57 protein-coding genes (2 of these 57 cut by a window edge) are annotated in these 54,440 nt (G+C 64.1%); 23 read left to right on the plus strand and 34 right to left on the minus strand.

Annotated features, from left to right (window positions below; translation table 11 throughout):
- Window positions 1–84, plus strand: partial view of an amino acid ABC transporter permease gene (locus MesoLj_RS07355; RefSeq protein ID WP_202325587.1) — the 3' portion only. It extends 597 nt beyond the left edge of the window; 84 of the gene's 681 nt are visible here — the last part of the coding sequence; the start codon falls outside the window, past its left edge; the stop codon is at window positions 82–84.
- A complete protein-coding gene (locus MesoLj_RS07360; protein ID WP_140777094.1) occupies window positions 81–848 on the plus strand; it encodes an amino acid ABC transporter ATP-binding protein in 768 nt (255 codons plus the stop codon). The genes MesoLj_RS07355 and MesoLj_RS07360 overlap by 4 nt, the downstream gene beginning before the upstream one ends.
- 87 nt (window positions 849–935) lie before the next feature.
- Here MesoLj_RS07360 and MesoLj_RS07365 read toward each other — a convergent pair whose 3' ends face one another.
- The 6 genes from MesoLj_RS07365 to MesoLj_RS07390 form a co-directional block, all read right to left on the minus strand.
- Window positions 936–1,517: a CarD family transcriptional regulator gene (locus MesoLj_RS07365; protein WP_010911999.1), complete on the minus strand. Its 582-nt coding sequence runs from the start codon at window positions 1,515–1,517 to the stop codon at window positions 936–938.
- Window positions 1,518–1,887: 370 nt separating this feature from the next.
- Window positions 1,888–2,226 (minus strand): ferredoxin FdxA, encoded by a 339-nt coding sequence (gene fdxA / locus MesoLj_RS07370; protein WP_008873823.1) that lies wholly within the window; start codon window positions 2,224–2,226, stop codon window positions 1,888–1,890.
- 248 nt (window positions 2,227–2,474) lie between these two features.
- On the minus strand, window positions 2,475–2,861 hold the full coding sequence (locus MesoLj_RS07375) for an RNA-binding S4 domain-containing protein (protein WP_202325588.1): 387 nt from the start codon (window positions 2,859–2,861) through the stop codon (window positions 2,475–2,477).
- A gap of 15 nt (window positions 2,862–2,876) precedes the next feature.
- Window positions 2,877–6,275, minus strand: a complete 3,399-nt coding sequence (locus tag MesoLj_RS07380; RefSeq protein ID WP_202325589.1) for a helicase-related protein — start codon at window positions 6,273–6,275, stop codon at window positions 2,877–2,879.
- A gap of 710 nt (window positions 6,276–6,985) precedes the next feature.
- Window positions 6,986–7,711 carry an acetoacetyl-CoA reductase gene (gene phbB, locus MesoLj_RS07385; RefSeq protein WP_140777088.1) on the minus strand — a complete coding sequence of 242 codons (726 nt, stop codon included), beginning with the start codon at window positions 7,709–7,711 and terminating at the stop codon, window positions 6,986–6,988.
- A 91-nt stretch (window positions 7,712–7,802) separates the two neighbouring features.
- Window positions 7,803–8,981 carry an acetyl-CoA C-acetyltransferase gene (locus tag MesoLj_RS07390; RefSeq protein WP_202325590.1) on the minus strand — a complete coding sequence of 393 codons (1,179 nt, stop codon included), beginning with the start codon at window positions 8,979–8,981 and terminating at the stop codon, window positions 7,803–7,805.
- A gap of 86 nt (window positions 8,982–9,067) precedes the next feature.
- On the opposite strand from MesoLj_RS07390, the gene MesoLj_RS36605 reads away from it, so the two are divergent.
- Both MesoLj_RS36605 and phaR read left to right on the plus strand, forming a co-directional pair.
- A complete protein-coding gene (locus MesoLj_RS36605; RefSeq protein WP_274609147.1) occupies window positions 9,068–9,196 on the plus strand; it encodes a hypothetical protein in 129 nt (42 codons plus the stop codon).
- Between the two features lie 81 nt (window positions 9,197–9,277).
- Window positions 9,278–9,889 carry a polyhydroxyalkanoate synthesis repressor PhaR gene (gene phaR / locus MesoLj_RS07395; RefSeq protein WP_202325591.1) on the plus strand — a complete coding sequence of 204 codons (612 nt, stop codon included), beginning with the start codon at window positions 9,278–9,280 and terminating at the stop codon, window positions 9,887–9,889.
- A 39-nt stretch (window positions 9,890–9,928) separates the two neighbouring features.
- Here the strand turns inward: phaR and MesoLj_RS07400 are convergent, their stop codons facing one another.
- Both MesoLj_RS07400 and MesoLj_RS07405 read right to left on the minus strand, forming a co-directional pair.
- Window positions 9,929–10,411 (minus strand): GNAT family N-acetyltransferase, encoded by a 483-nt coding sequence (locus MesoLj_RS07400; RefSeq protein WP_202325592.1) that lies wholly within the window; start codon window positions 10,409–10,411, stop codon window positions 9,929–9,931.
- Complete coding sequence (locus MesoLj_RS07405; protein WP_140777080.1) at window positions 10,408–10,827, minus strand: rhodanese-like domain-containing protein; 420 nt, start codon at window positions 10,825–10,827, stop codon at window positions 10,408–10,410. The genes MesoLj_RS07400 and MesoLj_RS07405 overlap by 4 nt, the downstream gene beginning before the upstream one ends.
- A gap of 111 nt (window positions 10,828–10,938) precedes the next feature.
- On the opposite strand from MesoLj_RS07405, the gene ftrA reads away from it, so the two are divergent.
- A complete protein-coding gene (gene ftrA, locus MesoLj_RS07410; RefSeq protein WP_202325593.1) occupies window positions 10,939–11,922 on the plus strand; it encodes a transcriptional regulator FtrA in 984 nt (327 codons plus the stop codon).
- Between the two features lie 14 nt (window positions 11,923–11,936).
- Here the strand turns inward: ftrA and MesoLj_RS07415 are convergent, their stop codons facing one another.
- Window positions 11,937–13,079: a citrate synthase gene (locus MesoLj_RS07415; protein WP_202325594.1), complete on the minus strand. Its 1,143-nt coding sequence runs from the start codon at window positions 13,077–13,079 to the stop codon at window positions 11,937–11,939.
- Window positions 13,080–13,172: 93 nt separating this feature from the next.
- Between MesoLj_RS07415 and MesoLj_RS07420 the strand changes: the two genes are divergently transcribed.
- Both MesoLj_RS07420 and MesoLj_RS07425 read left to right on the plus strand, forming a co-directional pair.
- Window positions 13,173–14,261, plus strand: a complete 1,089-nt coding sequence (locus MesoLj_RS07420; protein ID WP_202325595.1) for a citrate synthase/methylcitrate synthase — start codon at window positions 13,173–13,175, stop codon at window positions 14,259–14,261.
- Window positions 14,262–14,456: 195 nt separating this feature from the next.
- A complete protein-coding gene (locus tag MesoLj_RS07425) occupies window positions 14,457–15,587 on the plus strand; it encodes a patatin-like phospholipase family protein (protein ID WP_140777072.1) in 1,131 nt (376 codons plus the stop codon).
- 37 nt (window positions 15,588–15,624) lie between these two features.
- Here MesoLj_RS07425 and MesoLj_RS07430 read toward each other — a convergent pair whose 3' ends face one another.
- Together MesoLj_RS07430 and MesoLj_RS07435 are read right to left on the minus strand one after the other, a co-directional pair.
- Window positions 15,625–16,617 (minus strand): methionyl-tRNA formyltransferase, encoded by a 993-nt coding sequence (locus MesoLj_RS07430; protein WP_202325596.1) that lies wholly within the window; start codon window positions 16,615–16,617, stop codon window positions 15,625–15,627.
- 106 nt (window positions 16,618–16,723) lie between these two features.
- Window positions 16,724–18,178, minus strand: a complete 1,455-nt coding sequence (locus MesoLj_RS07435) for an aldehyde dehydrogenase family protein (protein ID WP_202325597.1) — start codon at window positions 18,176–18,178, stop codon at window positions 16,724–16,726.
- A 230-nt stretch (window positions 18,179–18,408) separates the two neighbouring features.
- Here MesoLj_RS07435 and MesoLj_RS07440 point away from each other — a divergent pair, with 230 nt between their 5' ends.
- The 4 genes from MesoLj_RS07440 to MesoLj_RS07455 all read left to right on the plus strand — a co-directional run bounded on the left by MesoLj_RS07440 (window position 18,409) and on the right by MesoLj_RS07455 (window position 24,969).
- Window positions 18,409–19,485, plus strand: coding sequence for a helix-turn-helix transcriptional regulator (locus MesoLj_RS07440; RefSeq protein WP_140777066.1), 1,077 nt, complete (start codon window positions 18,409–18,411; stop codon window positions 19,483–19,485).
- A 775-nt stretch (window positions 19,486–20,260) separates the two neighbouring features.
- Window positions 20,261–21,436: an efflux RND transporter periplasmic adaptor subunit gene (locus MesoLj_RS07445; protein WP_140777065.1), complete on the plus strand. Its 1,176-nt coding sequence runs from the start codon at window positions 20,261–20,263 to the stop codon at window positions 21,434–21,436.
- 77 nt (window positions 21,437–21,513) lie between these two features.
- A complete protein-coding gene (locus MesoLj_RS07450; protein WP_202325598.1) occupies window positions 21,514–24,690 on the plus strand; it encodes an efflux RND transporter permease subunit in 3,177 nt (1,058 codons plus the stop codon).
- 120 nt (window positions 24,691–24,810) lie between these two features.
- Window positions 24,811–24,969 carry a DUF3309 family protein gene (locus MesoLj_RS07455; protein WP_140777061.1) on the plus strand — a complete coding sequence of 53 codons (159 nt, stop codon included), beginning with the start codon at window positions 24,811–24,813 and terminating at the stop codon, window positions 24,967–24,969.
- A gap of 69 nt (window positions 24,970–25,038) precedes the next feature.
- On the opposite strand, the gene MesoLj_RS07460 is transcribed toward MesoLj_RS07455, so the two are convergent.
- Together MesoLj_RS07460 and MesoLj_RS07465 are read right to left on the minus strand one after the other, a co-directional pair.
- A complete protein-coding gene (locus MesoLj_RS07460) occupies window positions 25,039–25,998 on the minus strand; it encodes an SDR family oxidoreductase (RefSeq protein WP_202325599.1) in 960 nt (319 codons plus the stop codon).
- Window positions 25,999–26,089: 91 nt separating this feature from the next.
- Window positions 26,090–26,299 (minus strand): DUF680 domain-containing protein, encoded by a 210-nt coding sequence (locus tag MesoLj_RS07465; RefSeq protein WP_140777057.1) that lies wholly within the window; start codon window positions 26,297–26,299, stop codon window positions 26,090–26,092.
- Between the two features lie 114 nt (window positions 26,300–26,413).
- On the opposite strand from MesoLj_RS07465, the gene MesoLj_RS07470 reads away from it, so the two are divergent.
- A complete protein-coding gene (locus tag MesoLj_RS07470; RefSeq protein ID WP_202325600.1) occupies window positions 26,414–27,328 on the plus strand; it encodes a LysR family transcriptional regulator in 915 nt (304 codons plus the stop codon).
- Here MesoLj_RS07470 and MesoLj_RS07475 read toward each other — a convergent pair.
- From MesoLj_RS07475 to MesoLj_RS07485, 3 genes are all read right to left on the minus strand, one after another.
- Window positions 27,286–28,467, minus strand: a complete 1,182-nt coding sequence (locus MesoLj_RS07475; protein WP_202325601.1) for an MFS transporter — start codon at window positions 28,465–28,467, stop codon at window positions 27,286–27,288. The two genes, MesoLj_RS07470 and MesoLj_RS07475, sit on opposite strands and share 43 nt — an antisense overlap.
- A gap of 291 nt (window positions 28,468–28,758) precedes the next feature.
- Window positions 28,759–29,067: a DUF1244 domain-containing protein gene (locus MesoLj_RS07480; RefSeq protein ID WP_202325602.1), complete on the minus strand. Its 309-nt coding sequence runs from the start codon at window positions 29,065–29,067 to the stop codon at window positions 28,759–28,761.
- Between the two features lie 11 nt (window positions 29,068–29,078).
- Window positions 29,079–29,876, minus strand: a complete 798-nt coding sequence (locus MesoLj_RS07485) for an N-formylglutamate amidohydrolase (RefSeq protein WP_202325603.1) — start codon at window positions 29,874–29,876, stop codon at window positions 29,079–29,081.
- 288 nt (window positions 29,877–30,164) lie between these two features.
- Between MesoLj_RS07485 and MesoLj_RS07490 the strand changes: the two genes are divergently transcribed.
- The 3 genes from MesoLj_RS07490 to MesoLj_RS07500 all read left to right on the plus strand — a co-directional run bounded on the left by MesoLj_RS07490 (window position 30,165) and on the right by MesoLj_RS07500 (window position 32,979).
- Entirely contained in the window at window positions 30,165–30,611 is a 447-nt protein-coding gene (locus MesoLj_RS07490; protein WP_244735517.1) for a DUF1036 domain-containing protein, read from the plus strand.
- Window positions 30,608–32,044: a pyruvate kinase gene (gene pyk, locus MesoLj_RS07495; RefSeq protein WP_056575575.1), complete on the plus strand. Its 1,437-nt coding sequence runs from the start codon at window positions 30,608–30,610 to the stop codon at window positions 32,042–32,044. Before MesoLj_RS07490 ends, pyk begins: the two co-directional genes overlap by 4 nt.
- A gap of 200 nt (window positions 32,045–32,244) precedes the next feature.
- Entirely contained in the window at window positions 32,245–32,979 is a 735-nt protein-coding gene (locus tag MesoLj_RS07500; protein ID WP_140777045.1) for a L,D-transpeptidase, read from the plus strand.
- 41 nt (window positions 32,980–33,020) lie between these two features.
- Here MesoLj_RS07500 and MesoLj_RS07505 read toward each other — a convergent pair whose 3' ends face one another.
- The 3 genes from MesoLj_RS07505 to ykgO all read right to left on the minus strand — a co-directional run bounded on the left by MesoLj_RS07505 (window position 33,021) and on the right by ykgO (window position 35,084).
- Window positions 33,021–34,088 carry an alpha/beta fold hydrolase gene (locus MesoLj_RS07505; protein WP_202325604.1) on the minus strand — a complete coding sequence of 356 codons (1,068 nt, stop codon included), beginning with the start codon at window positions 34,086–34,088 and terminating at the stop codon, window positions 33,021–33,023.
- Window positions 34,089–34,242: 154 nt separating this feature from the next.
- A complete protein-coding gene (locus MesoLj_RS07510) occupies window positions 34,243–34,851 on the minus strand; it encodes a tetratricopeptide repeat protein (protein ID WP_140777041.1) in 609 nt (202 codons plus the stop codon).
- 107 nt (window positions 34,852–34,958) lie between these two features.
- The gene (ykgO, locus tag MesoLj_RS07515; protein WP_006327841.1) at window positions 34,959–35,084 is read right to left on the minus strand and encodes a type B 50S ribosomal protein L36; all 126 of its coding nucleotides are present in this window, start codon (window positions 35,082–35,084) and stop codon (window positions 34,959–34,961) included.
- 231 nt (window positions 35,085–35,315) lie between these two features.
- On the opposite strand from ykgO, the gene MesoLj_RS07520 reads away from it, so the two are divergent.
- A complete protein-coding gene (locus MesoLj_RS07520; protein ID WP_202325605.1) occupies window positions 35,316–35,738 on the plus strand; it encodes a lysozyme inhibitor LprI family protein in 423 nt (140 codons plus the stop codon).
- Between the two features lie 69 nt (window positions 35,739–35,807).
- Here the strand turns inward: MesoLj_RS07520 and MesoLj_RS07525 are convergent, their stop codons facing one another.
- The 11 genes from MesoLj_RS07525 to MesoLj_RS07575 all read right to left on the minus strand — a co-directional run bounded on the left by MesoLj_RS07525 (window position 35,808) and on the right by MesoLj_RS07575 (window position 44,096).
- Entirely contained in the window at window positions 35,808–36,884 is a 1,077-nt protein-coding gene (locus MesoLj_RS07525; protein ID WP_202325606.1) for a 5-(carboxyamino)imidazole ribonucleotide synthase, read from the minus strand.
- The gene (gene purE / locus MesoLj_RS07530; protein WP_027141852.1) at window positions 36,881–37,378 is read right to left on the minus strand and encodes a 5-(carboxyamino)imidazole ribonucleotide mutase; all 498 of its coding nucleotides are present in this window, start codon (window positions 37,376–37,378) and stop codon (window positions 36,881–36,883) included. Before purE ends, MesoLj_RS07525 begins: the two co-directional genes overlap by 4 nt.
- Window positions 37,379–37,477: 99 nt before the next feature.
- A complete protein-coding gene (locus MesoLj_RS07535) occupies window positions 37,478–38,386 on the minus strand; it encodes an anti-sigma factor family protein (protein ID WP_202325607.1) in 909 nt (302 codons plus the stop codon).
- Complete coding sequence (locus tag MesoLj_RS07540) at window positions 38,383–38,922, minus strand: sigma-70 family RNA polymerase sigma factor (protein ID WP_202325608.1); 540 nt, start codon at window positions 38,920–38,922, stop codon at window positions 38,383–38,385. The genes MesoLj_RS07535 and MesoLj_RS07540 overlap by 4 nt, the downstream gene beginning before the upstream one ends.
- A gap of 46 nt (window positions 38,923–38,968) precedes the next feature.
- The gene (locus MesoLj_RS07545) at window positions 38,969–39,172 is read right to left on the minus strand and encodes a hypothetical protein (protein ID WP_140777031.1); all 204 of its coding nucleotides are present in this window, start codon (window positions 39,170–39,172) and stop codon (window positions 38,969–38,971) included.
- A gap of 140 nt (window positions 39,173–39,312) precedes the next feature.
- The gene (locus MesoLj_RS07550; RefSeq protein ID WP_202325609.1) at window positions 39,313–40,518 is read right to left on the minus strand and encodes an aminotransferase class V-fold PLP-dependent enzyme; all 1,206 of its coding nucleotides are present in this window, start codon (window positions 40,516–40,518) and stop codon (window positions 39,313–39,315) included.
- Between the two features lie 25 nt (window positions 40,519–40,543).
- A complete protein-coding gene (locus tag MesoLj_RS07555) occupies window positions 40,544–41,005 on the minus strand; it encodes a RidA family protein (protein ID WP_010911960.1) in 462 nt (153 codons plus the stop codon).
- Window positions 41,006–41,075: 70 nt separating this feature from the next.
- Window positions 41,076–41,870, minus strand: coding sequence for an amino acid ABC transporter ATP-binding protein (locus MesoLj_RS07560; protein WP_140777027.1), 795 nt, complete (start codon window positions 41,868–41,870; stop codon window positions 41,076–41,078).
- 4 nt (window positions 41,871–41,874) lie between these two features.
- On the minus strand, window positions 41,875–42,525 hold the full coding sequence (locus tag MesoLj_RS07565) for an amino acid ABC transporter permease (RefSeq protein WP_140777025.1): 651 nt from the start codon (window positions 42,523–42,525) through the stop codon (window positions 41,875–41,877).
- A gap of 1 nt (window position 42,526) precedes the next feature.
- Entirely contained in the window at window positions 42,527–43,192 is a 666-nt protein-coding gene (locus MesoLj_RS07570; protein ID WP_056575612.1) for an amino acid ABC transporter permease, read from the minus strand.
- A 73-nt stretch (window positions 43,193–43,265) separates the two neighbouring features.
- On the minus strand, window positions 43,266–44,096 hold the full coding sequence (locus tag MesoLj_RS07575) for a transporter substrate-binding domain-containing protein (RefSeq protein WP_202327205.1): 831 nt from the start codon (window positions 44,094–44,096) through the stop codon (window positions 43,266–43,268).
- A 171-nt stretch (window positions 44,097–44,267) separates the two neighbouring features.
- On the opposite strand from MesoLj_RS07575, the gene MesoLj_RS07580 reads away from it, so the two are divergent.
- Window positions 44,268–45,056 (plus strand): IclR family transcriptional regulator, encoded by a 789-nt coding sequence (locus MesoLj_RS07580; RefSeq protein ID WP_140777023.1) that lies wholly within the window; start codon window positions 44,268–44,270, stop codon window positions 45,054–45,056.
- A gap of 33 nt (window positions 45,057–45,089) precedes the next feature.
- Here the strand turns inward: MesoLj_RS07580 and MesoLj_RS07585 are convergent, their stop codons facing one another.
- The gene (locus tag MesoLj_RS07585) at window positions 45,090–45,293 is read right to left on the minus strand and encodes a YdcH family protein (RefSeq protein WP_010911954.1); all 204 of its coding nucleotides are present in this window, start codon (window positions 45,291–45,293) and stop codon (window positions 45,090–45,092) included.
- 239 nt (window positions 45,294–45,532) lie between these two features.
- Here MesoLj_RS07585 and MesoLj_RS07590 point away from each other — a divergent pair, with 239 nt between their 5' ends.
- From MesoLj_RS07590 to MesoLj_RS07610, 5 genes are all read left to right on the plus strand, one after another.
- On the plus strand, window positions 45,533–45,712 hold the full coding sequence (locus tag MesoLj_RS07590) for a YdcH family protein (protein WP_010911953.1): 180 nt from the start codon (window positions 45,533–45,535) through the stop codon (window positions 45,710–45,712).
- 613 nt (window positions 45,713–46,325) lie between these two features.
- Complete coding sequence (gene ispG / locus MesoLj_RS07595) at window positions 46,326–47,579, plus strand: flavodoxin-dependent (E)-4-hydroxy-3-methylbut-2-enyl-diphosphate synthase (protein WP_202325610.1); 1,254 nt, start codon at window positions 46,326–46,328, stop codon at window positions 47,577–47,579.
- Window positions 47,580–47,584: 5 nt separating this feature from the next.
- A complete protein-coding gene (locus MesoLj_RS07600; protein WP_140777019.1) occupies window positions 47,585–48,439 on the plus strand; it encodes a lytic transglycosylase domain-containing protein in 855 nt (284 codons plus the stop codon).
- Window positions 48,440–48,457: 18 nt separating this feature from the next.
- A complete protein-coding gene (locus tag MesoLj_RS07605; protein ID WP_244735313.1) occupies window positions 48,458–49,030 on the plus strand; it encodes a phosphotransferase-like protein in 573 nt (190 codons plus the stop codon).
- Between the two features lie 56 nt (window positions 49,031–49,086).
- Window positions 49,087–49,848, plus strand: a complete 762-nt coding sequence (locus MesoLj_RS07610) for a Stf0 family sulfotransferase (protein WP_202325611.1) — start codon at window positions 49,087–49,089, stop codon at window positions 49,846–49,848.
- A 6-nt stretch (window positions 49,849–49,854) separates the two neighbouring features.
- On the opposite strand, the gene MesoLj_RS07615 is transcribed toward MesoLj_RS07610, so the two are convergent.
- Together MesoLj_RS07615 and MesoLj_RS07620 are read right to left on the minus strand one after the other, a co-directional pair.
- Window positions 49,855–52,191: a response regulator gene (locus MesoLj_RS07615; RefSeq protein WP_202325612.1), complete on the minus strand. Its 2,337-nt coding sequence runs from the start codon at window positions 52,189–52,191 to the stop codon at window positions 49,855–49,857.
- A 113-nt stretch (window positions 52,192–52,304) separates the two neighbouring features.
- Window positions 52,305–53,060, minus strand: a complete 756-nt coding sequence (locus MesoLj_RS07620; RefSeq protein ID WP_202325613.1) for an SDR family oxidoreductase — start codon at window positions 53,058–53,060, stop codon at window positions 52,305–52,307.
- 146 nt (window positions 53,061–53,206) lie between these two features.
- Here MesoLj_RS07620 and MesoLj_RS07625 point away from each other — a divergent pair, with 146 nt between their 5' ends.
- On the plus strand, window positions 53,207–54,241 hold the full coding sequence (locus MesoLj_RS07625) for an L-idonate 5-dehydrogenase (RefSeq protein WP_202325614.1): 1,035 nt from the start codon (window positions 53,207–53,209) through the stop codon (window positions 54,239–54,241).
- Between the two features lie 37 nt (window positions 54,242–54,278).
- Here MesoLj_RS07625 and MesoLj_RS07630 read toward each other — a convergent pair whose 3' ends face one another.
- Window positions 54,279–54,440: the end of a polyprenyl synthetase family protein gene (locus MesoLj_RS07630; RefSeq protein WP_202325615.1), read on the minus strand. It continues 756 nt past the right edge of the window; 162 of the gene's 918 nt are visible here — the last part of the coding sequence; the start codon falls outside the window, past its right edge; the stop codon is at window positions 54,279–54,281.

The following is a 54,440-nucleotide window of genomic DNA, read 5'->3' on the forward strand; positions in this document are numbered from 1 at the left end:
ATGAGCTCGGTGCTGTCGGCCTTGCAGACGCGGCTGGAGGAGCGGCTCAACCGCTATGGCGGCTTCCTGGAGGCGCGCTCATGATCGGCCTCACCAATATCGAAAAGCGCTTCGGCGACAATCTGGTGCTGAAGGGCGTGACCGTCGCCATTGCGGAAGGCAGCGTCACCGCGCTGGTAGGCCCTTCGGGCGGCGGCAAGAGCACGCTGTTGCGCTGCATCAACCTGCTGGAAATCCCGACTTCGGGCACGGTGCGCATAGGTGACGAGACGCTCGAGTTCCGTCCGGGCGTCAAGGTGCCGGCGAGCGACATCAGGCGGTTGCGCCTGCAGACCGGCATGGTGTTCCAGAATTTCCAGTTGTTCCCGCATCGCACCGCGATCGAGAATGTCATGGAAGGCCTGGTCACGGTGCTGAAATGGTCGCCCGAGAAGGCCCGCGAGCGGGCGCTCGCCTTGCTAGAAAAGGTCGGGATGGCGCACAAGGCCGACGCCTGGCCGGCGACGCTGTCGGGCGGCCAGCAGCAGCGCGTGGCGATTGCCCGCGCTTTGGCGCCATCGCCGAAGGTGCTGCTGTGCGATGAGCCGACATCGGCGCTTGATCCTGAATTGGCGCAAGAGGTGGTCGACGTGCTCGGCAAGCTCGCCAGCGAAGGCACGACCATGGTGATGGCGACGCATGACCTGCGGCTTGCCTCCAAGATCGCCCAGGAGGCGGTGTTCCTCGATGCCGGCGTCATCGTCGAGAAGGGGCCGTCCGCGGTGCTGTTCGGCAACCCGGAGCGCGAACGGACCAAGCGGTTCATCGCGACGCTGAAGCAGGAGGCGGAGAGGGAAGGCGGCGGCTGAGCTTCCTACCCCTTGTGGGGAGTGTAGGTCAAAAAACAAAAAACCCGGCGCGAGGCCGGGTTTTTCAAATTCGAAGGCCAAGGAGCCTCAGGCAGCTTCTTCCTGCTCGGCTTCCTCATTGTCAGCCTTGGCGCCGCGCTTAGGGCCCTTGTTGAGGTTCACCTCGATCAGACGCACGGCTTCGGTTTCCGACATGCGGTTGACGGCCGCGATCTCGCGGGCCATGCGGTCGAGCGCGGCCTCATAGAGCTGGCGTTCGGAATAGGACTGCTCCGGCTGGTTGTCGGCGCGGTAGAGGTCGCGCACGACTTCCGAGATCGAGATCAGGTCACCCGAATTGATCTTGGCATCATATTCCTGGGCGCGGCGCGACCACATGGTGCGCTTGACGCGGGCGCGGCCCTGAACGACCTTGAGCGCGCGCTCGACATAATCCTCTTCCGACAGCTTGCGCATGCCGATGGAGGTCGCCTTGGCGACAGGCACCTTCAGGCGCATCTTGTCCTTCTGGAAGTCGATGACGAACAGTTCCAGCTTGTGACCCGCCACTTCCTGCTCGTCGATCGACACGATTTGGCCGACGCCGTGCGCCGGGTAGACGATGTACTCACCAGTCTTGAAACCGTGACGCGCTCCGGTGGACTTCTTCTGCGGGGTGATCGTTGCCATTACGCCCTGAACTCCTTGTTGTGGGCCGGCGGCGGTGCCGGCTGAACTCCTGCGATCGGGGTCACCGACCGTTAGCCGCACAACAGATGAACCCCACCGGAAAGGCCGGGACCGGCAAACCGCACGAATTGCGACCGCCTGGCCCAGATCGCTCTGGTCCGGAATGGGATTTTCACCTTTCAGTGATTTGGGGCGTCTGCGCCATAAATCGACGTTGTGTCACCGGCATGTTTCGCTGATGTAACACAAAAAGTCGGAAGAATCAAGGTTTTGCTGCGTTCGCGAAGGCCACAGCTTCGCGCCGCCTGTCAAGGCGGTTTATGCGACATGTCTCTTACGCTGCGTAATACCGACCTTTACGGCCGCATTGTCAATCGCCTTCGCCGGGCTCGGCCGAGAAGTATTTCTCGAACTTGCCGGCCTCGCCGTCGAAGGTCTTGGCGTCTGCCGGAGGCTCCTTCTTGGCGGTGATGTTGGGCCATTTCTCGGCATATTCGGTGTTGATCTGCAGCCATTTGTCGAGGCCTGGCTCGGTGTCCGGCTTGATCGCATCGGCGGGACATTCGGGCTCGCAGACGCCGCAGTCGATGCACTCGTCGGGATGAATGACGAGCATGTTCTCGCCTTCGTAGAAACAGTCGACCGGACAGACCTCGATGCAGTCCATGTATTTGCATTTGATGCAATTGTCGGTCACGACATAGGTCATCGGTCGGCTCCGGGACGCCCCAGCTTTAATGGGCCAGTTTTGTTGGGCTTTTTCCGTGAGGTAACGCCTTTGTCCGTCGCTTGCAAGGGCGGCCATGCGCGGCGGCATCGTCGTTCCCGGAATGGAATTCCAGACGGCGGGCACGGCGCAAGCCTGTCGTGTCCTCGGGAGGGCCTGTTTGCCGGGTTCGGTTTCGCCCCAGGCCGTGTCATTGCCGTAAAGCCACCATGCGGTGTTGAGCGAAGGGATCACTCTTCGCCAAGCAAGCGGTCCGTCTGTCGGCGTTCTCTCTTGGTCGGGCGACCGCTGCCGGCCTCGCGCAGCGCCGGAATCGCGTCGGGAAGGGCCTCACCCTTCGGTGCGGGCGGCGGCGACATGTCCTCATAAAGGGTGCGGGCTTCCTCCGCCGGGCCGCGCCGGACGCCGGCGCCGAGCACCTTCCAGACGAAAATGCGCCGATCCAGCGTGATGGTCAGCACGTCGCCCGGCTTGATCAGATCGGAGGCCTGCGCTGCTTTGTCGCGATTGATGCGCACGCGCCCGGCGACGACGAGCTTCGCCGCCAGCGAGCGCGATTTGACCGCGCGAGAGAAGAACAGCCATTTGTCGATGCGCTGGCGGCCTTCGGCAACCATCGAACCCTACCGAGCCTACTTCTTCAGCTGGTCGCGCAAGGCGGCGAGCTTGGCGAAGGGCGAGTCCGGATCGAAGCGCACCGGACGTTCCTCGCGCGGCTTCGGCTGGAAGGACGGCTTTGCGCCTCCCTTGCCGCGATCGGGGCCACCCTTGCCCTCGGGCCGGCCACCCTTCCAGTCGGGGCGGCCTTCGCGGCGCTCGGGACGATCGCCCTGGGGCCGACCGTCACGGCGCTGTTCGCCTTCACCCTGCGGCTTGGGCTTGAACTTCGACCGGTCGAAGCGCGGCTTGCCGGCGCCGTCACGCCGCCCTTCATGGGCGGGGCGTTCTCCCGGTGCGCCGGTCGCTTGAGCGGCGCCGGCCTCCGCCGGTGCATTGCCGCGGCCGCGCGCCTGTCCGTTGCGCTGGCGATTGTTGCGGCCTTCGTGATGGCGGGGGCGCTGCTCGAAACGGCCCTGGCGCCACAGCAGGATAGGCTTGGGCGCTTCGGCGGCGGTACCGTCAGCACTGCCTGCATCGTCGGCGCCATCACCCCCACCCGCGTCGCTTCGCGCCGCGACCTCCCCCATCGAGGGGGAGGTAAGGGCGTCGGCGCTTTCGGTGGCAGTGATGTCAGAGATGGCTTCCGCTTCTGGCTCGGCTTCTGGTTCAGCAGCCGCTTCGGCGGCAACTTCCGTAGCGGGCTCTTCCACGGCTTCGGCCGGAGCTTCCGGTTGCTCTTCCGCGACAGGCTCCACCGCCGCTTCCGCAACGGCTTCGGCCGGAGTTTCGACACCAGCCTCGGCAGTGGCCGGCTCCGAACCCTCGACCGCCGCTTCCGCGGCGGCGTCCGTTGCGGCGGCTTCGGCCGTCCTGGCCTGCTCGGCGCGCGCGGCTTCTTCCGCCGCGAGCTTGGCCGCGGCGGCTTCCCGCGCGGCGGTGTCCTGCGCCTCGAGCCGTGCCTTGACCTCCGCCGCCGGCTTCGGCTCGGCGCGATAGCCCAGGCCCTTGAGGATCTCTTCCATGTCGTCGGCGGTGGCGCCGAGGATCGACATCATTGGCGGTGTCACCATGAAGGACTGGCCGTCATAGGCGCCGTCCGGACGCTGGCCGAGGCCAGGCTTCCAGTTGGTCGCCGGACGGATCAGGTCGGCCAGCCGCTCCAGAATGTCGATGCGCACGGCGCGGCGGCCGAGATTGCGGTAGCCGGCGAGCTTGTAGAAGGCCTTGTCGAAGGCCGGATCGATGACCACCGAGGTGCGGCCGGACGCCAGCGCGTGGACCACGTCGCCAAAGCCGGGCTTGTCCTTGCCGTCATTCTTCAGCGCCCACAGCAAGGTCACCAGTCCGGCGGGTGCCGGCTTGATCAGCGCCGGGACGAAGACATGGTAGGCGCCGAAGCGCACGCCAAGCCGGCGAAGCGCCGCGCGACCTTCCTGGTCGAGCGACTTCATCTCCTCGGCGATGTCGCGGCGGTTGATGAGGCCGAAATTCTCGACCAGCTGGAAGGCGATACCACGGCCGATGCCGGAAATCTGGTCGGCGTTCTTCAGGTCGACCAGTGGCTTGAGCAGCGACTCGATCTGGAAATTGACGAAACGTTCGGCGCGCGCGGCGACCTTGTCGCGCGCCGGGCCGGTCAGCTGTTCGTCGGCCAGCAGCACGAGGCGCGGCTTCAGCGCGTCCTCGCCGGAGACCAGCGTGCCGATCGGCGCGCCGATCCAGCGCAGCGTGCCGTCCGAGCCAAGTGCCAGGTCGCCATTGGCGCAGGCGCCAAAACGGTCGGCGCGCGCCTCGAACTCGGCGGCCAGCGCCTTTTGCGCGGCGGTGCGCACGGCCTTGGCGTCTTCGCCGCCGGCGGTCTGGTCGGCGGTGAAGCGGAACCCTTGCAACTCGCCGACATGATGGCCTTCGACAAGGACGGTTCCGGTAGGGCTAATTTCGGCTTCAGGCATGGTATTTTCTCTAAGGCGCCGCATGAGGACGGAAGTCCTGCGGTCTACGAAGCGTTTCGTCAACCGCTCATGCAGCGCATCCGACAATCTGTCTTCGATTTCGCGCGTCTTTTCCTGCCAGTGTGCCTGATCGGCCAGCCAGCCGGGCCGGTTCGACACGAATGTCCAGGTGCGGATCTGGGCAATGCGGTGCGACAGCGTGTCGATGTCGCCCTCGGTGGTGTCGGCGCGGCGCACCTGCTCGGCCATGTAATTCTCGTCGACATGGCCTCGCTTGGCGAGGTCCATATAGATCGACGCGATGAGGTCGGCATGTTGCGCCGGGGCGATCTTGCGGTAGTCGGGCAGCGCGCAGGCTTCCCACAACAGCGCCACGCGTTTGGCGTCGGTCGCCAGCGCGCGGATATCCTCGTCGCGGGAAAGATATTCGAGCGCTTGCGCGTCGACCGCCGGCAGCGCCCGCGTCAAGCCCTCCACCGGAGCGTTGGTCTCGATCGAGCGCTTCAGCGCATCGAGGCTGGCGAAGTCGAAATGAGCGGTGCGCCACTGCAGCACCTTCACCGGATCGAAGTCATGGCCTTCGATCTTCTTGACCAGTTCCTCGTCGAGCGGATCGACCTGGCCGGTGACGCCGAAAGTGCCGTCGCGCAGATGCCGGCCGGCGCGGCCGGCGATCTGGCCGAGCTCGGCCGCCGTCAGGTTGCGGTACTGGTAGCCGTCGAACTTACGGTTCTGGGCGAAGGCGACATGGTCGAGATCGAGGTTGAGGCCCATGCCGATGGCATCGGTGGCGACGAGATAGTCGACATCACCCGATTGGAACAATGCCACCTGGGCGTTACGGGTGCGCGGCGAGAGCGCGCCGAGAACGACGGCGGCACCACCTTGCTGGCGGCGGATCAGCTCGGCGATGGCGTAGACCTCGTCGGCGGAGAAGGCGACGATGGCGGTGCGGCGCGGCAGGCGCGTCAGCTTCTTCGAGCCCGCATAGGCAAGATGCGACAGCCTTGGCCGCGTCACCACCGAAACGCCCTTCAGCAAGCGCTGCAGGATGCCATGCATGGTGGCGGCACCGAGCAGCAGCGTTTCCTGGCGGCCGCGAAGATGCAGGATGCGGTCGGTGAAGATGTGGCCGCGCTCAAGGTCGCCGGCGAGCTGCACCTCGTCGATGGCGACGAAGGCGGCGTCGGTCTCGCGCGGCATGGCCTCGACCGTGCAGACCGAATATCTGGCGCCTGGCGGCTGGATCTTCTCCTCGCCGGTGATCAGCGCGACTTTATGGGCGCCGACCTTTTCGCAGACGCGCGTGTAGACTTCCCGCGCCAGCAACCTGAGCGGCAGCCCGATGACACCTGTTTCATGCGCCACCATGCGCTCGATGGCGAGGTGGGTCTTGCCGGTGTTGGTCGGACCAAGCACGGCGGTCACGTCGCGGCCCGACAGGATCAGCGGCTCGGTATGTTTCGGCTGGATGTTCATCGGCTCGGAAATAAGGCTTTCTGGCCTCTCATTGTCGGGAGCGTGCCTCAACTGGCGCGTATGACAGGCGACACATAGGGATTTCGGGCGCGAAGCGAAAGCGGAATGTTCCGTGGGCGGTTCGAAGGCCTCTTTGTCCAGCGCTAAATTGGCTGTCGCTTAACTGACGGAACGAGTCTGGAACGAATCGGCGACGAATCGGTGACTCGACCAGATTCAGCTTTTGTTCACGGCTATATGTGGATTTCGTGACCGTGACTCTCACCACATGCTGAATCCATGAACTGGCCCGTTTTATGCTAGGCGAGCTCAGCCGTTAAGCTTTGCCGGGAAACGACGCCGGCGGCACGATGCCGATCACTCAAGATTATGAAATTGTTAATCTTTCTGAATTTGGTGTTAAGGAACTACGGGCGATTCAGGCCTATTAACGTTAACTTGCGCTCAAAGCCGGAACGAATCGGCGACAAAACAGCGCCGGCGGCATTTTCCCCTTTTGTTCCCCCAATATCTTGTGTTGTGAACAGCTTATCCACCGACAATCCACAGGCTTGACCACAGGGTTCCGCACAGGCGGCGCTGCCGCCATTAACTCTTGCGTGCCGGATTGGGGCATTGCGCCGCGGCGGGGATTTTTTCGCTTCCAAGGCATCAACGAAAACGGACCGGTTTCCCGGTCCGTTCGTTACAGTCTGAAGCCGTTGTACGTTTCAGGCGAAGTATTGGCCGCCATTGGCGGTGAGGGTCGAGCCGGTGATGAAGCCGGCATCCTCGGAAGCGAGGAAGACGACGCAGCGCGCGATCTCTTCCGGTTCGCCAAGGCGGCCGACCGGGATCTGCGGCAGGATGCGCTCGTTGAGCACCTTCTCATCGATCGCCTTGACCATCTCGGTGGCGATGTAGCCGGGACAGATGACGTTGACGGTGATGCCGGCGCGGGCACCCTCCTGGGCGAGGGCCTTGGTGAAGCCGATGTCGCCGGCCTTGGCGGCGGAATAGTTGACCTGGCCGGCCTGGCCCTTCTGGCCGTTGATCGAGGAGATGGTGATGACGCGGCCGAACTTGCGGTCGCGCATGCCGCCCCACAGCGGGTGCGTCATGTTGAAGACGCCGGAAAGATTGGTGTCGATGACCTCTTTCCACTGCTCACGGGTCAATTTGTGGAACATGGCATCGCGGGTGATGCCGGCATTGTTGACCAGCACCGAGACCGGGCCGAGGTCGGCCTCGACTCGGCTGATGCCGGCGGCGCAAGCGTCATAGTCGGCGACCGACCATTTGTAGACCGGAATGCCGGTCTCGGCCTTGAATTTCGCTGCCGCCTCGTCGTTGCCGGCGTAGTTGGCCGCGACCGAATAGCCGGCGTTCTTCAAGGCGATCGAGATCGCCGCGCCGATGCCGCGCGATCCGCCCGTGACGATTGCAACCTTGGTCATGCATTTCCCCTTTTTGATATCGCCCTGTTGTCGGGCTTGGCAGGCACTGGATATGAAACGGGCGGCCTGCGCCGCCCGTTCAGTATTTTCTTCAGAGGGCTTCCACGCACAGGGCGACGCCCATGCCGCCGCCGATGCACAGGGTGGCGAGGCCTTTCTTGGCGCCGCGACGACGCATCTCGTGGACCAGCGTGTTGAAGATGCGGGCGCCCGAGGCGCCGATCGGGTGACCGATGGCGATGGCGCCGCCATTGACGTTGACGATCGAGGGATCCCAGCCCATGTCCTTGTTGACCGCACAGGCCTGCGCGGCGAAAGCCTCGTTGGCTTCGACAAGGTCGAGATCGCCAACCGACCAGCCGGCCTTTTCCAAAGCCTTGCGCGAGGCGGGAATGGGGCCGGTGCCCATGATCGCCGGATCGACGCCGGCGGTCGCCCAGGACGCGATGCGCGCCAGCGGGGTGATGCCGCGCCTTGCGGCTTCCGCTTCGCTCATCAGCAGCGCACCGGCAGCACCGTCATTGATGCCGGAGGCGTTGGCTGCGGTCACGGTGCCGTCCTTGTCGAAGGCCGGCTTCAGCTTGGTCATGGCGTCCAGCGTCGCGCCATGGCGGATGTATTCGTCCTGGTCGACAATGGTGTCGCCCTTCTTGCCCTTGATGGTGAAGGCGACGATCTCGTCCTTGAACTTGCCCGCCTTCTGCGCCGCCTCGGCCTTGTTCTGCGAGGCCAGCGCGAACTGGTCCTGGTCATCACGGGTGATCTGGAACTGGCGGGCGACGTTTTCGGCGGTGTTGCCCATGTGGTAGCCGTTGAAGGCATCCCACAGCCCGTCCTTGATCATGGTGTCGATCATCTTGTAGTCGCCCATCTTGACGCCGGCGCGCAGATGCTGCGCGTGCGGCGACAGCGACATCGATTCCTGGCCGCCGGCGATGATCACCTTGGCGTCACCGGTGGCGATCTGCTGCATGCCGAGTGCAATGGCGCGCAGGCCCGAACCGCAAACCTGGTTGAGGCCCCAGGCGGTGGTCTCCTTGGGCAGGCCGGCAATGATCGAAGCCTGGCGGGCCGGGTTCTGGCCCTGGGCCGCGGTCAGCACCTGGCCGAGGATGACCTCGTCGACCTCTGCCGCTTCGACCCCGGCGCGCGACAAAAGTTCCCTGATGACGACCGCGCCGAGCTCATGTGCCGGCGTGGCGGCGAACGCGCCGTTGAAGGAGCCGACGGCCGTGCGCGCGGCGCTGGCGATGACGATGGAATCGGACATTTTCTTCTCCAGACTTCAAGGATGTTGTTCTGTCGTTGAGGACTTTTCTTGCCCTTTCCCAACCCCAAGTCAAACCGGAAATCGGCATGGCGCCCATGCACGCCAAGCAGGTCACGCGCCGCCATGCCTTCGGGCTGGCCGCTGCTGCGCAGCATATTTTGCCTGCTATGCAGCATTATATGATCCCGCACTGCACAAACTGCTTGGAATTATGAGGCTTTTGCGCATATCCTCAAAAAGGGCGCAATCGTTACCGGCCGCTTACTCAGGCGCGCCGGTGTCCGGGGAGGATGCAGATGGCCGCAAAAGACGACCCGATCATTATCAAGAAATACGCCAATCGCCGCCTCTATAATACGGGGACGAGCACCTATGTGACGCTCGAGGATCTGGCCGAGATGGTCAAGAAGGGCGAGGAGTTCACCGTCCAGGACGCCAAGACCGGCGACGACATCACGCATCCGGTGCTGACCCAGATCATCTTCGAGCTGGAGAACAAGGATGGGCAGAACATGCTGCCGATTCCGTTCCTGCGCCAGCTGATCGCCTTCTATGGCGACCAGATGCAGATGATCGTGCCGAGCTTCCTCGAACAGTCGATGATCGCCTTCTCCAAGGAGCAGGAGCGCTTTCGCGAGCAGATGAAGGGCGCGATCGGCAAGTCGCCGCTGGACGTGATGAAGATGGCGACGCCGATCAAGGCGCTGGAAGAACAGACGCGCCGCAACATGGAGATGTTCCAGAACGCGATGCGGCTGTTCACGCCTTTTCCACCCCCGGGTTCGGCGCCGGCCGCAGCCCCCGCCGAGCCGGCCAGGAAGGACGCGCCGGCGGAGAAGTCCGACGATCTGCAGCAGCTGAAGGATCAGATCGCGGCCATGCAGCGCAAGCTCGATACGATGTCGTAGACCGGCAGCCGGTCGGGCGCAGCCCAACCCGGCCGTGCCTTATCCGTCGATGGTCAGCTTCCACAATTCCCAGATGTCGTCGGCCCGCCCGTCAAGCGAGCGATAGAAAGCCTTGGCCGGCATGTTGGAGTGCAGCACCGTCCACTTGATGGCGGATGCGCCGATGCTGGTGGCATGGTCTCGGAGCCGTTCCAGAAGGGCGTGGCCGACCGACATGCCGCGCGCAGCCTCAGCCACGTAGAGTTCCTTCAGCACCACGACTGGCTTCAGATCGTAGGTCCAGGGGATGAGATAGTGGACGGCGATGCCGACGATTGCGCCATCGACTTCCGCAACGAACACGCCGAAGCGGGGCGATGGTCCCAGCCCATGGTCGACGATGTCGGCCTCGGTGACGCGGAATTTGTCGTCATAGCCCTCGAAGACGGCGAGCGCCCGCATAAGGACGAGCACCGCGCCGACATCCCGCCGCTCGAACGGACGGACGACCGCTTTGCGCGCCGGGCTCGGAGTTGGGGTCATGACCTCAGCGTGCCAGGCGCCTTGCCCGAGGCGAAAGGAAGTTCTTCATCCTGCCAGCCTGTCATGCCACCGATCATGATCTTGACCGGCAGGCCGAGGCTGGCCAGTTTGAAGGCCGCCTGATCCGCGCCATTGCAATGCGGCCCGGCGCAATAGACGACGAACAGCGTGCCTGCCGGCCATTCCGCCATTCGCTCGGCCGAGATCTCGCGGTGCGGCAGGTGCAGCGCGCCAGGCACATGGCGGCGCTCATAGGCATCAGGCGAACCGACCACATGCAGAAGGACAAAGTCCGGGCCACCGGCGCGCAGGGCTGCTGCAACGTCGGAGCAGTCGGTCTCGACCGAAAGCCGACGCAGGAAATGGTCGCGCGCAATCTCCGGCGATGCCGCCGGAATGTCTGTCACGAGGCTCATCAAGGGTCTCCATCTCAGATGGAGCTGGTCTCCATCACTTTTGATGGAATCGAGGTAGCGCACCGGGCCAGGCGATTGCAGCTGGCAGCTTTGCCATATATCGTCAAGATCATGCCAAATCTGCCTCTTGCCAATCCGCTGGTCGTTGCCGTCGCCTATGACGGGCTGTGCACGTTCGAGTTCGGCGTGGCGGCCGAGATGTTCGCCTTGCCCAGGCCGGAGATGGGCGCGGATTGGTATCGGTTTGCCGTCGCCGGCATAGATGCCGGCGAAATGCGCGCGATGGGCGGCGTGCGCATCGTCGCCGATGGCGGGCCCGATCTGATCGGCGAGGCCGGCACGGTGATCGTGCCGGGATGGCGCGGTGTGGAGTGTCCGGTGCCGCCCTTGCTGATCGAGGCGCTTCGGGCGGCCAATGAGCGGGGCGCACGCATCCTGTCCATCTGCTCGGGCGTCTTCGTGCTCGCCGCGGCCGGCCTGCTGTCGGGCAAGAAGGCGACCACGCATTGGCGCTATAGCGAGAGACTGAGGGAGATGTATCCCGATATCACGGTGGTTCCTGACGTTTTGTACATCGATGAGGGGAATGTCCTGACATCGGCCGGCAGCGCGGCAGGCATCGACCTGTGCCTGCATCTGGTTAGGCGCGACTTCGGCACCAAGGCCGCCAACATGGTGGCGCGACGGCTGGTCGTGCCGCCGCATCGCGACGGCGGCCAGGCGCAATATGTCGAGAGCTCGGTTCCCGAGCCTCATGAACGCAGCCGGCTCGGACCGTTGATCGACAGGATGCGTGCGGATATTTCCGCCGACTATCCAATTGCCACCCTCGCCGACCTGGCCGGAATGAGCGAGCGGACATTCTTGCGCCGGTTCGCGGCCGCTACCGGTGTCACGCCGGCGCGCTGGCTGCTTTCGGAACGGCTATCGCGGGCGCGCACATTGCTGGAAGACACCGCCATGCCGATCGAGCGGATTGCCGAGACCGCCGGATTTGGCGCGGCGGCGACGCTACGGCATCATTTCCGCCAGCAATTCGCAACGACGCCCGCCGCTTACCGGGCGCGGTTCGGAACCAGTGCCGACCCGGCCTGACGACATCACCGCTGTCAGGGCAGCAATCCCTCATAGCGTCCGCGCGGACGGATGATGCTGCCGCTCACGATCTGTTCGACCATATGGGCGGCCCAGCCGACGCTGCGTCCGAGCGCGAACAGGTGGAACGGCGCATCGCGCGGCAAGCCCAGGCTGCGCGTCAGCACGGCGAGGGCAAAATCGATATTCGCTGGAGCGCCGGTCGCGGCAATGGCGGCGCTTTCCAGCGACCGCAATGTCTCGTCGGTGTTGCCGACGGACGCCAGAAGCGCCGTGGCCCGGGGATCGCCTTCGGGGTAGAGCTGATGGCCGAAACCCGGCAATGGCCGGTCATGGCCGAGCCAGCGCCGGATCGTTGCATCGGCGCCGTGCCGTGCCGCATCTTCGGCGAGGTGCATCACCGCCTCGCCGGCGCCACCATGCCGCGGGCCGGACAGCGTCGTCAGCCCCGCCAGCAGGCAAGCAGCGGGTGAGGCTCCCGTGGAGGCGGCGACGCGAGCCGCGAAGGTCGATGCGTTGAGTTCGTGATCGGCGAGCAGCACGAGGGCGCGCCGGATCGCTTCCGCACCGTCATCGCCGACCGACCAGCCCTGCGCCAGTCGCCGATGCACCGGCTCCGGCCCCGCCTCGGCACCGAGGGCGCCGGCCAACACGCCGATCGCCCGCGCCGCGTCGGCGCATAGCGAGGCGGCGCTGCGTCCAAGCGAAGGCCGCGCATGGCCGGCAAGCAAGGCAAGTTGCGCGAAGGCCGGGCCTCGGCCGAACTGGCGCGACGCATCCGGCGACGGCGCCTCGAAGCGGACCGGTTCAGGCAGGGCCCAAAGCACGGCGGCGGTTTCTTCCAGCGTCGCATGGTCGGACAGCGCAACGGCGTCCCGGCCCCGATAGATGAGTTGCCCGTGCCAGACGGTCGAGATCGCCGTTGCGATCGACGGTTCGCCCCAGGCGATAGCGCTTTCGGCGATGGCAGAGGGGCTGCGCCCGCGCGCCCTTCGCGTTGCCAGCGCGGCGATGTCGTCAGCGCGATATTCGCTGCGGCGCGGGTCGGCACGGTCCGGGCGCATGCCGATGCGACCGCGGCTGACATAGGCGTAGAGCGTCTGCGGCCTCACCCGCAGCCTTTCCAGCGCCTCTTCCCGCGACAACCATTCGGACATGGCGAGCCCTGATATTGATTCTATTGATCAAGATTGATGGTGATCCGGCCTACCCTTATCTCCCACATGGAAAAGCTTCAAGGAGACAAGGCTATGGCGAATGGGCTCGATGATGTGGTGGCGGCCGAAACCGTGCTGTCCGATGTGGATGGTCTGGGCGGCCGGTTGACGATCCGTGGCTATTCGCTGCCGGAACTGGCCGGACGATGGAGTTACCCGCAAGTGGTGCGCCTGCTGCTGGATGGTTTCTTCGACGATCTGCCTGGTGATGCCGAACTGGCGGCGAGACTGGGCGGGGCCCGCGTCGAGGTGTTCGAGCGCCTCCTGCCTTCGCTACCCTTGCTGGCGCCGCTCGAAATCTACAGCGCCATGCGCGCCGGCATGGCGCTGCTGCCGGATGGCGAGACGCTGGCGGACGCCTTGCGGCTGATCGCGGCGCCCGCCGTGCTGACGCCGGCTTTGCTGCGCCTGCAGCGCGGCGAGCAGCCGGTCGCGCCGGACGGCAAGGCCGATCATGCCGCCGACATGCTGAGCATGCTCAATGGCGTCGCGGTATCGCCGGCATTGGCAAAAGCGCTCGACACCTATCTGGTGACCGTCTGCGACCATGGACTCAATGCCTCGACCTTCGCCACCCGTGTCGTCGCCTCGACACTGGCCGGCCTGACCTCGTCGGTGCTGGCCGGGCTCGGCGCGCTCAAGGGGCCGCTGCATGGCGGCGCGCCCGGACCGGTGATCGAGATGCTGGATGCAATCGAGGCGCATGGCGACGCGGCCGGCTGGCTACGCGACGAGATCGCCCATGGCAAGCGCATCATGGGTTTCGGCCACCGCATCTACCGCGTGCGCGATCCGCGTGCCGATCTGCTCAAGGCCGTGGTGCGGCAGCTTGGCGGCGAAGGCGAAACCGGCCGCCGGCTGGCCTTCGCCGAAACGGTCGAGCAAACCGCGCTCGAAGTGCTGCGGATCGCCAAACCGCAGCGCGCGCTGCAGACCAATGTCGAGTTCTATACCGCGCTGGTGCTGGAAGCGGCGGGTTTCCCACCGCGGGCTTTCAGCAATGTCTTCGCCGCGGGCCGTGTTGCCGGCTGGATCGCGCATGCACGGGAGCAGCAGACAACCGGGCGGCTGATCCGTCCGCAATCGCGCTATGTCGGCCCGGTGCCGGATCTCGTCGCCTAACCCATCAAGAGCACGGCCTCTCCACGTCGAAGCGGAGGGGCCTTTCGGCATGAGCGAAATTTCATGTGATCACGCGACCGTGTTCGTGTCTTGCCATGGTCCATCCTTATATGCTGCACTGCAACATAGAGCGACAGCAGCAGCTCTCTCCATTGACGTTGGGGCAGGCTGACGCATCAGGATGACAGGAACGCCATGACGAAGAACGGCAAGGCGGAGGACAAGAAGAAGATCAATATCGCCCTTCAGGGAGGCGGCTCGCACGGCGCCTTTTCCTGGGGTGTGCTCGACCGCCTGCTGGAGGACGGCAGGCTGGAAATATCGGCCGTTTCCGGTACCAGCGCTGGCGCCATGAACGCAGTGGCGCTGGCCGACGGTTTTGTCCGCGGCGGGGTCGAGGGCGCGCGCAGGAAGCTCGATGATTTCTGGCACGCCGTCGCGGCGAAGGGCCGGTTCAGCCCGGTCCAGCGCATGCCGTGGGACGTCGCATGGGGCAACTGGTCGATCGAGAATACGCCAGGCTATGTCTTCTTCGATACGATGTCGCGGGTGTTCTCGCCCTATGTCGCCAACCCGCTTGGCCTCAATCCGCTGCGTGACGTGGTCGCGCAGGAGATCGACTTCGAGAATGTCCGCGCCTGCAAGTCCATGGAACTGTTTATCTCCGCCACCAATGTCGAGACTGGGCAATTGCGGGTCTTTTCCGACGGCGAGATCGACCTCGACACGGTGATGGCCTCGGCATGCCTGCCGCAATTGTTCCGTGCCGTCGAGATCAAGGGCGTACCTTATTGGGACGGCGGCTATGGCGGAAATCCGGCGCTCTATCCGTTCTTCAAGACAGCGGCGACCGAGGATGTGCTCCTGGTGCAGATCAACCCCGTGGTACGCGAGGGAACACCGAGGAGCGCCAACGAGATCCAGAACCGCATCGACGAGATCACCTTCAATGCGGGGCTGTTGCGCGAATTCCGCTCGATCGCCTTCGTCAAGGAATTGATCGCCGCCGGTCGCCTGCCGCATGGCGAATACCGCGACATCCGCATGCACCGCATCGATGCCGACGAGGCGTTCAAGGACTTGTCGGCGTCATCGAAGGTCAATGCCGAATGGGCGTTCCTGACCTATTTGCGCGATCTTGGCCGCACCGCTGCCAGCGACTGGCTGGAGGAGAATTACGACGCCGTCGGCAGCCATGCCACGCTCGACCTCTCCGGTGAACTCGATGACGGCTTCAAGCCGGTGCGAGGTCCCGCACCAGGCCGTCGGGTCAAGGAATTCCTCGCCGTGCGCAAGAACCCGGAGGCCGAGCGCCGCCGGGCCTGAACTCGCCGGCGCTCGCTGTTTTTGATAGCGCCGGCGATCAAGCGTCGGCGACGTCCTTCTCGACCTTGGCGGGCGATGCAGGCTTGGCAGCCGGGGCGTCGGTGCCCAGTTTCGAACCGGCGAGCAGGCCTTTCGACTTCGCGAACTCGGCGCCGGACATCTTTGTCCCGGCCTCGGTGCGCACCTTGAAGATTTCCAGATTACCGCCCTGGACGGTGACCTGCAGGCTCTTGTCGCCGACCCAGCTGATCTCGCCGGGCTTGCCCACCACATCGGCGAACTTGCGCGCTGAGTGCTTCCTGACTTCGAACAAGCGGATCTTTTCGCCATCCACCGTGGTCCAGGCGCCCGGTGCGGGATCGCAGCCGCGAATGAGATTGTGGATGGTGTCGATATGGCTGTTCCAATTGATTTTCGCCTCGGCGTCCTTGCACCAGCCCTCATAGCTCGCCTGGGATTCGTCCTGGGGGATTTCCTGGTGCCGTCCCGAGACGACGAGATCGGAGGCATCGAGCATGGCCTGAACGCCGAGCGGAAAGAGCCGGTCGAAATAGACCGTTCCCAGCGTGTCCTCGGGACCAATGCCAACCGTCACCTGCAGCAGGATCGGACCTTCATCGAGGCCATCGGTCGGCCGGAAGATGGTCAGGCCGGTCTGGCCGTCGCCCTTGATCAGCGGCCAGTTGATCGAGCTCGGGCCACGGTACTTAGGCAGCAGCGAAGGATGATACTGGATGGTGCCGTGCTTCGGAATGTTGACGAAGGTCTGCGGGGCGAACTGCAAAACGTAAGCCATGACCGCGAGCTCGACGTCGAGCTCGCGCAACGCGGTCTCGGCCGCTTCGCCCTTGAGGCTTGGCAGCTGGAACAGCTTCAGTCCATGCTCTTCCGCTGCAAGGCGCAGCGGATCGGGCCTGGAGCCGGGTTTTTCCGGGGCGCAAAAAACGCCTGCGATGTCGTCGCCGCGCGCCAGGAAGGCCTCGAGCACGCTTTTGCCGAAGGCCTGCTGTCCGATGATTGCAATGCGCATGATGGTTTTCCTTATGCGTTGGACAAAGTTCGGGTGAACCCTCGCAGCCCAGCGTCGCGAAGGTGGATGTCGGTTCGAAACGTGAGGCTTCAGGTCGGCCGGAGGATCACTTGCCGGTCTGGATCCATACGACCTTCTGCTCGGTGAAATTCTCGATGGCCGCGTCGCCATGTTCGCGGCCGAAACCGGAATCGCGCGAGCCGCCCCAGGGCAAGCGGATATCGGTCGGGCCGTAGGTGTTGACCCAGACCGTGCCGGCCTTCAGTTCCCTCGCGAAGCGATGCACACGGCCGATGTCGCTGCTCCAGATGCCGGCCGCCAGGCTGTAGACGGTGCCGTTGGCGAGACGCAGGGCGTCAGCCTCATCGGTGAATTTGATGACTGTCGCGACCGGGCCGAAAATCTCTTCCTGAGAAATCCGCATCTGGTGCCCGACATTGGCGAACACCGTTGGCTTGACGAAATAGCCGACATCGCCGTGGCGGCTGCCGCCGGTCACCAGCGAGGCGCCTTCGTTGCGGCCGATCTCGATATAGTCCAGCACGCGCTTCATCTGAACTTCGGAGACCAGCGGACCCATCGCCGTCGAGGTCTCTTGCGGATTGCCGATGCGGGTGGATTCGGCGCGAGCGGCCAGCCGCTGGACGACCTCGTCATAGATGGATTCATGCGCCAGGATGCGCGAACCGGCCGAGCAAACCTGGCCGGTGTTGAAGAAGATGCCGGAGCCGGCGGCCTTGACCGCGGCGTCGAGGTCGGCGTCAGGGAAGATGATGTTGGCGGACTTGCCGCCGAGTTCCAGCGTCACGCGCTTGAGATTGCCCGAGGCGCCTTGCAGGATCTGGCGGCCGACGACCGGCGAGCCGGTGAAGGTGATCTTGTCGACGTCGGGATGATCAACGAGGGCCTGGCCGGCGATTTTGCCGAAGCCCGGAACGACGTTGAGGACACCTGCAGGGAAGCCGGCTTCGAGCGCCAGCTCGCCGATCTTGAGCGCCGTCAGCGGCGTCACCTCGGCGGGCTTCAGCACCACGGTGCAGCCGCAGGCGAGCGCAGGCGCGATCTTCCACATGCCGATCATCAGCGGGAAGTTCCAGGGAATGATCGCGGCGACGACGCCGAGCGGCTCGCGCACCGTGTAGGTCAAGGCATCGGTACGGGCGGGAATGACCTGACCATTTATCTTGTCGGCCATGCCTGCATAGTAGGTCAGCGTATCGAGCACCGCCGGCAGGTCCTGACGGCGGATGGCCGAGACCGGCTTGCCGGAATCGAGGCTCTCCAGATCGACCAACTCGTCCTCGTCGCGCCGGATGAGGTCCGCGAGCTTCAGCATCAGCAGGCCGCGATCGGCGGCGCGCATGCGCTTCCATGGACCTTCGAAGGCGGCGCGGGCTGAGCGTACGGCGGCATCGATATCGTCCACGCCCGCCTCGGCGACCTTGGCGATGACTTCCCCGGTGGCGGGGTTCAGCGTCTCGAAGGTACGACCGGACAATGCCGCCACGCGGCGTCCGTCAATGAGGAGATTGTGCGTCTGGTCGGAAGCTCGGGTGAGCATGCGGCATTTCTCCCAATATATGAACTTGATTGCATATGTGGCCGGTGAGGCCGCGACCTGCTCTGTCGCAACGAAACCTACATCTCAGCTAAATCACTGGGAATATGATATTTATTGCCTATCATCACAGGCAAAGATATGAAGGACGGTTCCTATCTCGTAGCGATTGTAGATATGATTGTGAGTTCATATCTCTGATCTACTGCAAGCTCCTGGAGGAGGCGGGTTATATGATCCAGATCGAAATCGATCCGGTATGGCGCTTCAGGCGGCGCGAGGATGCGCAGTCGCTGCAAATCATGCTGGACTTCCTCGCCGAAATACGCGCGACGGGAAAGATCACGTCGGCGGCCGACAAGGCGCATATCTCGTATCGGCACGCCTGGAACCTGATCGAGAAATGGTCCGCTTTCTTCAACATGCCGCTGGTGGTGCGCAAGCAAGGCAGCGGCACCAGCCTGACGCCGTTCGGCGACAAGCTGGTCTGGGCCGGCCAAAGGCTGGAAGCCCGCCTTCGTCCGTTGCTGCAGAACCTGTCGCAGGAACTGGAGACCGAGATCAACCAGATGTTGCCGCACGGCCCGCTGATCCTGCGGGTTCATGCGAGTCATGGCTTCGCGGTGCCAAAGCTGCGCGAGATCCTTAGCCGCGAGCCCGATATCGGCGTCGACTTCCGCTATGTCAGCAACCAGAATTCCCTGGCCTCGCTTGCCCACGATGGCTGCGATCTGGCCGGCCTGCACCTGCCACAGGGCGAGTTGCGTAAACGCGCGATCGCCGCCAGCAAGGGCTGGCTGACGCCCAGCATCCATCGCGTCATCAGTTTCGTGACGCGCGAAATGGGCCTTATGGTCCGACGCGGCAATCCGCTTGGCATCACCTCGCTGGAACGGTTGCTCGATCCGTCGATCCGCTTCGTCAACCGCGATCCGGATTCAGGAACCAGGCTGCTGTTCGAGCAATTGCTGGCGCAGCACGGGCTGGATGGGATGCGCATCAATGGCTACGAGCATTCCGAATTCACCCATGCCGCGGTTGCCGCCTATGTCGCCAGCGACCTGGCTGACGTGGCCTTCGGTGTGGAGGCCGCCGCGCGGCAGTTCGGGCTCGATTTCGTACGGGTGCTGACCGAGGATTATTTCTTCGTCTGCAAGAAGCAGATCCTCGAAGTGGAAGCCGTCCAGCGGGTGCTGTCGATCATGCGCGGCGAGGAGTTCCATGCCGCCATTTCGCAACTGCCGGGCTATCGCGTGAAGGATGCCGGATCGATCAAGACGATCAGTGAGGTTTTTCGAAAATCGGAATAGCGGATAGGGCGATCCGGCACTGCGACAACCTTCGCGTGTGACGGATGCTTCATCATGCTGACGCCTGCTGCCACCCACGTGCCGAAGATGCAGCGCGGTGTTGCCGAACCGACGAGCCGAACGACAGACGCCACTCCAGCGAATGGCACGGAAGACCGTTCGGATTTCCGCGGTCGCACCACGCCCGTTGTCCGGTCGCGAGCCGATAGGTTCCACCGATCCCGGATGTTCCCGAACAGGGCACATCGAGGTTGCCGACGCCAGGTTCCGTGGCAACGAAACCGGCCTCAGGCGATCCCGGCCTGATTGGTTTGCTCCGCCATTTGGCGAGCAATTCCAATGCATTGAACAAGCGCCCCGAGGCGGGGGGTAGTATCGTTCACCAACCGAAAACGATTTGGCTCGTCGGTCTGAATTCGCGTCCAGATTCAGGAATCTGCGCATGGCGGCGGCGTTATTTGAGGGGCGTCGCGTTGCCCGTCGGCAATGGCAGACCGGCCGTTCGGGGTTGGTCATGAGGGAGAGGTTGTGAGCCGACTGCCAAGTCCGCTGAACTGGTATTTTAGCGGATCAACAACAGTTTCGCGGCGGCCACGCCTTGTCCGGTCACGCAATGCTGCTGCAACTTTCGGACTATATTGCGGTGCAACTTTGATGTAGAAGCGCCCTCGCCGATCACGGCAATTTGAACACGGTCAGGCGCGCACCCATATCGGCGACGCGCCCGCGTCATGAAGGCGCGGCGCTGGCCGAACCCGCAACGGAAAAAACGACGATGCCTAGAATCAGGTTTCACAAGCTTGCAGCCATTGTTGTGCTCATCGGCTTCGCGGCCTGGATGGCGACAGGCGAATTCTCGTCGGTCGGAAGCGTCGCGGCGAACAAGGCAAAGGCGGCCGAAGTCGAGCAGGGCAAGGCACCAGACGCGGGCAAGCCGAAGACGGCGGAAGCCGAACCGAAAGCACCGTTGCGCACCGTCGCGGTGGTGACGCCGCCGCGCAAGACCTACGCGCGGGCCATCCGCATTTCAGGCCTGACCGAGGCCGACAAGCGCGCTGTGCTGGCAACCCGTGTCGGCGGCGTCATCGACAAGCTGCCGGTCAGCCAGGGCCAGCACGTCAAGACGGGTGATCTGGTGCTGATGCTGGCGGCGGAAGAGAAGATCTCCAATGTCGACAACGCCAAGCAGTTGCTGGCGCAGCGCAAGGCCGAGCTCGATGCCGCGGAGCGGCTGGCCAAGACCGGCAATTTGCCCAAGCTGCAGCTCGACACCGCCCGCTCCAACCTGACCCAGGCGCAGTCCCAACTGGATACCGCGCAGGCCGAACTCGACCGCAACGAAGTAAAGGCGCCGTTCGACGGCGTTATCGACCGGGTGCCGGTGGAACTCGGCAGCTCCGTCATGCAGGGCAGCGAGGTGGCGACCATCCTCAAGCTCGATCCGGTGATCGCCCGCGGCGAGATCAGCGAGCGCGACCTCGGCTATCTCAAGATCGGTGACAAGGCCAAAGTGCGGCTGGTCAGCGGCCAGACCGTCGAAGGCACCGTGCGCTATATCAGCCGCGACGCCTCGTCGGCGACCCGCACCTTCCGTGTCGAGGTCGCCATCCCCAATGCCGACGGTTCCGTACCGGCCGGCATGACGGCGGAAATCCAGCTCAGCGCGTTGCCGACCGATGCGGTTCTGCTGCCGCGCTCGGTGGTGACGCTGGGCGACAAGGGCGATCTGGGTATCCGCGCCGTCGGCAAGGACAACAAGGTGGCGTTCTTCCCGATCGACCTGGTCGACGACACGCCGACCGGTCTGGTGCTTGGCGGAATCCCGGCCGACGCACGCATCATCGTTGCCGGCCAGGAACTGGTGAAGGAAGGCGATGAGGTCAATCCGGTCGAGGCCGACCAGGCGACCATCAACAAGCTGATCGGCGAAGCCACCGCCGGCACGCAGTAGCGCGGGGGCGACGATGCCGGACCTTCCGGCGACAGACGTCCGTTCGCCACGTCCGAAAGCAACCGCAGGCATAAGTCATGGATATCGTCAGACTCGCAATCAACAATGCCCGCCTGACCATCTCGGTCCTGGTCTTCCTGCTGATCGCAGGCTGGGTCGCCTATCAGTCGACGCCGAAGGAAGCGGAACCCGACGTTCCGATTCCGATGATGTATGTCAGCCTGATCTATCAAGGTATTTCGCCGGAGGATTCCGAGCGCCTCCTGTTGCGGCCAATGGAAAGCAAGCTGAAAAGCCTGAAGGGCCTCAAGGAAATGCGCTCGGCCGCCTTCCAGGGCGGCGGCTACGTGCTGGTCGAGTTCCAGCCGCAGACCAATCTGGCGACGGCGCTGCAGGACACACGCTCCAAGGTGCAGGACGGCAAGGCCGACCTGCCGCAGGCGGCCGAGGAACCGGTGGTCACCGAAGTCAACATCTCCGAATTTCCGGTGCTCGTCGTCACGCTGTCGGGCGAATTGCCCGAGCGTGTGCTGGCGGCGGCCGCACGCGAGTTGCGCGACCGCATCGAAGAGGTGCCCGGCGTTCTGGAAGGCTCGCTGCAGGGCTCACGCGACGATCTCGTCGAAGTCGTCATCGATCCGATGAAACTATCGTCCTACGGCTTGCAACTCGAGCAGCTGATCGGGGCGGTGGGCGCCTCCAACAGCCTGGTCGCCGCCGGCAACATCGAAGGGTCGCAGGGCAAATACGCGGTCAAGGTGCCATCGCTTATCGAGACGCCTGAGGATGTGGCGGCGCTGCCGGTGGTCGCCGGTCCCAATGCGGTGGTGCAGGCCAAGGATATCGCGACGATCCGTTCGACCTTCGCCGATGCCGACACGATCACGCGCCTCAACGGCAAGCCGGCCATCGCCATCGAGGTGAAGAAGCGCATCGGCGCCAATCTGATCGACACGCTCACCAAGGTGAGGGCGGTGTCCGACGCCTTCGTCAAGACGATGCCCGAGGGGATGCACGTCACCTACACGCAGGACAAGTCGGTCTTCGTCAACCAGTTGCTGGGAGACCTGCAGAACCACGTGATGATCGCCGTCATCCTGGTGTTCATCGTCATCCTCTACGCGCTGTCCGGCCGTGCCTCGCTGCTCATTGGCCTGGCCATCCCGTCATCCTTCCTGATCGGCATCCTGCTGCTCGCGATGATGGGCTACACGATCAACATGATCGTGCTGTTCAGCCTCATCCTGGCCGTAGGCATGCTGGTCGACGATGCCATCATCGTCACCGAATTCGCCGAACGGCGGATGAGCGAAGGCATGCCGAAGCAGGAAGCCTTCGCGCTCGCCGCCAAGCGCATGGCCGGTCCCGTCATCGCGGCGACGATGACACGCATCGCCGCCTTCTCGCCATTGCTGTTCTGGCCGGGCATCATCGGCGACTTCATGAAGTACATGCCGATCACGCTGATCGTCACGCTGTCGGCGTCGATGCTCTATGCGCTGGTCTTCGCTCCGACGCTGGGAGCGATCTTCGCAAAGGCGCCGGAACATCACGCGGATGACAATCGCGATGGCTGGTACATGGCTGTCGTCAAGCAAGCGGTGCGCTTCCCCATCACCGTGATGGTGCTCACCGTGGTCCTGCTGGCCGGCATCTTCGTCGGTTATTCGAAGTATGGCGCCGGCGTCGAGTTCTTCCCGAGTGTCGAACCGGATTACGGCCTGCTCTACGTGCATGCCCGCGGCAATCTTTCGCTGGCCGAAATGGATACGGCGACCAAGATCGCCGAAAACAGGCTGCTTGGCTGGCCCGGCATCAAATCGGTCTACACCCGCGTCGGCAAGACGCAGGGCGGCGGCCAGGACGTCCCGGAAGATGTGGTCGGCGTCATCCAGTACGAATTCATCGACTGGCGTGAACGCAAATCGGCGAACCAGATCCTGAACGATCTGCGCGGCGTCATGGCCGGCATCCCGGGTGTCGACGTCGAGGTTCGCGTGCCGGAAGCCGGCCCGCCGACCGGCAAGCCGATCCAGATCAGGCTTTCGGCCATCGACCCGGCCGGCCTTGACGACAAGGCGCGTGCGGTGGCGGCGCGGATCGCCAAGGTTCCCGGCGTCATCGACATTTCCGATGGCCTGCCGCCACCCGGCGTCGACTGGGCTCTCGAGGTCGACCGTGCCAAGGCTGCCCAATACGGCATCAGTCCGACCTCGGTTGGAACGGTGGTGCAGCTCGTCACCAACGGTTTGAAGCTGTCGGAATACCGGCCTGCCGGCGCCGACAAGGCGGTCGACATCCGGCTGCGCTTGCCGGAGGACCGGCGCACGCTGTCGACGCTCGACGAGCTCAGGGTGCAGACCGCGCAAGGTTCGGTGCCGATCTCGAACTTCGTCGTCCGCAAGGCAAAGCCCAGCGTCGGTATCCTCAACCGCATCGACGGCGCCCGCACCGTGGTGGTGCAGGCCAACGTCGCCGCCGGCGCCCAGGTCGCCGCCGTGCAGCAAGAGGTAACCCAGGCCGTCACCGACATGAACCTCGGCAGCGGCATCCGCTGGAAGCTGGCCGGCTCGAACGAGGACAGCGCGGAAGCCAGCGCCTTCCTCAGCAAGGCCTTCGGTGCCGCGATCTTCCTGATCTTCCTGGTGCTGCTGGCGCAGTTCAACAAGTTCACCAGCGTCTGGCTGGTGCTGTCCTGCGTGGTCATGGCGACGATCGGCGTGTTCCTCGGGCTGCTGATAACAGGCGAGACGTTCGGTATCGTCATGTCGGGCATCGGCGTCATCGCGCTTGCCGGCGTGGTGGTGAACAACAACATCGTGCTGATCGACACCTATGACCGGCTGCGTGAAGAAGGCTGGGACAAGATGGACGCCGTGCTGCAGACCTGCCGCGAGCGCGCGCGACCGGTGGTGCTGACGGCGGTGTCGGCCATCCTCGGCGTGTTGCCGATCGCTTTCGGCCTTGGCCTGGAAATCTTCCATCACGAGACGACGATCAACGCGCCGTCGACGCAGTGGTGGATTTCGCTGTCGTCGGCGATTGTCTTCGGCCTGTCCTTCGCCACGGTGCTGACGCTGGTGGTGACGCCGTCGATGCTGATGGTGTTCACCCGCGCCAAGGTCAAGCCCGGCGCGCGGCGCGGCCTATTCAGCCGGCTGTTCCGGCGCGGCAAGGGCGAGATCTCGTCGGACGCGCCGACGGCGGATGCCGGCGAGGAACCCGCGATCGCCTTCCCGAAAGCCGCCGAGTAGGCAGGCTTCCTGATCTGACCGGCAAAGGCCGCCCGGAACAACCGGGCGGCCTTTTGCATTTTCCCTCTACGAGCAATGCGAAGCGTTGTCTCGGGAACAACGCAGAGCGGGGAATATCTCATGCCGATCAGCACTCTTGTCATCGTCGTCCTGATCCTTGTCCTCATCGGAGCGGTGCCGGCCTGGCCGCACTCGCGCTCCTGGGGCTATGGACCGTCGGGCATTATCGGCGTGGTGCTGGTGGTGGTTCTGGTGTTGCTGCTGATGGGGCGACTCTGAGGCGCCTTTTTGGTTCGCCGAGACGCCTCTCAGCGTGAAGAGAAGGGCGGGCATGGCCCGCCGACTGCCTCAGGCCGCTTTCGACGTGCCCTTCACGGTGGCGATGCCGATATCCTCGAGGGCTTGGGCGATCGCCTGATCGAGTGGCGTGTGCGGGATTTCGCCGATGATGCCTTCCAGCCGCGTCGAGGCCAGTTGGTGCGGTTCGAAGCGCAGATAGGACATCGAGATGATCTCGCGCCACATCGCCACGAACGGGCTGCCGGCCCGCAATACCCACCAGGGCATCGAGGTCATCTTGAGCGACCGGCCGAGCGCCTTCTCGGCAGCGGCCTTGATCTCGATATCGGTGACCGGGTGGCCGGGAAAATTCAGCGCCTCGTAGGAGCCGAGCTTGTCGAGATTCCTCGCCAGCGCCACGAAGCCGACGGCGAAGTCCGGCAGATAGGCCCACTCATGCACGAGGTCGGCGGGACCAGGCGCGGTGTAGAGGCCCTTGCTGATCTTGGCGGCGACGACCAGGTCGAACCATGAGCCGCTGCCGGTGCCGCCGAAGAAGTCGCCGGCGCGCAGCACAATGGTGCGCACCCGGCCAGACTCGGCCTCGCGGCGGAACAGATCCTCCATGGCGCAGCGGATGCGGCCCTTCTCCGTCGTCGGGTGGAACGGCGTGTCTTCCGTGATCACCGCCGGCATAGGCGAGCCGTAATTGTAGACGGTGCCGGGGAACAGATGCATCGCGTTGTTGGCGTGGCAGGCGGCCATGACGTTTTCGGCCATCGGCAGGCATTTGCCCCAGTCGGTGTAGATCGGGTTGAGGCCATTGAAGATGATATCGACGCCTTCGGTGGCGCGGATCAGCGATTGGCGGTCCAGCGCATCGCCGGCAACCGCCGTGGCGCCTTCGAGTTCGGCCGGTACCTTGCCGGTGCGGGTGACGGTGCGGACGTCGAAGCCGGCGTCGATGAAGGCTTTGGCAACCACGCGGCCGAGCCGGCCATTGGCGCCGAGAATTGCGATCTTGGTCATTGTTCGTCTCCTTGTTTGCTCTGAAGCGACAGGTTTGTTCCGAAGCGACGGGACGAGCCCGCCGCTTTCAGGATCGTTCGAGAACCGCCCTTCAGCGGTTGCCGAACAGGTTGCGGTCGGCGCCCTGGATGACCGGTTGCTGATCGGCGGTCCCGGACTTCTCGATGGACGTGGTGATCATGCTGTCGGCGCTGGTGGTGGCGGGCTGTTTGGTATCGTTCGAGCCGAACTTGTCGCTGCCGGCAAAAGCAGTGCCGGCGGCGATGAGGAGGGCGGCGGCGGTGAGTGCGATCTTGGTCATTTGAATTCTCCTGGTTGGTGTTTGCAGTCCGTATCGGTGTTTGCAGGGCGAATATGATTGCCTCATGGATGAATTGAAATTGACCATAGATGCAGTTTTGATATTCATTATTGAATGGAAGATATCGATTGGAACCTTATCAAGAGCTTCGTCACGGTCGCGGAAACCGGCAGCCTGTCGGCCGCCGCGCGAAAACTGTCGGCCAGCCAGCCGACGTTGGGCCGTCACATCGGGGAGTTGGAGCAGGCGCTCGGCGTCACGCTGTTCCGGCGTGGGCGGAGCGGCTACGCGCTGACGGAGGCCGGTGCGACGCTGTTCGAGCGCGGCAAGGCTGTCAGTGAACAGGCGAGTGCTTTTTCGCTATTGGCGTTGGGCTCGGTCGAGGCGATCGAAGGCACGGTGCGCATCGCCGCCAGCGAAGTGGTGGCGGCCTATGTGCTGCCCGACATGATGGCGCGGCTCGGCGTGGAGGAGCCCGGCATCGAGGTCGAGATCGTTGCCTCGAACCAGGTCGAGAACCTGCTGCGCCGGGACGCCGATATCGCCATCCGCATGGTCAAGCCGGCGCAGAACGAACTTGTGGCGCGCAAGGTCTGCGATATCCCGCTCTGCACCTGCGCGGCCATTTCCTATCTCGATCGGCGCGGCCGTCCAGCGGGGCCGGCCGATCTCGTCAATCACGCCCTGATCGGCTTCGACCGAAGCGATGAGATCATCAGGGGCTTCGTCCAGCATGGCATCCCGGTCACCCGCGGCAGCTTCCGCTTCAGGGCCGACAACCAGATCGTGCTGTGGGAAGCAGTGCGGGCGGGAAACGGCATTGGCCTTGGCCAGGAGCCGTTGGCCGAACGTGATCCGCTGGTGGAGAAAGTGCTTCCCGGCCTGCCGCTGCCTGGCCTGCCGGTGTGGCTGGCCATGCATCGCGATGTGCGCGGCAGCGTGCGCATCCGCCGCGTGGCGGACTTTCTCCACGAGGAACTCAAACGCTATTCGGCGGGTGCCGTGTCGGGGGCGAATTCGGCGCGGTGAGCGAGGCCCGCCATCAGCAAGACGACGATCAGCAGCACCGACATGGCGACAAAGATCGGCCCGAAACTGGAATGCTCGGCGACGAAGCCGATCGCAGACGGCGCCACCAGAATGCCGGAATAGCCCATGGTGGTGACGACGCTCATGCCGGTGCCCGATGACATGCCTTCCTGGTTGCCGCCGGCCGAAAAGATGATCGGCACCATATTGGCGATGCCGAAGCCGCACAGTGCGAAGGCCGCGATGGCGAGCCAGGGTGAGGGCGACAGGCCGGCGATCAGCATGCCGGCGGCGGCGACGACAGCCGAGCCGCGCAGCGTCGTCACCGCGCCGAAGCGGTTGCGCACGCCATCGCCGAAGAAGCGCATGATCGCCATGACGCCGGAAAAGGCGGCATAGGCAAGACCGGCGACGGCAAGGTCGGCGCCGAGTTCCTGTCTGAGATACAGAGCCGCCCAATCGAGCACCGCTCCCTCGGAGATCATTGTCAGCAGGGCCATCAGGCCGATCAGGTAGACCAGCGGGTTTGCCGGCAGCGTGAATTTATGATGCTCGGCCGCTTGTGGTCTGTCCTCGGCAACGAGATAGCCGACCGCCATGGCGATCGCCGCGAAGGCAAGCGCGGTCACCACAGCGGCATGGGCGAGGTGGCCATAGTGCTGGATGGCAAAGCCGCCGAGGCCGCCGCCGGCGAAACCGCCGAGGCTCCAGAAGCCGTGCGAGGACGACATGATGGCGCGGGACATTTTTCGCTCCACCACCACCGCATTGGCATTCATGGCGACATCCATGCCGCCGATCGAGCCGCCGAAAATGAACATGGCGATGGCCGCCAGCGGCACGTCGGGCGCCAGCGCCACCAGCAGCAAACCGAGACTGCCGCAAAGGCCGAACCAGCGCAGCACGGTGCGCGAGCCATGTTTCGAGATCAGGTGGCCGCACAAGGTCATGGCGGTGACCGCGCCGGCACCGAACAAAAGGATCAGCAGGCCGAGCGTGAATTTCGAAATGTCCAGCCGGGTCAGGAACACCGGAATCTGCGGCGCCCAGCTGCCGGTCAGGAAGCCATTGGCAAGGAAAATGGCGGCCACGGCCCATCGCCCGCGAATGGCAGTCTGCATGGCGTTCGGCGCGTTCATAGGGCGAATCCGGTCAGAAAATGGCTTTGCGCGGCAAATTAGATCGATTCAATTCGCAGTCAAGCGCCGTCCGCAGGGAATGCTTGGACCAAAGGGCGAAATGGGACCGGCATCGCTGATGGCGGGGTGACACCTCGGAGATGAGCCGAAACGCTCTTCCCTTCGTCATCCTAGGGTCTGCGCCGCGTCGCTTCGCTCCTTGCTCCGCCCTAGGATGACGAAGCCGCGGAGGTTTGGTCTACACAGGCGCCGGAAGCGAGTGGCCGGAGGCCGCTCGCCGTATCGGGCACGCTAATGATCCTTCGGCCGCCTGGCCTCGAATTCGGCTTTCTTGGCGTCCGACGCCTCCGTCTGGTTGAGCGCCTGCCACTCGGCATAAGGCATGCCGTAGACGATCTCGCGCGACTGGTCCTTGGAGAGATCGACACCTTCGGCATTGGCGGCCTCGCGATACCAGTTCGAGAGGCAGTTGCGGCAGAAGCCGGCGAGGTTCATCAGGTCGATGTTCTGCACGTCGTTGCGTTCTCTGAGATGCTCGACCAGCCGGCGAAAGGCAGCGGCCTCGAAGTCGCGCTTCTGCTCGTCGCTGAGTTTGGTCATCGAAACCTCCGTCAAAGCGGCCCGGTGCGCGAGCCGAACATTTTCACGACATGTATATCGGGACGGCGGTCGATGGCGTCAACGATCGGCGCCAGACGCCCGGCCCACGCGATCGCGCCCTTCTGGTCCGAAATCAGGTCCTGGCGGATCTCGATCAATGCGTGGGCATAGCCATTGACGATGGCATGCTTGAACATGGTGTCGCCACGCAGCGCGCCGTCATAGGGCTCATTGTCACCGACGACGAGGTTCTTGTCTTCGGCAAGCATGTCGATCAGCGGCCGCGCCACCCGGTCGTCCCGATCCCAGAGGATGCCGACATGCCACGGCCTCTGCCTGCCCTGCATGACCGGGGTGAAGGAATGCACCGAGAAGATGAAGGGCGCCTGGCCGGAAGCCTGCGCGACCGAAGCGATCATGGCGCCGACGGCGTCGTGATAGGGCCTATAGAAGCGGTCGAGCCGCCTTTCGCGCTCCTCGGGTGTGAGCGGATAGTTTCCCGGCACGACAGTGCCGTCATAGAGCTGGCGAATGAGCGTCGGATCGTCCTCGCCGCGATTGGCGTCGATCAAGAGCCGTGAAAAGCTGGCGATCAGGGCAGGCACGCCGAGCAAGGCCGCAAGTTCGCGCGTCACCGCCTCGACGCCGATATCGTAGGCGATGTGACGGTCGAATTCCGCCGCCGGCAGGCCAAGGCTGCCATAGTCCTCGGGTAGGTCGCGGCGGGCATGATCGGCCAAAAGCACGATGCCTCGCTTGCGGTCGCCCTCGACGATATCGAAAGGCGCGAAAACTGTGGATCGGGTCATTGGCGGGAAATGGTCTGTTCGCTGGCTTCCGGGGAGGGTGCTATCGTCATTCCACGAAGACGACGCGTGCGCAATGCCGTTGTTTGGCCAAGGTTTCCGCTGAAATCTGGCAAGGGGCGACGGATAGTGCGCCGGGAGCCTTCCTAAATCGATTGGAATTGGTCAAAACGGCGCGTTGACATGCGCCCGGACTTTTCCGAAAAGGGGCGCAGAGAGATGCTGATGTGGTTCTTGAGGGGTATTGGGATGGGTTCCGCCGGCAGGCAGCGCATGCGCTCTGCCTTTGCCATGCCGCTCCTGATCCTGACCGTTGGAGTGTCGGCGATGGTCATGGCCTCGCCGGCGCGCGCCGATTTCCGCGTCTGCAACGCCACGCAGAACCTGGTCGGTGTCGGCATCGGCTATCGCGCCAAGGCCGGCTGGATCACCGAAGGCTGGTGGCACATTGAAGGATCGAGCTGCAAGACGTTGATCGAAGGGCCGCTGTCATCAAGGTTTTACTATCTTTATGCAGAAGACGCCGAGCGCGGTGGACGCTGGGACGGCCCGATCAACATGTGCGTGGCTGAAAAAGAGTTCAAGATCGCCGGCGTAAACGACTGCGTCGCCCGGGGCTTCCAGCGCGCCGGATTTCAGGAATATGACACGGGCGAACAGGCAAGCTGGATGGTCCAGCTGACCGATGAGCCCGCAACGGGAGGCGCTCCAGCCGCCCCGGGAACCAACAGTCAATGAGACGCAGCCGCAAGGTCAAGATCCTAGCCACAATCGGTCCGGCCTCCTCCTCCGAGGAGATGCTGAAGAAGCTGTTCGAAGCGGGCGCCGATGTGTTCCGCATCAATATGAGCCATACAGATCACGAGCTGATGCGCACGCTGGTCGGGCGCATCCGGGCCGTCGAGGAGCAGGTGGGCCGGCCGATCGGTATCCTCGCCGACCTGCAAGGCCCCAAGCTGCGCGTCGGCAAGTTCGCCAATGGCAAGGAAGTGCTGACACCGGGCCAGACCTTCACGCTCGACGACAATCCCGAGCCCGGCACGTCGACCAGGGTCTATCTGCCGCATCCGGAAATCCTGAGTTCGGTCGAGGCCGGTCACCGTCTTTTGATCGATGACGGCAAGCTCGAACTGAAGGCGGTGAAAAGCGACGGCAAGTCGATCGTCTGCACCGTCGTCGCCGGCACCACGATTTCCGACAAGAAGGGCGTCAGCCTGCCCGATACCGACCTGCCGGTCGGCGCGCTGACCGAGAAGGACCGCAAGGACCTCGACGCGGTGCTCGCAACGGGCGTCGACTGGATCGCGCTGTCCTTCGTGCAGCGTCCCGAGGATCTGGCCGAAGCGCGCAAGATCGCGCGCGGCCGGGCGCTGATCATGGCCAAGATCGAAAAGCCGCAGGCCGTTGCCCGGCTGGCCGAGATCATCGAATTGTCCGACGCGCTGATGGTCGCCCGCGGCGATCTCGGCGTCGAGATGCCGCTCGAAGCCGTGCCCGGCATCCAGAAGCAGATCACGCGCGCCGCGCGCCGCGCCGGCAAGCCGGTGGTGGTCGCCACGCAGATGCTGGAATCGATGATCACCGCTCCGGTGCCGACCCGCGCCGAAGTGTCGGATGTTTCGATCGCCGTGTTCGAGGGTGCCGACGCCATCATGCTGTCGGCTGAATCGGCGGCGGGTGCCTATCCGGTCGAAGCGGTGGCGATGATGAACCGTATCGCCACCAAGGTCGAAACCGATCCGACCTATGCCGGCATCATCAACGCGCAGCGCTCCGAGCCGGAAGCGACCGGCGCCGACGCCATTTCGCTGGCCGCCCGTGAAATCGCTGAAACGCTGAAACTGTCGGCCATCATCACCTACACCGCGTCCGGCACCACCGGCCTGCGTGCCGCCCGTGAGCGGCCCCAGGTGCCGATCATCGCGCTGTCGCCGATCCTCAACACCGCGCGGCGGCTGTCGCTTTTGTGGGGCACGCATTGCGTGGTCTCTCCCGACGCCACCGATCTCGACGACATGGTCAACCGCGCCTGCCGCATTGCGCTGGAAGAAGAGTTCGGCAAGCCCGGCGACCGCGTCATCATCACGGCCGGTGTGCCGCTGAGGACGCCCGGCTCGACCAACATGCTGCGCATCGCCTATGTCGGCTCGGACGTGCAAAGCAGCCGGTAATTTGCTGATTTCCCGACGCAGCATCCCGCGCGATTTTGTGCCGAGGTCGCTGTGGCCATAATGCAACGAATGCACGGACAATGATCCCGGCCTTTGTCTCGACACAGGGTCGCCGCGATCGCCTCTACAAGGCACGGGTGAGGCGGCATCAACGGTCGCCCCTCGCCGTCGGCCTTCCCATCATTTTGAAAGTATAGTGAATGTCATCTCTTGTTTCGCGCCGGTCGCTTCTGACCGGGCTGTCGCTTGTTGGCGTTTCGGCCATCTCGGCCTGTGCCCAAATGCCCAGACAGTCGATCGGCATGGCAGCTCCTCTCAATCCGCCGCCGCTCGGGCCGGCACCAGAAAAGGCGCCGATTGAAGATGCGGCGCCTGAAGCCGCTGCCCCGGCGTCGCCCGATTACGCCAGCATGTACAGCGCGGTCGAAGATGGCGGCCATTCGCTGCCGGCGATTCCCTTCAGCAAGGTCGACGGCCGCTTCCTGCGGCAGATCGTCGACGATCCGACTGGAGAAAAACCCGGCACGATCGTGGTCAACACGACAGACAAGCACCTCTACTGGGTGCTCGAGGACGGCAAGGCCATGCGCTATGGCGTGGGCTTGGGGCGCCAGGGTTATTCCTGGAAAGGCCGCGCGATCGTCCAGTGGAAACGCAAATGGCCGACCTGGACGCCGCCATCGGCAATGATCCGCAGGGATCCGAAGTTGGAAAAATGGCGCCAGGGCATGCAGCCCGGTATCAGCAACCCATTGGGGTCACGTGCGCTGTACATCTTCAAGGACGGCGTCGACACGCTCTACCGGATTCATGGATCGCCGGACTGGAAGTCCATCGGCAAGTCAGCGTCATCAGGCTGCGTGCGCATGTTCAACCAGGATGTCATGGATCTTTACGAGCGCGTTCCGGGCAAGACACCGCTGCTGGTCATCTAGCGTAGGGCGCAACGTAGCTGCCTCTCGCTGTCGGCTAAATATCAGGTCGGAGCGAGCTCGGCCTGAGGCTCCTTGAGGTCGGCACATTTGCCGGCGCCATAGGCGTCGCCGGCAATCCGCGCTTCCGCTGTCCTGGCTATCGCCTCCAGATCGATATCCTTGCCGGCGACCTTCTCGATGGCACCGACGACGAGGTCGGGGGTGATCCAGTCCGGCTTGTGGCCGAGATTGTGCACCCAGACGAGTTCGGCGCCAGCTATGTCGCGTACCAGGCCGACGGAATGGATGTGGGCGTAGACGACCTTGTCGTGGTCGCCCGAAATGACCACGGTCGGCGCCGTGATCTCGTTATAGTGCGGCGCGGCACCAAGCGCGTAGCTGTAGAGGCCGGCAACGTCGGTGGCATTGGCGCGAAAGGCCGATGGCCGCAACACCAGCGGGATCGCGGCCATGCCGAGATAATTGTCCGGCACCTTGTTGGGCGCGAACACGCAGGTCGTGGCGTCAGCCATCTGCAGTGTTCCGGCCGGGTAGGTCAGCGTCTCGGAGAACAACCGGCCGATCACCGGAATGGTGGTCAGGTCGTAGTACCAGGACGTCGCGCCGCCCGGCCAGGGATGCGTCGCCGGCGCCAGGAAGACGAGGCCAAGCGTCTTGTCGGCATGCTCGCGGCCGAAAGCGGCCGTGACCACGCCGCCGAAGGAATGGCCGACGATGATTGCCTTCCTGATGCCGAGACGGTCCATCAGCGCGGCAATGGTGGCGGCCTGCGCGGACGGATTTTCATTGTTGCCGGGGCCGCGCCCGGACCAGCCATGACCCGGCCGGTCGAAGAACAGCATCTCGGCGCGGCCTTCGAGCCCAGGCCTCAGCGGCAGCATCTGATCCCTCAGATTGGCGCTGGCACCGTGGATGAAGACGATTGGCGGCAGGTCCGCCTTGGAGGGGGCGGGGATGTGGACATAGTGGATGCGAGCGCCGTTGATGTCGGCAAATTCGCCGACCGGCTGGTTGCGGCGCTCGATCAGCCATGAGCCGACGCGGGTAACGCCGACCAGGGCAAGGACGAGTGCGAGGAGAAAGGCGACCGCGGCGTAGATCAGGTTCATGCGGGGATATACGGAGGTGGAGGGGGATAAGTTCTGGGGGAACGGGCAGTAGGGCAGTAGGGCAGTAGGGCAGTAGGGCAGTAGGGCAGTGTGTTCCGCAGTGGAATCTATCCCCTACTGCCTTACTGCCCTATTGCCTTACTCCCTTCAGGGGTCAAATTCCTTCGCCGGCAAGCTCTTCCGAAAGGGTGGCGACCTGGTCCTGGGCGCTGCGCATCATCGGATAGATGGCCAGCACCTTCTGCCAGGCCTCGAGCGCCGACTGCTTGTGGCCGGTCAGCGCCATGATCTGCGCCAGACCCGACAGCGCGCCGAAATGGCGCGGCTCGAGCTGCAGCGTGCGGTCGATGTCCGACATCGACTTGCCGTAGTTCTTCATCATGAAATGCACCGTGGCGCGCCGGTTCCAGCCCTCGGCATAGGTCGGCTGCATGGTTACAACCTGGTCGAGAAAATCGAGCGCGACGTCGAATTTCTGGTTGTCCATCGCTTTTTGCGACCACAGCATCATCAGGTCGATCGAGGCGCTGCCGGACTGGGACCATTCGTTCCAGATGTTGCCGGCGATGCGTTCGGCCGCCTTTTCGTTGCGTTCGCGCTTGAGGTCGGAGAACAGCTTGTCCAGCCGGGCCTGTTTGGTCATCGGCGGGGCCGGAGCATCCGGGGTGGCTGGCACTGCCGGCTGATCGTCGGCGGCTCTGGCCGGCAAGCTCATGGCGCCGGAAACAAGCAGAGCTGTCAAAAATGCAAAAAGAATCCGCATCGCCCGATCCTAGTCCCGGGCGGCGGAACATCAAAGTGATTTTAGCGTGAGAAGGTCGGCGGGCCGACAAGCATCAGGGGCGGAGGCAAAAGCCTCCGGCCGAAAACTCAACCCTGGCGCGCCTTGTAGCGCGGGGCGGTCTTGTTGATGATGTAAACGCGGCCCTTGCGGCGAACCAACTGGTTGTCGCGGTGACGCGCCTTCAGCGCCTTGAGCGAATTCTTGATCTTCATGGTCTTGCCTGTCGGTGTGGACCCGGTGCCGGGTCGAAATTTTAAGGCGCGCCAGAAGACGCGCCTTTTGAACGGTGGGTGGCTCATAAACGAGGACCCTTGTCCGTGTCAACCGCAAGCGTGCGCCGCATCCTGATATCATCAAATATCCGCCATGTCGTCCCGGCGGCATTGCACCGCCCCGGACGGACTGGGATGATGCGCTGTATCGCAAGTGATTTGGGGACCGTCATGCGCCGAACACTCCTGTCCGCCTGCCTTGTCTTGTTGGCGGGAGCGTCGGTTGCTCGCGCACAGGAATGCGACCGCTCCGACGACAGCCAGCAGATGATGAACATCTGTGCCGGAGCGGATTATCAGGCCGCCGACGCCAAGCTCAACGCGGCCTACCAGAACCTGATCGGCTCTGATGATGCCGATGGCAAGAGGTTGCTGCAGGCGGCGCAGCGCGCCTGGATCGCCTTCCGCGACGCCGAATGCGCGCATACCACCGCCGCCAGCACGGGCGGTTCCATCCACGCGATGGAGGTTTCGCAATGCCTGACCAGGCTGACCAACGACCGCGTCAAGCAGCTCGCCGCCTCGGCCAATTGCGAGGAAGGCGATGCGAGCTGCGCCAGTTCCGACGAGGTTGAAGGCGACGAGGTGCAGTAACCTGCGTCCGCGATAGAACGGTTCACCGTTTCACGGAAACGCCGAACCGCTTTTACCTCATTGTTTGCTCTAGCCGTGCCGGCTGATGCGGGTGAAGTGGCCCATCTTGCGGCCGGGCCGCGCCTCGGCCTTGCCGTAGAGATGCAGCATCAGATCGGGCTCGGCGAGCAGGACCGGCACGCGCAGCACGTCGTCGCCGATCAGGTTTTCCATCACGCAATCGGAATGGCGGTCCGGGCTGCCGAGCGGCAGTCCTGCAACGGCACGGATGTGCTGCTCGAACTGCGAAACGACGCAGGCGGCCTCTGTCCAGTGGCCGGAATTGTGGACGCGCGGCGCAATCTCGTTGGCCAGCAGCGAACCGTCGGCCAGCACGAAGAACTCGACGCCGATGACGCCGACATAGTCGAGCGCGGACAATATCCTCGATGCAGCCGCACGCGCCGCTGCCGCCGTCTGTGGTGTGATGGCGGCGGGCAAGGTCGAGGTGTGGAGAATGCCGTTGCGATGCACATTCTCGGCCGGGTCATAAGCGACGACCGCTCCGTCCAGCCCCCGTGCCGCGATCACGGAGATTTCGCGCTCGAACGGCACGAAGCTTTCCAGGATCAGCGGCACGTTGCCCATCGCCTCGCAGGTGCCGGCGAAGCCGCCCGTTTCCATGTTGCGGAAGACGCGCTGGCCCTTGCCGTCGTAGCCCATGCGACGCGTCTTCAGGATGCCGCTGCCGCCGAATGTCTTCAGCGCCGCCGTCAGCTCGTCGTCGGTGTCGACCGGACGAAAATCGGCGGTGGCGATGCCGATGCCGTTGAGGAATGTCTTTTCGTTCACCCGATCCTGCGCCACGTCAAGCGCGCGCGCCGGCGGATGGACAGGCACCTTGGCGGCAAGCGCTTCTGCCGCGGCGACCGGCACGTTCTCGAACTCGTAGGTAATGACGGCACTCGCGGCCGCCAGTTCGGCAAGGGCGGCCGGATCGTCATAGGCGGCTGTTATCTGCCGGTTGGCGACCTGGGCGGCCGGGCAATCCGGCTGCGGCTCCAGCACGATGGTGCGGTAGCCGAGGCGGGCGGCGGCCATTGCCAGCATGCGGCCAAGCTGGCCGCCGCCGATGATGCCGATGGTCGATCCCGCGGGCAGGCTCACGGCGTATCCGTCGGTTCAGCGGCGACCTTGGCGGTCTGCGAGGCGCGCCAGGCGTCGAGCCGCTGGGCGAGCTTGTCGTCGTTCAGGGCCAGCACTGCGGCGGCCAGGAGGGCCGCATTGGCCGCACCGGCCTTGCCGATGGCCAGCGTGCCGACGGGGATGCCGGCCGGCATCTGCACGATCGAGAGCAGCGAATCCTGCCCCGACAGCGCCTTCGATTCCACCGGCACGCCGAATACCGGCAATGGCGTCATCGCCGCCGTCATGCCGGGCAGGTGCGCCGCACCCCCGGCGCCGGCGATGATCACCTTGTAGCCGGCGGCCTTGGCACCCTTGGCGAATTCATAGAGCCGGTCGGGCGTGCGATGGGCTGATATGATCAGCCGTTTGTGCGGAACGCCCAGCGCCTCCAGCGTTTCGGCTGCCTGGCGCATCGTCGCCCAGTCGGACTGGCTGCCCATGATGATGGCGACGTCGGCGCGTTGGTCGTTCAAGCTATTGCTCCCCGGCGACAAAGGCGCGCCTTAGCGGAATTCGCGCGGGGCCGCAAGGATTTCAGGCCATCGGCCAGATGCCGACGGCCACAATCCGGGTCAAACCGCCGCCTTGCGGAAGCGGGCGACGAAGTCGTCGAGCTCGGGCCGTTCCATGTCGGAGATCGCCCAATAGGAGAAGGCGCCGTCGCTCCATTGCACCATCGAGAAGCCGCCGGATGAAAGGTCGTCGGGCTGAGTGGCCTTGCCACCCTGCTGCGGTTCGGCGACCAGCGTGATCAGGTGCTCGCGGTGGCGGTAGACCAGGGCCGGCACCGGCCTGCCCGATATCACCTCGACCCGGCCGCCGATCAGCGCATAGCCGTCCTGGGCAAGGTCCGGCGCCGGCGGCGAGACGCCGATGCGGGCGTCGAGCCACGGCTTGACCGTATGGCGGTCGGACGAGACGATGTCGATCGGGCTCGCCGCAAGCAGGCTGCGGCGGTGGCCGCTGGCGACCGCCGCGGCAAAGCCGTCATCGACGCCACTCTGCATCACCCATTGCGTCGCCCCGCTGGCGAGCACCGCGCTGATCATGATCGACGCCGCCATGGCGCGCCAGTCGAACGAGCCGAAGCGGCGCGCTCTTGGCGATGGGCGCGCCAGGGAAGGACGTGTCCCGGCTTCCCGTCTCTGGCCGCCGCCGGCGCCTGCAATCAATCCCGGCAATGCCGACGGCGCGCCCCGCTGCGGCTGCGCCACCTCGGCCGGCGCCTGTTGCTCGGTGCCGACCATGCCGATCGCCGCGATGCGGGCGCGAAAGGCGTCGCTGACATCGGGGCGCGGCAAGCGGCTGACGGCGCCCTGCAAGGCGACAATGCGGGCATGCTCGGCGGCAAGCGTGGGGTCGGCAGCGATGCGCCGTTCCACGGCCAGTGCCGCGGCCGCATCGAGTTCGCCATCTACCAGAGCGTGGATCATCAACCTGATGCCTTCGGGATCGTTGGGCAGTCCGTCGTCGTGCGTCATGACGCTCTCCCCAGTTCAGACGCCAGCAGACCGCGGGCACGCGCCAGCCTGGACATGACCGTGCCGATCGGCACGGCAAGCATGGCCGATATTTCGCGGTAGCTGAGGCCGTTGATATCGCGCAGCACCAGCGTTTCGCGAAATGGCTGCGGCAAGGCGGCGATCGCGGCCTCGAGTGCCGCCGTATCGGCCCTGGCGATCAGGCTCGCCTCCGGGCCATCCTCGTCCGGCAGGCTGCTGCCGTGTGCCGCGGCCATGTCGTCGAGATCGCCGAGATCGCCGACGGCCATCATGGCGCGCGGCCGGTTGCGCGACATCCAGGTGTAGGAGGTGTTGCGCACGATGGTCAGCAGCCAGGCGCGGGCGTTGCCGCCAGCGTAACCTGATATGCCGGCATGCGCCTTGATGCAGGCGTCCTGCACGACATCCTCGGCGTCGGCGGCATTGCCGGTCAGCCAGCGGGCGAGCGCCAGCGCATCGCCGAGATGTGGCAGCACCACCTCGTTGAAGCGTTGTGCCTGCGCCCTCTCGCTCAAAGCAGCACCATGATCCGATACTCCGGGAGGAACAGGCCGTGCGCTTTCAGAGAGCGACGGCAATCTTGCCCTGCCTGCGCGGGCGAAACCCGCGGAAGCAGGCAACGCCGCCTGCTGTGGTGAAAGTGAATTCATCTGTGTCACCAGTGTCAAGCGTCCTGAAGGAGGGACTGGTGACGATCTTGCTCGCCAGCACATGGTGACAGCTGACGCCGCAACCATATTCGCTGTCCTGGCAATGATGCGGCATGCCGATCTCCTCAACGCCAGCAGTGGCGTATAACGAGGAGACTTGTCGCGGCGCCGGTTTATTCCCGCCGCGTGCAAATCCGGCTGATCACAGTCGCGTGATCGGCCGGTGCATTTCGCGATTGCTGGTCGGCTTGCCGCTCAATCCGGCCAGCGCAGGACGCCGGACGAATCCTTGCGGGCAGCCTTCATCGCATCGGCGGGACGGTCCTTCGCGGTCAATATGGCGCGCAGGCGTTCGGCGACGATCTCCGCCTCGCCGGGATGCAGATTGCAGGGGTCGAGGAAGAAATGGCCGCGCTCGATCTCGTGGTTGCGCACAATGATCGGCGGCGAGCCCGAGGCAAGCGCCGAGGTGAGCCCGGCGGCGGTAAAGCGGCTCTCGGGCGATACGAAGATCTGCAGCCGGTCGAGCGGATTGGCTGTCGGGTCTGGAATGATCTTGGCAAAGATGCCTGGTATCCCCTGCAAAGCGGCCTTCCAGAGATTGAGTGCGGCCTCCTCGCGCTGGCGGATGCCGTCGTGATCGCGCGTCTCCCAGGCTTCCAGCGCGGCCATGGTGCCGGCGATGCTTTCCTTGCCGACCTTCATGGCCCGCGCCACGCCGCGGTTCTGCAGATAGGCCGCCCGCACCAGATCCTTGCGGCCGGTGACGATGCCGCTGGTCGGCCCGCTCAGGAATTTGTGGCCGCTGTAGATGACGACGTCGGCGCCGCGCGCCAGAAAGCCGCGCAGATCGTATTCGGACGCGGCATCGACGATCACCGGCACGCCCTTGGCGTGGCAGATCTCGCAGAATTCCTCCAGCGACAGCATGCCGTACTGCACGGTGTGGTGGGCGACGACATAGAGGCCCGCCGCCGTGCGCTCGTTGATCGCTTCGCGCACATGATAGTCCTGCGTCACGCTGACCGTGCCGGCGGGTACCACCCTGGCGCCGGCGACGCGGACCGACTGGTCGATCGGCGCGCCGTAGTTGACGATGTGGCCAAGCTGGATAACGACCTCCGACTTGAGGTCGCCGGTATCATCGGGCAGGCGCTCGATGGCGAGCAGGCTGGTTCCTGTCATCGCGCCGGCGATCGCCATGGTGATGCCGCTGGCACAGCAGGCGGTGATGAAGCCGGCCTCACCGCCGGTGAGGCGCGCGACGACGGTGCTCGCGGCACGCTGCAGATCGTCCATCTCCACCCATTGCGAGGCCATTTCGGCCATGGCGCTGATCGCTTCCGGGACGATGATCGATGCGCCGAGCGCGGTCATGGTGCCCGAGACATTGATGATTGGCCTCAAGCCCAGCCGTTCACGGATGGTGGTGTTGGAGCCGGTGGAGGAAGTGGTTTTCATGTGAGCGGATCCTGTGGGTGGCAGATCAGGCGGCGATCTCGACGACCGCTTCGATTTCGACAGTGATGTTTCCGGGCAGCGAGCCGACGCCGATGGCCGAGCGGGCATGGCCGCCGATCTTGTCAAAGACATCGGCGAACAGGTCGGAACAGCCATTCACCACCTTGGGGTGGTCGCTGAAGGTCGGCGTCGCGTTGACGAAGCCGAGCAGCTTGACGACGCGCACGATGCGGCCGAGATCGCCGGCGGCGGCGTGCATGACGGCGAGCAGATTGAGCCCGGTCAGGCGCGCATGCTCATAGGCCTGCTCGACGGTCACATCCTCGCCGACCTTGCCGGTGCAGAGCGTGCCGTCGGCGCGCAGCGGTCCCTGGCCGGACAGGAAGATCAGCCGCCCGCTCTCGGCATGGGTGACGAAGTTGGCGATCGGGGTTGGCGGCTCGGGCAGCGTCAGGCCAAGTTCGGCGAGCCGGATGTAAGGCGTCATGGAAGAAGGCTCCCTTGGTTGGCTTCAGCCATCCGATATTCAAAAATGAGACGGCATCAGCCGTCCGATGTCAGAAATGCGAGGCGCGGAAGCGCGCCAGGAAAGTGCGGAGGCGCTCGTTGGTGGTCTCCGCCGCGAGGATTTCCTTGGGCGGACCAACGGCGCTGACGCCGCCATCGGCCATGAAGACGATGCGGCTCGAGGCGTCGCGGGCAAAGGCCATTTCGTGCGTCACCATCAGCATCGTCATGCCGTCCTCGGCAAGGCTGCGCACCACGGCCAGCACCTCGCCGACCAGTTCGGGATCGAGCGCCGAGGTGATCTCGTCGAGCAAAAGGATCTTCGGCTCCATCGCCACGGCGCGCGCGATGCCGACGCGTTGCTGCTGGCCGCCGGAAAGCTCCGCCGGCAGGCTGTCGGCCTTGTGGGCGAGGCCGACGCGGCCGAGCCAGTGTTCGGCGGCCTGGCGCGCTTCGGCCTGGCTCTTCCCCCGCACCTTGGTCAAGCCCAGCATGATGTTGCCGGCGGCCGTCAGGTGCGGAAACAGGTTGAAGCTCTGGAAGACCATGCCGGTCTCGGCACGCATGGCGGCCAAGTCGCGCTCGCTGCGGCGCTGGCGCGTTCCGGCTGAGAGATAGCCGACCTCCTTGCCGTCGATGCGGATCGAGCCGCTATCGTAGCTTTCGAGGAAATTGACGCAGCGCAGCAGCGTGGTCTTGCCGCTGCCGGAAGGTCCGATGACGGTGACAACCTCGCCACGCTTCACCTGAAGGCTGACGGAACGCAGCACCTCGACGGCGCCGAAAGCCTTTGACACATCGCGCACTTCGAGCAGTGCCGGATTGGCGCTTGTGGTGTCGGACATCGTGCTATTCCCGAATGAAGGCAAAGCGCCGCTCGAGCCGCCGGCTGGCGAGCGAAAGCGCATAGTTGACGGAGAAGTAGATGAGCGCGCCGAGGATATAGAGCGGCATCGCCTCATAGGTGCGGCCGATAACCTGGTTGATGGCCTGCATCAAATCGGTGATGCCGAGCAGCGAGACCAGCGCGCTGCCCTTGACCGCGTCGGTGACGCCGTTGATCCATGGCGGCAGGAAGCGCCTGAAGGCCTGCGGGAAGATGACGTAGGTCAGCCGCTGGCGGAAGGTCAGCCCGATCGCCATTGCGGCCTCGGACTGTCCCTTGGGAATCGAGGCGACCGCGCCCCTGAGATATTCGATGACCTGCGCCGTCTTGAACAGGGTCAGCGCCAGCACCGCCGCCCAGAACGACGGCAGATGAAGTCCGATGGCGGGCAGACCATAATAGACGAAGAACATCAGCACCAGGATCGGAATGCCACGGATGGTGTCCGAGAAGATGCGCACCGCCCAGCGCAACGGGACGGGACCATAGACCAGGGCGACACCCAGCAGGACGCCGGCGATGAGCGACAGGACCACGACCAGAAGCGATACCCAAAGGGTCAGCGCGAAGCCTTTGGCGAGGAAAGGGAGGGCGTATAGGATCTGGCTCAGCATGTCAGCGCGCCGCCCGGAACCGGCGCTCGACGAGCCTGAGCGCAAAAAGCAATGCGTAGCCGGTCACCAGATACATCGCCGTCGTCACCAGATAGACCTCGACGATGCGGAAGGTGTTGAAGTTGATCCACTGGGCGCCGAAGGTGAGCTCGGGCACCGAGATGACCGAGGCGATCGACGTGTCCTTGAACAGCGAGATGAAGGTGTTGGACAGCGCCGGCAGCGTGATGCGCAGCATGGTCGGCAGGCGCACATGGATGAGCCTTTGCCATGGTGTCAGGCCGATCGCCTTGCCGGCATCGAGCTGGCCGCGCGGGACAGCCTCCAGGCCCGAGCGAAACACCTCGACCAGGTAGGCGCCGCTATAGACCGAGAGTGTCAGGACAAACGAGGTCGGCGCGCTGTAGGCCAGGTCGACCACGGTCGGCAGGCCGTAGAAGACAAGGTAGACCAGCAGGATCAGCGGCACGTTGCGGATGAATTCGACATAGGCGGCGATGATCGCCCGCACCACGCGCCCGGCCGAGACGTACCAGACCGCCAGTACCAGCCCGATGACGACGCCGATGGCGATCGAGATGACGGCAAGCTCGAGGCTGAGCAGCAGACCGCCCCACAGCTTGTCGAAATGCCGCCAGATCAGATTGAAATTGAGGGCGTAGCCCATGCGTCCGCCTTGGTGTGAAGGGCGTCGGATAGGTTGCGGAAGGGCTGGAACGCGGCCCTTCCGCAATCCGGGATCAGATGACCGGGAAGCCGGGGTGGCGCGCCGGCGGCTCCTGGCCGAAATAGTCCTTGAAGGCGGCGTCATAGAGCGCCGATTCATGGCCGAACATGGCAATGGTTAAGGTCTGGTTGACGAAGGTCAGCCAGTCGAGGTCGCCTTGCCGAAGCGCGGCGCCGTAGAGCATCGAATACCAGCTCTTGCCGGCGTCGAAATATTTGTCCGGATTGCGCGAGGCCAGCCAGCGCACGGTGGACAGATCGACGGCGGCAGCGTCGGCGCGCTTGGATTCCAGCGCCTGCAGAACGTTGGCCTGGGTGTCGATCTGCAGCACCTGCGCCTGCGGAAGGGCGTAGTGGACGGAGCTTTCGGCATCGACATTCTGCAGGATGGAGATGCGCGTCGCCGAACCGCCGGCAAGCAGCTTGTCGAAGGTCTTGTTCTCGGCGGTGGGAAGCGTCAGCAGGGCAACGCCTTCGACATAGTACGGCCGGGTGAAGTTGATCAGCTGCGAACGCTGCGCCGTCATCGTCATGAACTGGATGGTGATGTCGACCTTGTTGGTGGTGACGTTGGGGATGCGCTGTGCCGGATCCTGCATGACGAACTCGACCTTGGTCGGATCGTCGAAAAGGCCCTTGGCCAGGATGCGGCCCATGGTGATGTCCATGCCGACCAGTTCGCCGGCATCGTTCTCGAAATGCCAGGGCGCGTTGGTGCTGCCGGTGCCGACGATCAGCTTGCCGCGGTCGAGCACGGTGCGCAGCAGGCTGTCGGATGCGGCCTGGGCGGCGGCCTTCTGGGCATCGACGGTTGCCAGCACGCCGGCGGTGGCCAGTCCAGCCATTCCCAATTTCAGAAAATCACGTCTTCCGGATGTGTCGTTCACGGCGACCTCCTTTCGTGTTGTGTTCCCCTATGCACAGGCAATACACGCGACAGTGATCATGAGAAGATTGTCTCTTACAAGAGACGCATGTATCCTGTACAAGACAGATACTAGCACCAGGAATCGACAATGCAAGATGGCAATGCCTTGGCCGTTTCGGCCGATGAAAAGACGACGGCTTCCCGCGAAAAGGGCCTCAACCGGGTGCTCGAGATCCTGGACTTCCTGCACACGACGCAGCGCGCGATCGGCATCGGCGACCTTGCCAAGGGGGTGAATGCGCCGCGCTCGACGACTTATACGCTGGTGCGCTCGCTGGTCGACGCAGGCCTGCTGGAAATGGCCGGCGACGGCAACCGCGTCTATTTCGGCAAGAAGCTCTATCTCTATGGAATGGACTATGTGCGCGGCAACGACCTGCTGCGGCGGGGGCGCCAGGAGGTCGACCATCTGTCGCGCGAGACCGGGGAGACCTCGGAACTATGCATGCTGCAGAGCGGCCGCTACACCATCGTCCACTCCAGCCCCGGCACCAGGCCGTTCCGCATCAGTTCCGCCACCGGCTTGCAGATACCGCTGCCCTGGACCGCTTCGGGCCGGCTGCTTCTGGCGGGGCTGGAGCGGGCCGCGATCGAGGACATGGTGTCGCAGGACGATCTCGTGCTGCCCGATGGCCGCAAGCTGCGGCTCGATGATTTCATCGCCGACATCGCCAAGGCGCGGGTCACCGGCTACTGCGTCACCTCGGGGCTCGTTGACGCCTACACCAAATGTCTTGCCGTGCCGGTTTTTTCAGCGCCGGGCAAGGTCGAGGCGACGATGTGCCTGGTGGTTCCGATCGATACCACCGAGGAGCGGACCGGCAGTCTCATCGGCCTGCTGCGCGAGCGGGCCGGCAGGCTATCCATCGCCGGATAGGCGAAACGTGACGAGGATCGCGCGGCCCGCGGCTCAAGCGATGATGTCGGGAATGATCTTGTCTTCCAGCTTCATCAGCCGGTCTTTCAGCGCCAGCTTCTTCTTTTTCATACGCTGGATCTGCAGCGGGTCGCAATTGGTGGCGATCATCGCGTTGATCGCCGCGTCGAAATCGGCGTGTTCCTGCTTCAGCCGGGAAAATTCGAGGCGAATATCGGCCTGTTCCTGATCGGACATTCTCTACCGTCTGCACTGCGGCGCCCAAAAAACTGGGCCTGATTGGGCGGGGGCGGCAATTTCTGCCACCGGCGCGCAGCCCATATCACATTTCACATTGCCGTGGAATGCTACCACGCAGCATTCGACATCGCAGTCGGAAGGTGGCAAAGTGTCATTGTGCCGTCACAGAAGCGACCTGCGGTGGACGCGCCTTTTGGCGGCAGCAATCGAGGAAACCATGAAAGGGAGAACCAATCATGTCTCTTGCTTCCCATCTTGACGAGTTGCAGCGGAAACACGGCGACATCGAACGCGAGATCGATGACGCGATGAACCACCCGTCGGTGGACGACCTCGAAATCGTGAATCTCAAGCGACGCAAGCTGGCACTCAAGGATGCGATTGAGAAATTGAAAGCGCAACCGACCACGCATTGATGCCCGACTGACATAGCCGCCACTATGCGGTCTTCCTTGCCGGCGGCAGCCGCCGCCGGTGCTGGTCGGTTTTGATTTTCAGCAACAAGACCTAGCTGAACTTTCATTCTAAAAAGTCTCCGCTTCGGAAGCGCCCATCGCTTCCTTTCGGTGGATCACCGTAAACATTTGAGATTGGCCGAAGCCTCCTGAATTTCGTCATCCACGGGCGGAGCAGGAGCGAAGCTCCGTCGCGGAGACCCGAGGATCCATTCCGTGACCTTGACCGTAGAGTGCAGCGGAGCAAGATTTCGAACCGTGGCAACGCTTTGAGGTCGCGGCATGGATCCTCGGGTCTGCGCCGCGTCGCTTCGCTCCTTGCTCCGCCCGTGGATGACGAAGTGATGGGTGTTTTCCGCTAGCGGCCAAGGTATGCCATTCGCAAGCGAGCGGCCGTCGAAACTTGTGCACCGGGGAACTGCTTGCGGGTCATTTCGGGGCCAGTGGCGACCTGTCGCCATTGACAAGCCATCTTTGCTCCTCCACCTCATGCCGGACTCTTGCGCTTCGGCCCCGGGGTGTGCTTGTGCGTCGACGTGGACGCTTGGCGCTCCAGAGACAAAAGGCTGCCGGCATGACCGGATATTTTTCCTTTCCCTTCCCTCGCCGCACCTCGGTCGGCGTCGATGTCGGCGGCGTGGTCGTCGGCGGCGGCGCCCCGGTTGTCGTGCAGTCGATGACCAACACCGACACCGCCGATTTCGACCAGACGGTTGCGCAGGTTGCCGCACTGCACCGCGCCGGTTCCGAGATCGTGCGCATCACCGTCGACCGCGACGAGAGCGCCGCCGCCGTGCCGCGCATTCATGAGCGGCTTCAGCGGCTCGGCATCAATGTGCCGCTGGTCGGCGACTTCCACTATATCGGCCACAAATTGCTCGCCGATCACCCGGCCTGCGCCGAGGCACTGGCCAAATACCGCATCAATCCGGGCAATGTCGGCTTCAAGGACAAGAAGGACCGGCAGTTCACCGATATCGTCGAGATGGCGATCAAGCACGACAAGCCGGTGCGCATCGGCGTCAATTGGGGCTCGCTCGACCAGGAGCTCCTGACCCGGCTGATGGATGACAATCAGGACAAGGGTTTCCCGCTGACGGCGCAGGAGGTGACGCGCGAGGCGATCGTGCAGTCGGCGATCCTGTCGGCCGAGATGGCCGAAGAGATCGGCCTCGGACGCGACAAGATCATCCTGTCCGCCAAGGTCAGCGGCGTACAGGACCTGATCGCCGTCTATACCGAACTCGCCACCCGCTCCAACCATGCGCTGCATCTCGGCCTCACCGAGGCCGGCATGGGTTCGAAAGGCATCGTCGCCTCGTCGGCGGCGATGGGCATCCTTCTGCAGCAAGGCATTGGCGACACCATCCGCATCTCGCTGACGCCCGAGCCGAATGGCGACCGCACGCGCGAGGTGCAGGTGTCGCAGGAATTGCTGCAGACGATGGGCTTCCGGCAGTTCGTGCCGATCGTCGCCGCTTGCCCTGGCTGCGGCCGCACGACATCCACCGTGTTCCAGGAACTCGCCCAGAACATCCAGGCGGATCTGCGCAAGAACATGCCGGTGTGGCGCGAAAAATATCCGGGTGTCGAGAACCTCAAGGTCGCGGTGATGGGTTGCATCGTCAACGGCCCTGGCGAATCCAAGCATGCCGATATCGGCATTTCGCTGCCCGGCACCGGCGAGACGCCGACGGCGCCTGTCTTCGTCGACGGCAAGAAGGCGGCGACGCTCCGGGGGCCGGCGATCGCAGCGGATTTCGAGAAAATGGTCGCCGACTACATCGAGCAACGGTTCGGTCGCAGCGGCAAGGCCGCGGCAGAGTAGGCCAGATGCGGCGTTTCCCCAGGGCGGCGCTGATTGTCCTGTGCAGTGTGGCCTGGTCGACGCTTGCCCAGGCCGATCCGCCGCAATCGGCCAAGCAGCGGCTGATCGACAAGGTCTGCAATTTGATCCAGGCCCATGCCGACCAGAACGGCCTGCCCCGGGATTTCTTCGCCCGGCTGATCTGGAAGGAAAGCCGTTTCGATCCCAACGCCGTCAGCCCCGTCGGCGCGGAAGGCATCGCTCAGTTCATGCCGGGCACCGCCAAGATGCGAGGGCTCGAAAATTCCTTCGATATCAACCAGGCGATCCCTGCCTCGGCGAAGTATCTCGCCGAAATGAAGACCAGCTACGGCAATCTTGGCCTGGCGGCCGCCGCCTACAATGCCGGCGAAAGCCGGGTGTCGCGCTGGCTGGGTTCGGGCGGTTTCCTGCCGATGGAGACCGAGAGCTATGTCTTCGACATCATGGGCGAGCCGGTCGACAAGTTCACCGACCCCGCCTATGCAGGACAGGTCGCGCCGCTCGACGCCAAGACGGATTTTGCCGTTGCCTGCCGCAAGCTGCCGGTGATCATGTCCCAGACCGTGGCGATGGCCTCGATCAACGTCAAACCATGGGGCGTCCAGGTGGCCGGAAATTTCCGCCGCAGTGCCGCAATCAGCCAGTGGCTGCGGGTGAGGAGCCGGTTTCCGGCCCTGCTTGCCGGTCATGATCCGGTGGTGAGCCGGGTGCGCACGCCGATTGGGCGGCGCGGCATCTACGCGGTCAGGATCGGAATCGACGACCGCGCCGCCGCCAATGTCATTTGCCAGAAACTGCAGAGCGTCGGCGGGGCCTGCGTGGTGGTGCGCAACCGTTAAAGGCCTGAAGCCGGCTCGATGCTTGAAAGAGAATCGAACGTGAAAGCCAGGATCGTCCTGCTCAATGGCGTCGGCAGTGCCGGCAAAAGCTCGATCGCCAGGGCGTTGCAGACAATAACCGCCGAACCGTTCCTGCATGTCCAGATGGACACCTTTATCGAGATGCTGCCCGATGCCTTGCAGGACCATGCTGATGGCTTCTCCTACGAGACCATCCGGCAAGGCGGCCGGCCCTCGGTCGTGATCAGGGCCGGACCGACGGGAGCGCGTGCCCTGCGCGGCATGCGCCACGCCGTCGCCGCCATGGCCGGGCAAGGCAACAACCTGATCGTCGACGATGTGCTGTGCAATGGCGAAATGCCTGAATATGTCGAACTGCTGTCGGCCTTCGATCTCCATCGGGTTGGCGTCATGGCGCCGCTGGAGGTCCTGGAGGCCCGCGAAGCCCAGAGGGCCGACAGGCGGCCGGGCCTGGCGCGCTGGCAATACGGGCGCGTGCACGCGGGCATAGTCTATGATCTCGAGGTCGACACCAGCCATCTCACCCCGCTGGAATGCGCCCGTCGCATCCAGCAACAATTTCGACTATAGGCGGCGATGGATCGGCCGGGGGTTTGCCCTGCCTGTGAAACGACAAGGGCAACGGGATGTTCGACGCCTACATTATCTGCGGCACGCCGAGAACCGGCAGCACTTTGCTGTGCAAGCTCCTGGCATCCACCGGGACATCAGGTGATCCGCACTCATTCTATCGGCGGCAGGACGTGCCGGAGTGGGCCGAGGAGTGGAAACTGCCAGCCCGCGACACGATGGGCGAGCTTGAATTCGATGTCGCCTATCTCGATGCGGCAATCACCGCCGGTAAGGGCGGCACCGAGATTTTCGGCCTGCGCCTGATGCGCGAAAACCTGGATGAACTTTCGGCGATCCTCGACCGGATTTTCCCAGGGCTGGCCTCGGACACGGCGCGTTTCGAAAGAGCTTTTGGCCGCATTCTCTACATACATCTGTCGCGGGAGAACAAGCTCGCGCAGGCGATCTCGCTGATCAAGGCACAGCAGACCGGTCTTTGGCACATCGCGCCTGACGGCACCGAAATCGAAAGGGTCGCACCGGCGCAAGAGCCCCAATATGATTTCGAGCGGATCAAAGGGGAGCTTGCCGAACTTGAATCCTATGACGCGGCCTGGAACATCTGGTTCACGGCGCAAGGCATAACGCCGCTGCGCGTTGGCTATGAGCATCTATCCGCCGATCCGGCGGCGGCGTTGCTGGGCATCTGCGAGGCCCTCGGCGTTCAGCCTCCGAATGCCGACGACATCCGGCCGGGCGTCGCAAAGCTCGCCGACGAGACAAGCCTCGACTGGATGCGCCGCTATCGTCTTGACGCGGCCCGCCTGGCGTCGTGACCTGGATCAGGCCGTCTTGGCCACCACCGTTTCGCTGAGCCATGTGCCGATCTTGGCGCCGAGGCGATCGGGCGAAACCGGCTTCGGCAGATAGTCGTCCATGCCGGCCTCGATGCATTTGTCGCGATCGCCCTTCAGCGCGTGCGCGGTGACGCCGACGATCGGGATGTGGCCGCCCGACGAGGCCTCGATCGCTCGGATGGCGCGGGTTGCCTCGTAGCCGTTCATCTCGGGCATCGAGACGTCCATCAGGATCAGTTTCGGATGCAGCGACCGGTACATCTCGACCGCCGTGCGGCCATTGCCGGCGATGCGGTAGCTGAGGCCAAGCCCGTTGAGGATCTGGCCGAACACCAACTGGTTCACCTCATTGTCCTCGGCGATGAGGATGTCGATCGGGCCGTTCGGCGTGGCCGTCGATTCCGGTACTGCCACGGCCGGCACGACTGGGCCACGGATGACCGTGAAGGCAGGCGGAGCCGCCTGCGGCATCTGGACCGGCTCGCGAACGAAATGCGCCTTGCCGGCCTGAGAGCGGGCCTTCTGGATAACCGAGATGACCGTGCCGAGCAGGATCGCCGAGCGCGCCGGCTTGGTCAGATGCGCCGATATGCCGAAGTTGATGATCATCTTGCCGAAATCGACCTGGTCGACCGAAGTCAGGATAACGATCGGGATGGCGGACAGCCGGCTGTCGGCGGCGATGGCGCGGGCGACATCGGCGCCGTTCATGCCGGGCATCTGGTAGTCGAGGATGATGCAGTCGACGCTGGCACCCAACTGGCAGGCGCGATCGAGGAAGGCGAGCCCCACGGCGCCGCTTTCTGCCGCCGCGCAATCGAAGCTCCAGCTTCTGAGCTGCTCCAGCAGGATCTCGCGGTTGACCGGATTGTCGTCGATGACCAGCACGCGCGCGCCGGTGACGTCGACCGGCACGACCGCGTCGCGCGCCTCGGCGTGATGCACGGGCAGCGGCACCGCGAACCAGAAGACGGAACCGCGCCCGATCTCACTCTCGACGCCGATCTTGCCGGCCATCAGGTCGACGAGGCGCGCGGCGATGGCAAGTCCCAGGCCGGTGCCTTCGTGACGGCGGGTCGAGGACCCGTCGACCTGGGCAAATTTCTCGAACACGCTCTGCAGTTTCTCGGCCGGGATGCCGATGCCGGTATCCTCGACGCGCAGCTTGAGGTGGACGACATCGTTGACGGTTTCGCCGCCGACATCGATCAGCACATGGCCCTTCTCGGTGAACTTCACCGCATTGCCGACCAGATTGGTGACGATCTGCCGGAACCGCCCGGCGTCGCCGACGACATGGGCCGGCAGGCGCGGATCGACGCGCACGATGAGTTCGAGGTTTTTTTCGGCGACACGTGCCGAAACCAGCGTCGCCACATCCTCGACCGCTTCGGAGAGACGGAACGGGGCAGGGTCCAGGGTGAGCTGTCCGGCATTGATCTTGGAGAAATCGAGGATGTCGTTGATGATGGTGAGCAGCGCATTGCCCGATTTGACGATGACGTCGGTGAAGGTTTTCTGGCGCGCGGTCAATTCGGTCTTGGCCAGCAATTCGGCCATGCCGAGCACGCCGTTCATCGGCGTGCGGATCTCGTGGCTCATATTGGCCAGGAATTCGGACTTGGCACGGTCGGCGGCCTCGGCCTTGAACAGGGATTCGGCCGATTGGGCAAAGGCGCGGCGGATCGCCTGCTCCATCGGCCGGAAGATCCAGAAGGCGACGATGGCCAGGACGCCGAACAACAGGCCGCTCGCCCATAGCAGCAGCCGGTCGCTGGAAGCGTCGGCCAGATGGCGCTCGTCATCCATCGCGGTGCGGACACGCACCAGCATCGGCTGGACAAACAGGTCGTTCTGGTTGCGGATTTCCCGGTAGCTCCATTCATCGGCTTTTTGCGCCACCGACATCAGGTTGAGATTGCGCACCATGTCGCGCGGCGACCAGAACAGATCGCCGTTGACGGAAGAGGCTTCGAGTTCGTTGATGGTCTTGGCCGACAGGCGCGGACGTATCGCGTCGAGCTGGGCGGTCAGTGTGTCGATCTCGCGGGTCAGGCGTTCGGAATGGTCACGCGCCGAAGCGCTCAGCGCATCGCGCGTTTCGTTGCGCCAGGCGGACCCCGTCGTCTCGGCGAAGCTGGTCGCGTTGCGCAGGTCGCGGGTGAAGACGACGAGGTTGCTGCTCAGCGCATCGATGTCATGGCGGAAGGAATTGACACGGTCGAGCGCAATCATGATGGCCATGGAAGCCAGCGCGAAAATCAGCAGTCCTGAAAGGTAGCGGATCCGGACAAACCGGATGAAGGAAGAATATTCCGGCATGCGCAACCCCAACACATACGCATTATTTCAACGATCGGGATTACGCTTCATTTACATTAAGATTTCGTTCGCGCGGAAGGCGCGGTTGCTCTTGCACAGGGCGTCGCGGCGGATCAGATCGATGCGGTGATGCCGCCGTCGACATAAAGGATATGACCGTTGACAAAGGACGAGGCATCGGAGGCCAGGAACACGCAGGCCCCGACCAGTTCCTCTACCTTGCCCCAGCGGCCGGCCGGCGTGCGCTTCTCAAGCCAGGCGCTGAAGGCAGGATCGGCGACAAGGGCCGCATTGAGCGGCGTATCGAAATAGCCGGGTGCGATGGCGTTGCATTGCAGGCCGTGTTTGGCCCAGTCGGTCGCCATGCCCTTGGTCAGGTTGCCGACCGCGCCTTTCGTCGCGGTGTAGGGCGCGATGCCGGGGCGGGCGAGGGCTGTCTGCACACTTGCGATGTTGATGATCTTGCCGCGGCCTCGCCTGATCATGTGGCGTGCGACCGCCTGACCGACATGGAAGACGCTGGCGACGTTGGTCTGCAGCATGCGCTCGAACGCATCGGCGGGGAAATCTTCAAGCGGCGTGCGGAACTGCATCCCGGCATTGTTGACCAAGATGTCGATCGGCCCGCCGGACAGCTCGAAATTGTCGATCGCCGAGCGGACCGCGTCATGATCGGTCGCGTCGAAGGCAATCGTTTCCGCCGCAGGGATCTGCGCCGCCGCTGCGGCAAGTTTTTCCTCGTCACGGCCATTGAGGACCACCTTTGCACCGGCCTGCGCCAGGCCTTTGGCCAACCCGAACCCGATGCCTTGCGACGAACCGGTTACAAGTGCCCGGCGCCCGCTGAGATCAAACAAGGTGGATGACATTTGCCGATTGCCTCTCATTGCCGAATACGATGGGGTCAAGTGAAGCGACACTGATGCAGGCGCGCAAGCCGATAGGCAAGCTGGCACGCCGTTAACGCGCGGCCTATGTTGAGACCGCTACTGGAATTGCCTGGGAGTTCGCCTGCATGAAGTCGATCGTCATCCACGCCGCAAAGGACCTGCGCATCGAAGACCGCCCGGTCGAGGAGCCGGGTACCGGTCAGGTGCTGTTGCGTATCGCAACCGGCGGCATTTGCGGCAGCGACCTGCACTATTACAATCATGGCGGCTTCGGAACGGTGCGTCTCAAGGAGCCGATGATCCTCGGCCACGAGGTTTCCGGGCGCATTGAGAAGGTCGGCCCCGGCGTTACCGGCCTGGAGGCTGGCCAACTGGTCGCCGTCTCGCCATCGCGGCCTTGCTACAGCTGCCGCTATTGCCGCGAAGGCATGCACAACCAGTGCCTCAACATGAGCTTCTATGGCAGCGCCATGCCGTTCCCGCACATCCAGGGCGCGTTCCGGGAAAGGCTGGTGGCAGATGCGTCGCAATGCGTGCCGGCCGATGGGCTGACATCAGGCGAGGCTGCGATGGCCGAACCGCTGGCGGTGTGCCTCCACGCAACAAGGCGGGCCGGCGAGATCCTTGGCAAACGCGTCCTGGTGACCGGCTGCGGGCCGATCGGACTGCTGTCGATCCTGTGCGCGCGGCGCGCCGGGGCTGCCGAAATCGTCGCCGTCGATCTGACCGATTTCACCCTGTCGATGGCGCTGCGTGCCGGCGCCGACAAGGCGATCAACAGCCGGGCCGACCCTGAGGGACTGGCGCCCTATCTCGCCGACAAGGGGACATTCGATATCCTCTACGAATGTTCTGGCGCGGCGGCGGCACTGGCGCAAGGCATCGCCGCACTGCGTCCGCGCGGCACGATCGTCCAGCTCGGCCTTGGCGGCGCCGAGATGGCGCTGCCAATGTCGGCGATCACAACCAAGGAGTTGACGCTCAACGGCTCGTTCCGCTTCCATCCGGAATTCGCCATTGGGGTCCAGCTGATGCGCAAGGGACTGATCGACGTGAAGCCGCTGATCACGCATACCGTGGCGCTGGACGAGGCTCTGTCCGGCTTCGACCTTGCCAATGACCGCAGCCAGGCGATGAAGGTCCAGATCGCCTTCGGGTGAGGGCAGGCCGATGCCTGGACCTGACCAGGGCTGGATATCAGCTGTTGCGCGTCGCGACGAAGGTCGCGGCTTCCTTCAGCAGCGCCGCCTTGTCGCCATAGGGGTCGAGCAGCGCGTGCGCTTGGCCGACAAGGCCATGCAACTGGCTGCGCGCCCAGTTCACACCATGTAGCGCCACCAGGGTTGCCTTGCCGGCGGC

The sequence above is a fragment of the Mesorhizobium sp. 113-3-9 genome (assembly GCF_016756515.1).
GTDB lineage: Bacteria > Pseudomonadota > Alphaproteobacteria > Rhizobiales > Rhizobiaceae > Mesorhizobium.

What these genes read in the sequence shown, in the direction of transcription:
- MesoLj_RS07360 (WP_140777094.1), top strand. Translation starts at nt 81, where the DNA reads ATGATCGGCCTCACCAATATCGAAAAGCGCTTCGGCGACAATCTGGTG.
- MesoLj_RS07505 (WP_202325604.1), bottom strand. Translation starts at nt 34,088, where the DNA reads ATGAACCTGATCTACGCCGCGGTCGCCTTTCTCCTCGCACTCGTCCTT.
- MesoLj_RS07615 (WP_202325612.1), bottom strand. Translation starts at nt 52,191, where the DNA reads ATGCCGGAATATTCTTCCTTCATCCGGTTTGTCCGGATCCGCTACCTT.
- MesoLj_RS36605 (WP_274609147.1), top strand. Translation starts at nt 9,068, where the DNA reads ATGGCGCCCATGCACGCCAAGCAGGTCACGCGCCGCCATGCCTTCGGG.
- MesoLj_RS07580 (WP_140777023.1), top strand. Translation starts at nt 44,268, where the DNA reads ATGCAAGATGGCAATGCCTTGGCCGTTTCGGCCGATGAAAAGACGACG.
- MesoLj_RS07480 (WP_202325602.1), bottom strand. Translation starts at nt 29,067, where the DNA reads ATGACCAAACTCAGCGACGAGCAGAAGCGCGACTTCGAGGCCGCTGCC.
- MesoLj_RS07460 (WP_202325599.1), bottom strand. Translation starts at nt 25,998, where the DNA reads ATGACCAAGATCGCAATTCTCGGCGCCAATGGCCGGCTCGGCCGCGTG.
- MesoLj_RS07390 (WP_202325590.1), bottom strand. Translation starts at nt 8,981, where the DNA reads ATGTCCGATTCCATCGTCATCGCCAGCGCCGCGCGCACGGCCGTCGGC.
- MesoLj_RS07450 (WP_202325598.1), top strand. Translation starts at nt 21,514, where the DNA reads ATGGATATCGTCAGACTCGCAATCAACAATGCCCGCCTGACCATCTCG.
- MesoLj_RS07375 (WP_202325588.1), bottom strand. Translation starts at nt 2,861, where the DNA reads ATGGTTGCCGAAGGCCGCCAGCGCATCGACAAATGGCTGTTCTTCTCT.
- phbB (WP_140777088.1), bottom strand. Translation starts at nt 7,711, where the DNA reads ATGACCAAGGTTGCAATCGTCACGGGCGGATCGCGCGGCATCGGCGCG.
- MesoLj_RS07535 (WP_202325607.1), bottom strand. Translation starts at nt 38,386, where the DNA reads ATGACGCACGACGACGGACTGCCCAACGATCCCGAAGGCATCAGGTTG.
- MesoLj_RS07600 (WP_140777019.1), top strand. Translation starts at nt 47,585, where the DNA reads ATGCGGCGTTTCCCCAGGGCGGCGCTGATTGTCCTGTGCAGTGTGGCC.
- MesoLj_RS07550 (WP_202325609.1), bottom strand. Translation starts at nt 40,518, where the DNA reads ATGAAAACCACTTCCTCCACCGGCTCCAACACCACCATCCGTGAACGG.
- MesoLj_RS07425 (WP_140777072.1), top strand. Translation starts at nt 14,457, where the DNA reads ATGACGAAGAACGGCAAGGCGGAGGACAAGAAGAAGATCAATATCGCC.
- MesoLj_RS07465 (WP_140777057.1), bottom strand. Translation starts at nt 26,299, where the DNA reads ATGACCAAGATCGCACTCACCGCCGCCGCCCTCCTCATCGCCGCCGGC.
- ftrA (WP_202325593.1), top strand. Translation starts at nt 10,939, where the DNA reads ATGCCAAATCTGCCTCTTGCCAATCCGCTGGTCGTTGCCGTCGCCTAT.
- MesoLj_RS07565 (WP_140777025.1), bottom strand. Translation starts at nt 42,525, where the DNA reads ATGCTGAGCCAGATCCTATACGCCCTCCCTTTCCTCGCCAAAGGCTTC.
- MesoLj_RS07625 (WP_202325614.1), top strand. Translation starts at nt 53,207, where the DNA reads ATGAAGTCGATCGTCATCCACGCCGCAAAGGACCTGCGCATCGAAGAC.
- MesoLj_RS07430 (WP_202325596.1), bottom strand. Translation starts at nt 16,617, where the DNA reads ATGCGCATTGCAATCATCGGACAGCAGGCCTTCGGCAAAAGCGTGCTC.
- pyk (WP_056575575.1), top strand. Translation starts at nt 30,608, where the DNA reads ATGAGACGCAGCCGCAAGGTCAAGATCCTAGCCACAATCGGTCCGGCC.
- MesoLj_RS07570 (WP_056575612.1), bottom strand. Translation starts at nt 43,192, where the DNA reads ATGGGCTACGCCCTCAATTTCAATCTGATCTGGCGGCATTTCGACAAG.
- MesoLj_RS07605 (WP_244735313.1), top strand. Translation starts at nt 48,458, where the DNA reads ATGCTTGAAAGAGAATCGAACGTGAAAGCCAGGATCGTCCTGCTCAAT.
- MesoLj_RS07545 (WP_140777031.1), bottom strand. Translation starts at nt 39,172, where the DNA reads ATGCCGCATCATTGCCAGGACAGCGAATATGGTTGCGGCGTCAGCTGT.
- MesoLj_RS07610 (WP_202325611.1), top strand. Translation starts at nt 49,087, where the DNA reads ATGTTCGACGCCTACATTATCTGCGGCACGCCGAGAACCGGCAGCACT.
- MesoLj_RS07555 (WP_010911960.1), bottom strand. Translation starts at nt 41,005, where the DNA reads ATGACGCCTTACATCCGGCTCGCCGAACTTGGCCTGACGCTGCCCGAG.
- MesoLj_RS07365 (WP_010911999.1), bottom strand. Translation starts at nt 1,517, where the DNA reads ATGGCAACGATCACCCCGCAGAAGAAGTCCACCGGAGCGCGTCACGGT.
- MesoLj_RS07520 (WP_202325605.1), top strand. Translation starts at nt 35,316, where the DNA reads ATGCGCCGAACACTCCTGTCCGCCTGCCTTGTCTTGTTGGCGGGAGCG.
- MesoLj_RS07415 (WP_202325594.1), bottom strand. Translation starts at nt 13,079, where the DNA reads ATGTCCGAATGGTTGTCGCGGGAAGAGGCGCTGGAAAGGCTGCGGGTG.
- MesoLj_RS07575 (WP_202327205.1), bottom strand. Translation starts at nt 44,096, where the DNA reads ATGGCTGGACTGGCCACCGCCGGCGTGCTGGCAACCGTCGATGCCCAG.
- MesoLj_RS07510 (WP_140777041.1), bottom strand. Translation starts at nt 34,851, where the DNA reads ATGCGGATTCTTTTTGCATTTTTGACAGCTCTGCTTGTTTCCGGCGCC.
- MesoLj_RS07380 (WP_202325589.1), bottom strand. Translation starts at nt 6,275, where the DNA reads ATGAACATCCAGCCGAAACATACCGAGCCGCTGATCCTGTCGGGCCGC.
- MesoLj_RS07470 (WP_202325600.1), top strand. Translation starts at nt 26,414, where the DNA reads ATGGAAGATATCGATTGGAACCTTATCAAGAGCTTCGTCACGGTCGCG.
- MesoLj_RS07490 (WP_244735517.1), top strand. Translation starts at nt 30,165, where the DNA reads ATGCCGCTCCTGATCCTGACCGTTGGAGTGTCGGCGATGGTCATGGCC.
- MesoLj_RS07620 (WP_202325613.1), bottom strand. Translation starts at nt 53,060, where the DNA reads ATGTCATCCACCTTGTTTGATCTCAGCGGGCGCCGGGCACTTGTAACC.
- phaR (WP_202325591.1), top strand. Translation starts at nt 9,278, where the DNA reads ATGGCCGCAAAAGACGACCCGATCATTATCAAGAAATACGCCAATCGC.
- MesoLj_RS07560 (WP_140777027.1), bottom strand. Translation starts at nt 41,870, where the DNA reads ATGTCCGACACCACAAGCGCCAATCCGGCACTGCTCGAAGTGCGCGAT.
- MesoLj_RS07435 (WP_202325597.1), bottom strand. Translation starts at nt 18,178, where the DNA reads ATGCTCACCCGAGCTTCCGACCAGACGCACAATCTCCTCATTGACGGA.
- MesoLj_RS07455 (WP_140777061.1), top strand. Translation starts at nt 24,811, where the DNA reads ATGCCGATCAGCACTCTTGTCATCGTCGTCCTGATCCTTGTCCTCATC.
- MesoLj_RS07590 (WP_010911953.1), top strand. Translation starts at nt 45,533, where the DNA reads ATGTCTCTTGCTTCCCATCTTGACGAGTTGCAGCGGAAACACGGCGAC.
- MesoLj_RS07405 (WP_140777080.1), bottom strand. Translation starts at nt 10,827, where the DNA reads ATGAGCCTCGTGACAGACATTCCGGCGGCATCGCCGGAGATTGCGCGC.
- MesoLj_RS07440 (WP_140777066.1), top strand. Translation starts at nt 18,409, where the DNA reads ATGATCCAGATCGAAATCGATCCGGTATGGCGCTTCAGGCGGCGCGAG.
- MesoLj_RS07400 (WP_202325592.1), bottom strand. Translation starts at nt 10,411, where the DNA reads ATGACCCCAACTCCGAGCCCGGCGCGCAAAGCGGTCGTCCGTCCGTTC.
- ispG (WP_202325610.1), top strand. Translation starts at nt 46,326, where the DNA reads ATGACCGGATATTTTTCCTTTCCCTTCCCTCGCCGCACCTCGGTCGGC.
- MesoLj_RS07485 (WP_202325603.1), bottom strand. Translation starts at nt 29,876, where the DNA reads ATGACCCGATCCACAGTTTTCGCGCCTTTCGATATCGTCGAGGGCGAC.
- ykgO (WP_006327841.1), bottom strand. Translation starts at nt 35,084, where the DNA reads ATGAAGATCAAGAATTCGCTCAAGGCGCTGAAGGCGCGTCACCGCGAC.
- MesoLj_RS07500 (WP_140777045.1), top strand. Translation starts at nt 32,245, where the DNA reads ATGTCATCTCTTGTTTCGCGCCGGTCGCTTCTGACCGGGCTGTCGCTT.
- MesoLj_RS07475 (WP_202325601.1), bottom strand. Translation starts at nt 28,467, where the DNA reads ATGAACGCGCCGAACGCCATGCAGACTGCCATTCGCGGGCGATGGGCC.
- MesoLj_RS07420 (WP_202325595.1), top strand. Translation starts at nt 13,173, where the DNA reads ATGGCGAATGGGCTCGATGATGTGGTGGCGGCCGAAACCGTGCTGTCC.
- fdxA (WP_008873823.1), bottom strand. Translation starts at nt 2,226, where the DNA reads ATGACCTATGTCGTGACCGACAATTGCATCAAATGCAAATACATGGAC.
- MesoLj_RS07445 (WP_140777065.1), top strand. Translation starts at nt 20,261, where the DNA reads ATGCCTAGAATCAGGTTTCACAAGCTTGCAGCCATTGTTGTGCTCATC.
- MesoLj_RS07585 (WP_010911954.1), bottom strand. Translation starts at nt 45,293, where the DNA reads ATGTCCGATCAGGAACAGGCCGATATTCGCCTCGAATTTTCCCGGCTG.